Source organism: Kitasatospora sp. NPDC001132, from assembly GCF_053598415.1.
The window spans coordinates 55578-111797 of sequence record NZ_JBSFKF010000003.1; the positions used below are offsets into that span (position 1 = coordinate 55578).

52 protein-coding genes and 1 pseudogene (1 of these 53 cut by a window edge) are annotated in these 56220 nt (G+C 73.6%); 29 read left to right on the forward strand and 24 right to left on the reverse strand.

All coding sequences use genetic code 11. The annotated features are described in order from the left end of the window. A protein-coding gene (ctaC, locus tag ACWDBE_RS04660; RefSeq protein WP_392869423.1) for an aa3-type cytochrome oxidase subunit II crosses the window boundary here: on the reverse strand, positions 1 to 572 show its 5' portion. 283 nt of this gene lie to the left of the window's left edge; the window shows 572 of its 855 coding nt (coding positions 1-572); the start codon lies at positions 570 to 572; its stop codon lies off the left edge, out of view. Between the two features lie 363 nt (positions 573 to 935). Between ctaC and ACWDBE_RS04665 the strand changes: the two genes are divergently transcribed. Further along, positions 936 to 2495 (forward strand): aminotransferase class V-fold PLP-dependent enzyme, encoded by a 1560-nt coding sequence (locus tag ACWDBE_RS04665; RefSeq protein ID WP_449807201.1) that lies wholly within the window; start codon positions 936 to 938, stop codon positions 2493 to 2495. A gap of 10 nt (positions 2496 to 2505) precedes the next feature. Here ACWDBE_RS04665 and ACWDBE_RS04670 read toward each other — a convergent pair whose 3' ends face one another. Continuing rightward, complete coding sequence (locus ACWDBE_RS04670) at positions 2506 to 3483, reverse strand: carbohydrate kinase family protein (RefSeq protein WP_402405398.1); 978 nt, start codon at positions 3481 to 3483, stop codon at positions 2506 to 2508. A 273-nt stretch (positions 3484 to 3756) separates the two neighbouring features. Here ACWDBE_RS04670 and ACWDBE_RS04675 point away from each other — a divergent pair, with 273 nt between their 5' ends. Beyond that, positions 3757 to 3963 (forward strand): hypothetical protein, encoded by a 207-nt coding sequence (locus ACWDBE_RS04675; RefSeq protein WP_449790752.1) that lies wholly within the window; start codon positions 3757 to 3759, stop codon positions 3961 to 3963. A gap of 126 nt (positions 3964 to 4089) precedes the next feature. Beyond that, positions 4090 to 4770: a hypothetical protein gene (locus ACWDBE_RS04680; RefSeq protein ID WP_449807202.1), complete on the forward strand. Its 681-nt coding sequence runs from the start codon at positions 4090 to 4092 to the stop codon at positions 4768 to 4770. Positions 4771 to 4838: 68 nt separating this feature from the next. Here the strand turns inward: ACWDBE_RS04680 and erpA are convergent, their stop codons facing one another. Next, positions 4839 to 5192 carry an iron-sulfur cluster insertion protein ErpA gene (erpA, locus tag ACWDBE_RS04685; RefSeq protein WP_316520866.1) on the reverse strand — a complete coding sequence of 118 codons (354 nt, stop codon included), beginning with the start codon at positions 5190 to 5192 and terminating at the stop codon, positions 4839 to 4841. 255 nt (positions 5193 to 5447) lie between these two features. Between erpA and ACWDBE_RS04690 the strand changes: the two genes are divergently transcribed. Continuing rightward, positions 5448 to 6308 carry a GNAT family N-acetyltransferase gene (locus ACWDBE_RS04690; protein WP_449807203.1) on the forward strand — a complete coding sequence of 287 codons (861 nt, stop codon included), beginning with the start codon at positions 5448 to 5450 and terminating at the stop codon, positions 6306 to 6308. 52 nt (positions 6309 to 6360) lie between these two features. Here the strand turns inward: ACWDBE_RS04690 and ACWDBE_RS04695 are convergent, their stop codons facing one another. From ACWDBE_RS04695 to ACWDBE_RS04705, 3 genes are all read right to left on the reverse strand, one after another. Then, positions 6361 to 7728, reverse strand: coding sequence for a pyridoxal phosphate-dependent decarboxylase family protein (locus ACWDBE_RS04695; RefSeq protein ID WP_449807204.1), 1368 nt, complete (start codon positions 7726 to 7728; stop codon positions 6361 to 6363). A 186-nt stretch (positions 7729 to 7914) separates the two neighbouring features. Further along, complete coding sequence (locus tag ACWDBE_RS04700) at positions 7915 to 8379, reverse strand: Lrp/AsnC family transcriptional regulator (protein ID WP_449790756.1); 465 nt, start codon at positions 8377 to 8379, stop codon at positions 7915 to 7917. 160 nt (positions 8380 to 8539) lie between these two features. After that, on the reverse strand, positions 8540 to 9463 hold the full coding sequence (locus ACWDBE_RS04705; protein ID WP_449790757.1) for an NADP-dependent oxidoreductase: 924 nt from the start codon (positions 9461 to 9463) through the stop codon (positions 8540 to 8542). Between the two features lie 191 nt (positions 9464 to 9654). Here ACWDBE_RS04705 and nadA point away from each other — a divergent pair, with 191 nt between their 5' ends. Beyond that, on the forward strand, positions 9655 to 10839 hold the full coding sequence (gene nadA / locus ACWDBE_RS04710; RefSeq protein ID WP_449807205.1) for a quinolinate synthase NadA: 1185 nt from the start codon (positions 9655 to 9657) through the stop codon (positions 10837 to 10839). A gap of 108 nt (positions 10840 to 10947) precedes the next feature. On the opposite strand, the gene pspAA is transcribed toward nadA, so the two are convergent. Next, positions 10948 to 11241: a PspA-associated protein PspAA gene (gene pspAA / locus ACWDBE_RS04715; protein WP_392869440.1), complete on the reverse strand. Its 294-nt coding sequence runs from the start codon at positions 11239 to 11241 to the stop codon at positions 10948 to 10950. A 37-nt stretch (positions 11242 to 11278) separates the two neighbouring features. Then, complete coding sequence (locus ACWDBE_RS04720; protein WP_449807206.1) at positions 11279 to 12070, reverse strand: PspA/IM30 family protein; 792 nt, start codon at positions 12068 to 12070, stop codon at positions 11279 to 11281. A gap of 316 nt (positions 12071 to 12386) precedes the next feature. Here ACWDBE_RS04720 and ACWDBE_RS04725 point away from each other — a divergent pair, with 316 nt between their 5' ends. Both ACWDBE_RS04725 and ACWDBE_RS04730 read left to right on the forward strand, forming a co-directional pair. Next, positions 12387 to 12986, forward strand: coding sequence for a DUF3043 domain-containing protein (locus ACWDBE_RS04725; RefSeq protein WP_449790758.1), 600 nt, complete (start codon positions 12387 to 12389; stop codon positions 12984 to 12986). A 197-nt stretch (positions 12987 to 13183) separates the two neighbouring features. Next, complete coding sequence (locus ACWDBE_RS04730; RefSeq protein ID WP_402405485.1) at positions 13184 to 13906, forward strand: class I SAM-dependent methyltransferase; 723 nt, start codon at positions 13184 to 13186, stop codon at positions 13904 to 13906. A 22-nt stretch (positions 13907 to 13928) separates the two neighbouring features. Here ACWDBE_RS04730 and ACWDBE_RS04735 read toward each other — a convergent pair whose 3' ends face one another. Continuing rightward, a complete protein-coding gene (locus ACWDBE_RS04735) occupies positions 13929 to 14129 on the reverse strand; it encodes a hypothetical protein (RefSeq protein ID WP_392869445.1) in 201 nt (66 codons plus the stop codon). A 37-nt stretch (positions 14130 to 14166) separates the two neighbouring features. Between ACWDBE_RS04735 and cobU the strand changes: the two are divergent. The 7 genes and pseudogenes from cobU to ACWDBE_RS04770 all read left to right on the forward strand — a co-directional run. After that, positions 14167 to 14820 (forward strand): annotated as a pseudogene (gene cobU, locus ACWDBE_RS04740) (bifunctional adenosylcobinamide kinase/adenosylcobinamide-phosphate guanylyltransferase); the annotation flags it as partial. 28 nt (positions 14821 to 14848) lie between these two features. Next, positions 14849 to 15973 (forward strand): nicotinate-nucleotide--dimethylbenzimidazole phosphoribosyltransferase, encoded by a 1125-nt coding sequence (locus ACWDBE_RS04745; protein WP_449807207.1) that lies wholly within the window; start codon positions 14849 to 14851, stop codon positions 15971 to 15973. An 82-nt stretch (positions 15974 to 16055) separates the two neighbouring features. After that, positions 16056 to 16847, forward strand: a complete 792-nt coding sequence (locus tag ACWDBE_RS04750) for an adenosylcobinamide-GDP ribazoletransferase (RefSeq protein ID WP_449807208.1) — start codon at positions 16056 to 16058, stop codon at positions 16845 to 16847. 258 nt (positions 16848 to 17105) lie between these two features. Continuing rightward, on the forward strand, positions 17106 to 18608 hold the full coding sequence (locus ACWDBE_RS04755) for a leucyl aminopeptidase (protein WP_449807209.1): 1503 nt from the start codon (positions 17106 to 17108) through the stop codon (positions 18606 to 18608). A gap of 539 nt (positions 18609 to 19147) precedes the next feature. Then, entirely contained in the window at positions 19148 to 20554 is a 1407-nt protein-coding gene (gene lpdA, locus ACWDBE_RS04760; protein WP_263455757.1) for a dihydrolipoyl dehydrogenase, read from the forward strand. 80 nt (positions 20555 to 20634) lie between these two features. Further along, positions 20635 to 22383, forward strand: a complete 1749-nt coding sequence (sucB, locus tag ACWDBE_RS04765) for a 2-oxoglutarate dehydrogenase, E2 component, dihydrolipoamide succinyltransferase (protein ID WP_449807210.1) — start codon at positions 20635 to 20637, stop codon at positions 22381 to 22383. A 157-nt stretch (positions 22384 to 22540) separates the two neighbouring features. After that, entirely contained in the window at positions 22541 to 23056 is a 516-nt protein-coding gene (locus tag ACWDBE_RS04770) for a DUF4240 domain-containing protein (protein WP_449790791.1), read from the forward strand. 10 nt (positions 23057 to 23066) lie between these two features. On the opposite strand, the gene ACWDBE_RS04775 is transcribed toward ACWDBE_RS04770, so the two are convergent. Next, on the reverse strand, positions 23067 to 24167 hold the full coding sequence (locus ACWDBE_RS04775) for a DUF2510 domain-containing protein (protein WP_449807211.1): 1101 nt from the start codon (positions 24165 to 24167) through the stop codon (positions 23067 to 23069). 197 nt (positions 24168 to 24364) lie between these two features. Then, the gene (locus ACWDBE_RS04780; RefSeq protein WP_449790764.1) at positions 24365 to 24871 is read right to left on the reverse strand and encodes an N-acetyltransferase family protein; all 507 of its coding nucleotides are present in this window, start codon (positions 24869 to 24871) and stop codon (positions 24365 to 24367) included. A 66-nt stretch (positions 24872 to 24937) separates the two neighbouring features. Here ACWDBE_RS04780 and ACWDBE_RS04785 point away from each other — a divergent pair, with 66 nt between their 5' ends. Together ACWDBE_RS04785 and ACWDBE_RS04790 are read left to right on the forward strand one after the other, a co-directional pair. Then, positions 24938 to 25843 carry a TIGR01777 family oxidoreductase gene (locus ACWDBE_RS04785; RefSeq protein WP_449790765.1) on the forward strand — a complete coding sequence of 302 codons (906 nt, stop codon included), beginning with the start codon at positions 24938 to 24940 and terminating at the stop codon, positions 25841 to 25843. A 542-nt stretch (positions 25844 to 26385) separates the two neighbouring features. Then, complete coding sequence (locus tag ACWDBE_RS04790) at positions 26386 to 27717, forward strand: FAD-dependent oxidoreductase (protein WP_449790766.1); 1332 nt, start codon at positions 26386 to 26388, stop codon at positions 27715 to 27717. 245 nt (positions 27718 to 27962) lie between these two features. Here ACWDBE_RS04790 and ACWDBE_RS04795 read toward each other — a convergent pair whose 3' ends face one another. Next, on the reverse strand, positions 27963 to 29813 hold the full coding sequence (locus ACWDBE_RS04795; protein WP_449790767.1) for a regulator: 1851 nt from the start codon (positions 29811 to 29813) through the stop codon (positions 27963 to 27965). Positions 29814 to 30181: 368 nt separating this feature from the next. On the opposite strand from ACWDBE_RS04795, the gene ACWDBE_RS04800 reads away from it, so the two are divergent. From ACWDBE_RS04800 to ACWDBE_RS04830, 7 genes are all read left to right on the forward strand, one after another. Then, on the forward strand, positions 30182 to 30943 hold the full coding sequence (locus ACWDBE_RS04800) for a 3-hydroxybutyrate dehydrogenase (RefSeq protein WP_449790768.1): 762 nt from the start codon (positions 30182 to 30184) through the stop codon (positions 30941 to 30943). Positions 30944 to 31093: 150 nt separating this feature from the next. Continuing rightward, complete coding sequence (locus tag ACWDBE_RS04805) at positions 31094 to 32503, forward strand: MFS transporter (protein WP_449790769.1); 1410 nt, start codon at positions 31094 to 31096, stop codon at positions 32501 to 32503. A gap of 67 nt (positions 32504 to 32570) precedes the next feature. Then, on the forward strand, positions 32571 to 34481 hold the full coding sequence (locus ACWDBE_RS04810; protein ID WP_449790770.1) for a helix-turn-helix domain-containing protein: 1911 nt from the start codon (positions 32571 to 32573) through the stop codon (positions 34479 to 34481). A gap of 151 nt (positions 34482 to 34632) precedes the next feature. Continuing rightward, positions 34633 to 35403, forward strand: a complete 771-nt coding sequence (gene lipB, locus ACWDBE_RS04815; RefSeq protein ID WP_449790792.1) for a lipoyl(octanoyl) transferase LipB — start codon at positions 34633 to 34635, stop codon at positions 35401 to 35403. A gap of 162 nt (positions 35404 to 35565) precedes the next feature. Continuing rightward, positions 35566 to 36519, forward strand: coding sequence for a lipoyl synthase (gene lipA, locus ACWDBE_RS04820; RefSeq protein ID WP_360349931.1), 954 nt, complete (start codon positions 35566 to 35568; stop codon positions 36517 to 36519). Between the two features lie 145 nt (positions 36520 to 36664). Beyond that, positions 36665 to 36916, forward strand: a complete 252-nt coding sequence (locus ACWDBE_RS04825; protein ID WP_449790771.1) for a hypothetical protein — start codon at positions 36665 to 36667, stop codon at positions 36914 to 36916. Positions 36917 to 37045: 129 nt separating this feature from the next. Continuing rightward, entirely contained in the window at positions 37046 to 37744 is a 699-nt protein-coding gene (locus tag ACWDBE_RS04830) for a DUF4191 domain-containing protein (RefSeq protein WP_449790793.1), read from the forward strand. A gap of 111 nt (positions 37745 to 37855) precedes the next feature. Here ACWDBE_RS04830 and ACWDBE_RS04835 read toward each other — a convergent pair whose 3' ends face one another. After that, complete coding sequence (locus ACWDBE_RS04835) at positions 37856 to 38323, reverse strand: RDD family protein (RefSeq protein ID WP_449790772.1); 468 nt, start codon at positions 38321 to 38323, stop codon at positions 37856 to 37858. 286 nt (positions 38324 to 38609) lie between these two features. On the opposite strand from ACWDBE_RS04835, the gene glnA reads away from it, so the two are divergent. Then, entirely contained in the window at positions 38610 to 40022 is a 1413-nt protein-coding gene (gene glnA, locus ACWDBE_RS04840; RefSeq protein ID WP_449807212.1) for a type I glutamate--ammonia ligase, read from the forward strand. A 99-nt stretch (positions 40023 to 40121) separates the two neighbouring features. Here glnA and ACWDBE_RS04845 read toward each other — a convergent pair whose 3' ends face one another. From ACWDBE_RS04845 to ACWDBE_RS04865, 5 genes are all read right to left on the reverse strand, one after another. After that, complete coding sequence (locus ACWDBE_RS04845) at positions 40122 to 41375, reverse strand: acyltransferase family protein (RefSeq protein ID WP_449807213.1); 1254 nt, start codon at positions 41373 to 41375, stop codon at positions 40122 to 40124. A gap of 89 nt (positions 41376 to 41464) precedes the next feature. Beyond that, entirely contained in the window at positions 41465 to 42058 is a 594-nt protein-coding gene (locus ACWDBE_RS04850; protein WP_449790775.1) for a phosphatase PAP2 family protein, read from the reverse strand. Beyond that, the gene (locus ACWDBE_RS04855; protein WP_449790776.1) at positions 42051 to 43340 is read right to left on the reverse strand and encodes a diacylglycerol/lipid kinase family protein; all 1290 of its coding nucleotides are present in this window, start codon (positions 43338 to 43340) and stop codon (positions 42051 to 42053) included. Before ACWDBE_RS04855 ends, ACWDBE_RS04850 begins: the two co-directional genes overlap by 8 nt. A 238-nt stretch (positions 43341 to 43578) precedes the next feature. After that, positions 43579 to 44676: a PP2C family protein-serine/threonine phosphatase gene (locus ACWDBE_RS04860; protein ID WP_449790777.1), complete on the reverse strand. Its 1098-nt coding sequence runs from the start codon at positions 44674 to 44676 to the stop codon at positions 43579 to 43581. 178 nt (positions 44677 to 44854) lie between these two features. Next, complete coding sequence (locus ACWDBE_RS04865) at positions 44855 to 46072, reverse strand: cytochrome P450 (RefSeq protein WP_449807214.1); 1218 nt, start codon at positions 46070 to 46072, stop codon at positions 44855 to 44857. A 196-nt stretch (positions 46073 to 46268) separates the two neighbouring features. Between ACWDBE_RS04865 and ACWDBE_RS04870 the strand changes: the two genes are divergently transcribed. Then, positions 46269 to 46625 (forward strand): arsenate reductase family protein, encoded by a 357-nt coding sequence (locus tag ACWDBE_RS04870; RefSeq protein WP_449790779.1) that lies wholly within the window; start codon positions 46269 to 46271, stop codon positions 46623 to 46625. Between the two features lie 26 nt (positions 46626 to 46651). Here ACWDBE_RS04870 and ACWDBE_RS04875 read toward each other — a convergent pair whose 3' ends face one another. Continuing rightward, on the reverse strand, positions 46652 to 47122 hold the full coding sequence (locus tag ACWDBE_RS04875) for a pyridoxamine 5'-phosphate oxidase family protein (RefSeq protein ID WP_449807215.1): 471 nt from the start codon (positions 47120 to 47122) through the stop codon (positions 46652 to 46654). A gap of 135 nt (positions 47123 to 47257) precedes the next feature. Between ACWDBE_RS04875 and ACWDBE_RS04880 the strand changes: the two genes are divergently transcribed. Beyond that, positions 47258 to 47806: a DUF1697 domain-containing protein gene (locus tag ACWDBE_RS04880; protein ID WP_449807216.1), complete on the forward strand. Its 549-nt coding sequence runs from the start codon at positions 47258 to 47260 to the stop codon at positions 47804 to 47806. Between the two features lie 207 nt (positions 47807 to 48013). Continuing rightward, positions 48014 to 48577, forward strand: coding sequence for an FHA domain-containing protein (locus ACWDBE_RS04885; protein WP_449807217.1), 564 nt, complete (start codon positions 48014 to 48016; stop codon positions 48575 to 48577). Between the two features lie 45 nt (positions 48578 to 48622). Here ACWDBE_RS04885 and ACWDBE_RS04890 read toward each other — a convergent pair whose 3' ends face one another. Beyond that, positions 48623 to 49585, reverse strand: coding sequence for a DUF1152 domain-containing protein (locus ACWDBE_RS04890; protein ID WP_449807218.1), 963 nt, complete (start codon positions 49583 to 49585; stop codon positions 48623 to 48625). Positions 49586 to 49655: 70 nt separating this feature from the next. On the opposite strand from ACWDBE_RS04890, the gene ACWDBE_RS04895 reads away from it, so the two are divergent. Beyond that, the gene (locus ACWDBE_RS04895; RefSeq protein WP_449790783.1) at positions 49656 to 50249 is read left to right on the forward strand and encodes a DUF6891 domain-containing protein; all 594 of its coding nucleotides are present in this window, start codon (positions 49656 to 49658) and stop codon (positions 50247 to 50249) included. Positions 50250 to 50299: 50 nt separating this feature from the next. Here ACWDBE_RS04895 and ACWDBE_RS04900 read toward each other — a convergent pair whose 3' ends face one another. The 3 genes from ACWDBE_RS04900 to ACWDBE_RS04910 form a co-directional block, all read right to left on the reverse strand. Then, positions 50300 to 50731 (reverse strand): hypothetical protein, encoded by a 432-nt coding sequence (locus ACWDBE_RS04900; protein ID WP_449807219.1) that lies wholly within the window; start codon positions 50729 to 50731, stop codon positions 50300 to 50302. Positions 50732 to 50969: 238 nt separating this feature from the next. Next, positions 50970 to 51830: a hemerythrin domain-containing protein gene (locus ACWDBE_RS04905; RefSeq protein WP_449790785.1), complete on the reverse strand. Its 861-nt coding sequence runs from the start codon at positions 51828 to 51830 to the stop codon at positions 50970 to 50972. Positions 51831 to 52107: 277 nt separating this feature from the next. After that, a complete protein-coding gene (locus ACWDBE_RS04910; RefSeq protein WP_449807220.1) occupies positions 52108 to 53166 on the reverse strand; it encodes an alpha/beta hydrolase in 1059 nt (352 codons plus the stop codon). Positions 53167 to 53601: 435 nt separating this feature from the next. On the opposite strand from ACWDBE_RS04910, the gene ACWDBE_RS04915 reads away from it, so the two are divergent. Continuing rightward, complete coding sequence (locus ACWDBE_RS04915; RefSeq protein ID WP_449807221.1) at positions 53602 to 54357, forward strand: SDR family oxidoreductase; 756 nt, start codon at positions 53602 to 53604, stop codon at positions 54355 to 54357. A 117-nt stretch (positions 54358 to 54474) separates the two neighbouring features. Here ACWDBE_RS04915 and ACWDBE_RS04920 read toward each other — a convergent pair whose 3' ends face one another. Then, positions 54475 to 56211 (reverse strand): carbohydrate-binding module family 20 domain-containing protein, encoded by a 1737-nt coding sequence (locus ACWDBE_RS04920; protein WP_449807222.1) that lies wholly within the window; start codon positions 56209 to 56211, stop codon positions 54475 to 54477. Positions 56212 to 56220: the final 9 nt, after the last annotated feature.

Genomic DNA, 56220 nt, shown 5'->3' on the forward strand with positions numbered 1-56220 from the left:
AGGCGGAACTGCACCTTCTCGTTGACCGGCAGCCAGAGCGTCGGAGCGTCCTTGGGCGTACCGACCTCGTACGCGGCGTCCTTGTTGGCCGGGTCGGGGGTCTCGGTGTTCTCGTAGTTGAACGCCCAGCTCCACTGGAAGCCGACCACGTTGACGTAGTGCTGCGGCTTCTCGGAGACCTGCGTCAGCTTCGACTCGTCGCGGGCGACGAAGTAGAAGAGGACCGAGACGATGATGATGGGGACCGCGGTGTAGAGCGCCTCGATGGGCACGTTGTACCGGGTCTGCGGGGGGATCTCCACACCGGTGCGCTTGCGCCGGTGGAAGATCACGCTCCAGATGATCAGACCCCACATCAGTACGCCGACCACCAGCGCCGCGATCCAGGAGCCCTGCCACATCCGGAGGACCATGGGCCCTTCCTCGGTGACGGGGCTCGGGAGGCCAAGCCTGGGGAGGTCGTTGGCCGAGCAGCCGGTGGCGGTCGCGATGACGAGGCCCAGTGCCAGCGCCTGAGGCAGCTTCCGCCGCATCGTGCGCCGCGGCGAGCGGTCGGAGCCGTTGGGACTCACGTAGCGCCTTCCCGAAGTCTCGCCCGCCTTCGCGTCGCCCCGGGGAGGAGTGTGAGCCTCCCCGGCGACCCGTCCACGGGCACGGTTTGAATGCTTATGCGGGCCAAACCCTACTCCAGCCTTATGCGCTCCTGACGGGCAGCCCCCGGTAACGCGCCGCCTGCTAGCCCGATCAGGCCCGGCAGGGGCTGCGTCGCAGGTCATCGCAGGCATTCGAGGTCCGTACGCCCGATCGGGGGATGACCTCGGACGACGCCCGTGACGGCCCGTCGGGCACGGACGAAGCGGACATTCAGGATGATCGACTGACGGCGGGTGAGTCGCGCGGTCGGACCGGGTCGCGGACCGGGTGTGTCGTTAAATGTGACCGTGTATTTCGACGTGGCCTCGACGGCCCCCCTGCACCCCGTCGCGCGGCAGGCCCTGACCGCCGCCCTGGACGAGGGCTGGGCCGATCCGGCCCGGCTGTACCGCTCCGGCCGGCAGGCCCGGATGCTGCTGGACGCCGCCCGCGAGACGGTCGCCGCGGTGCTGGGCGCGCGGCCCGACGAGATCGCCTTCACCGCGAGCGGCACCCAGGCCGTCCAACTGGGCCTGCTGGGCGCCCTGGCCGGGAACCGGCGGCGCGGCGGCCACTTCGTGCACTCCGCGGTGGAGCACTCCAGCGTGCTGCACGTCGCCGAGCGCCAGCTGGCGGGCGGGGGCGAGGTCTCGGTGGCGCCGGTGGACCGGGGCGGCCGGGTCGACCCGGGGGCGCTCGGCGCGCTGCTGCGCCCGGACACCGCGCTGGCCGCGGTGCAGAGCGCCAACCACGAGGTCGGGACGGTGCAGCCGGTCGGCGAGGTCGCCGCGCTGTGCGCCGAGGCCGGCGTCCCGCTGCTGGTGGACGCGGCGCAGAGCGCCGGACGGCTGGACGTCCCGGCGGGCTGGTCGCTGCTGACGGCGAGCGCCCACAAGTGGGGCGGCCCGCCCGGGGTGGGGGTGCTGGCGGTGCGCAAGGGCGTCCGGTACGCCTCGCCGCTGCCGGCCGACGAGCGCGAGGGCGGCCGGGTGCCCGGCTACGTCAACGTCCCGGCGATCGTGGCCGCGGCCGCCTCGCTGCGCGCCGTACGGGCCGAGGCCGAACGGGAGAACGCCCGGCTGCACGCACTGGTCGAACGGATCCGCACCCGGGTGCCGCGGCTGGTGCCCGAGGTCGAGGTGGTCGGCGACCCGGTGCGGCGGCTGCCGCACATCGTCACCTTCTCCTGCATGTACGTGGACGGGGAGGTGCTGCTGACCGAGCTGGACCGGGCGGGCTTCGCGGTCTCCTCCGGCTCCTCCTGCACCTCGTCCACGTTGACGCCCAGCCATGTGCTGGCGGCGATGGGAGTGCTCACCGAGGGGAACGTGCGGGTCTCGCTGCCGTACGGAACGGCCGAGGCCGACGTGGAGCGCTTCCTCGCGGTGCTGCCGGACCTGGTGGCCGGCGTCCGGGCGCCGCTCGGGCTGGACCTGCCGGCGCCGGCGGCGCCCGTGGAGCTCACCGGCGCCGAGCCTCCTGAGGCGAACGGGCGAGTCACCCCGCCCCGAGCCGAAGGGCGCGCCGGTGCCGAAAGTGAGGAGCGACAAGCGAGCGACGAAGGAGGGAGTGCCGGAGCGACGAGTGTCGGCACCGGGTCCGAGCGCCCGGAGGCGAGCGGGCGAGTCACGGTCATCGACGCCTTGGGCAAGCGCTGCCCGCTGCCGGTGATCGAGCTGGCGAAGCGGATCGGCGAGGTGCCGCCGGGCGGCACGGTCGTCGTGCTGGCGGACGACGACGCGGCCCGGCTGGACATCCCGGCCTGGTGCGGGATGCGCGGGCAGGAGTACGCGGGCGAGGCCCCGGCCGCCGAGTACGGCGGCGACCGGGGCTCGGCCTACCTCGTGGTGCGCCGCTCCTGAGCGGGGCGGACTACTTGACCAGGCGCGCGGCGATCTCGCCGGCCGCCTCGGCGCCGTAGGCCTCCTCGAAGCGCTTCAGGAAGGTGGCCGGGCGCAGCTCGTACTCCTGGGTGCCGACGGTCTCGATCACCAGGGTGGCGAGCATGCAGCCGAGCTGGGCGGAACGCTCAAGGTCGAGGTCCCAGGACAGACCCGCCAGGAAGCCGGCGCGGAAGGCGTCGCCGACGCCGGTCGGGTCGACCTTGGCCTCCTCCTTGGCGCAGCCGACCAGGATCGGCGCCTCGCCCTTGCGCTCGATCCGCACGCCCTTGCTGCCCAGGGTGGTGACCCGGGTGCCGACGCGGGTGAGCAGTTCCTCGGCGCCCCAGCCGGTCTTGCTCTCGATCAGCGCGGCCTCGTACTCGTTGGTGAAGAGGTACGCGGCGCCGTCCACGATCTCGCGGATGTCGTCGCCCTCCAGGCGGGCCAGCTGCTGGGAGGGGTCGGCGGCGAAGGCGTAGCCGCGGGTGCGGCACTCCTGGGTGTGGCGGACCATGCCCTGCGGGTCGTCGGCGCCGATCAGGACGAGGTCCAAGCCGCCGACGCGGTCGGCGATCGGCTTCAGCTCGATGTTGCGGGCCTCGGCCATGGCGCCGGTGTAGAACGAGGCGATCTGGTTGTGGTCCTCGTCCGTCGTGCACATGAAGCGCGCGGTGTGGCGGGTCTCGGAGATGTGGACGGAGTCGCAGTCCACACCGTTGCGCTCCAGCCAGCTGCGGTACTCGGCGAAGTCCGCGCCGGCGGCGCCGACCAGGACGGGGCGCAGGCCGAGGACCCCCATGCCGAAGGCGATGTTCGGCGCGACGCCGCCGCGGCGGATGTCCAGGGCGTCGACCAGGAAGGACAGCGACACGGTGTGCAGCTGCTCGGCGACGAGCTGGTCGGCGAACCGACCCGGGAACGTCATCAGGTGGTCGGTGGCGATCGAGCCGGCGACGGCGATACGCACGGAAGGTCTCCTCAGGGTGGCTGCTGGGCCAGCGGGCAGGCGGGGATGAACCCACCCACGGTACCCGGCCCCGGGGAGCCCCCAGGCAGGAGTGCCGCAAGTTGCCGCCCGTAAGGCCAGGGTGGCACCCGTTGCCCCCCGACGTGTACTACCTCCCGGTAGCACTGGTGGGCGGCCGGGCCACTGCCTAGGGTCGGCCGTGGAGGGCCCGTCGTGCGGGCCCCGTCGAAGACCGTGGCAGCGTGGCCACGGCCCTGGATCGGAGCGATACCGATGACGACCGACCACTGCGCCCCGCCCGTCCTGCGGACCGAGGACGGCGAGACGCTCGACGCCCTGGTGGACTCCTCCCGGCGGCTGCGCCGGTTCTGGCCCGAGGTCGCGGCCGGCCCGGAGCCCGCCGCTCCCTCGCCGACCGGCTTCCGGGTGCCCTCCGGCGCGCGGCGGGTGGTCGCCGGGATGGCCGAGTACGGGTTCTGAGCCCCGCCGGGCCGGGTTGATCGGAACGGGTCGGGACCGGCGCGGAACCGGATCCGACCGGAGCACGTCACATCCGCGCGGAGCAGCGAGGAGGCGGCACCGCTGAGCCCTCGGGAGGATGTGCAGATGGACCTGGAGACGATGCCCCGGCGCGGTCGGCGGGCGGTGGCCCTGGCCGCTCTGGCACTGGCGGCGGTGGTGACGGTGGCCGGCTGTGACGGGGGCGACAAGTCCGCCTCGGACTCGGCGGTGAGCGGCGCGGGCGCCGCCTCCGCCTCGGCGAGTGCCTCCGCGCAGGCCCCGGCGGACTCCGCGAGCCCGTCCTCGGCGGCCGCGACCGGGCCGGCTCCCGGTACCGCTCAGCCGCCGGCCGGCCAGACGGCCACGGCGGCCTCGCCGGCACCCGGGCAGCCGGCCCCGGCCACTCCCCCGGGCAACGGGATCGCGGTGGGCGAGCCGAACCCGAACGGGGCGGGCTCGCCGGTGCGCCCGCCGGTCGGCTACCGGGTGGACGGCACCACCAAGCTGACCGTCTACTTCTTCGGCGGGGTCTGCACCACGTACGCGCTGAAGGCGGACGAGTCGCAGCCGGGCCGGGTGGACGTGCTGGTCGTGCCGGGACCGCCGACCGTCCAGCCGGGTCAGGTGTGCAACGCCCTGGCCAAGCGACAGTCGGTGTCGGCCGACCTGCGCTCGCCGCTGGCGGGGCGGACCGTGGTGGACCGGACCAGCGGCCAGGAGGTGCCGCTGGAGGGCGACCCGCACATCGGGCCTGACCCGGTGAGCCCGGACGTCGCCGGACGGTAGCCGCGCCGCGGCCGGAGGAACGAGAAGGCGGCCCCGGGGTGACCCCGGGGCCGCCTTCCGCAGCGGGCTTAGCTGAACGAGTCGCCGCAGGCGCAGGAGCCGGTGGCGTTCGGGTTGTCGATGGTGAAGCCCTGCTTCTCGATGGTGTCGACGAAGTCGACGGTGGCGCCGCCCAGGTACGGGGCGCTCATCCGGTCGGTGACGACCTTGACACCGTTGAAGTCCTTGATCACGTCGCCGTCGAGCGAGCGCTCGTCGAAGAACAGCTGGTAACGCAGGCCGGAGCAGCCGCCGGGCTGGACGGCGACGCGCAGCGCGAGGTCCTCGCGGCCTTCCTGCTCCAGCAGGGCCTTGACCTTGGCCGCGGCGGCATCGGTGAGGAGGATGCCACTCTCGACGGTGGTCTCGTCCTGGACGGTCATCTGCTTTCTCCCGGTCTTGACGACGGTCTGCCGCCAGTGCCAACCAACCGCCGTCCGGTTTCATTTCCCGGGTGGGCGATGAATTGTGCGGCCTGTTCGCGGCTGGATATCCGTGGGCCGGGTGTGCCACCCGCGTCCCCTACGCTCCCCATGCTCGCACACCCCCGGACGGCGGGTCACCGTCGCGCGGTCCCGAGGTCGTGGATCCGGGTGAACCGGCCCCGCGGCGGGCCGCCGGACGCCAGGATGGTCCTCATGATCATTCGCCCGGTCAGGGACACCGCCGCGGACGCGGAGGCCGTCCGGGAACTCGCCGACGCCGCGTTCGTCGACACCTCCCCGGCCGGGGCGGCACCGGGGCCGACGCCCCTGCGGCTGGCCGGGACCAGACACCTGGCGCGCACCGATCCCGGGGGCTGCTGGCTGGCCGAGAGCGGCAGCGAGCCGGTCGGGGCGGTGCTGTCGATCCGTCGGGAGGGCCTGTGGGCGCCCTCCCTGTTCGCCGTCCGGCCGTCCGCCCAGGGCAAGGGCGTCGGGCGGCTGCTGCTGGAGCGGGCGGCGGCGCACTCCCGGGGCTGCCTGCGCGGAATGGTCTGCGCCGCGGACTCCCCGGCGGCGGCCCGCCGCTACCGGCTGGCCGGGTTCACCCTGCACCCGGCGATGCGGCTGGCCGGACGGGTGGACCGGGACGGGCTGCTCGACCCCGGGGACATCCCGGTGCACCGCGGCAACGCGACCCACCTGCACCTGCTGGACTCGGTGGACCGGCGGCTGCGCGGGTCCGCGCACGGGCCGGACCACGAGCTGATGCTGGGCCACTTCGAGGAGCTGCTGATCGCCGACACGCTGGCCGGCAGCGGCTACTGCTACCGGGACGGCGGCGTGGTGCGGCTGCTCGCGGCCACCAGCAAGCGGATCGCCGCCCGGCTGCTGCGCGAGGCGCTGGCCCGGGTGCCGGACGGCGTCGAGGCACGGGTGGAGCACCTGACCGCGGAGCAGGAGTGGGCGCTGGACGTCGGGTTGGAGGTGGGGCTGACGCCGCGGGCCGGCGGCTTCGTCGGGGTGCGCGGGATGCGGCCGCCGACGCCGTACCTGCCGAGCGGGGCGTTCCTGTAGGCACGCGTACGGCCCCGCCGGAGTGCCGGCGGGGCCGTGGACGTCAGGGGGCTCAGACCATGGTGTCCAGGATCTCCCGGACCATCTCCATGGTGGTGCCGGGGTGCAGGAAGGCGAAGCGGGCGACCGTCTCGCCGTCCCAGCCGGTGGGGGTGACGAAGCCGATCTGGTCCGCGAGCAGCTGCTGCGACCAGCGGTAGTAGTCGTCGTTGGTCCAGCCCACGCGCTTGAAGCAGACCGCCGAGAGCTGCGGGTCGAACAGCAGCTCCAGGTGCTCGGTCTCGCGGATCAGCTGGGCGGTCTCCCGGGCCAGCGTGAGTCCGGCCTCGATGGCGTCGGTGTAGGCCTGGACGCCGTGCACGGCCAGCGAGAACCAGAGCGGCAGGCCGCGGGCACGCCGGGTCAGGTGGTAGGCGTAGTCGGTGGGGTTCCACTCGTCGCCCTCGGTGTGCAGGACGTCCAGGTAGGAGGCGTCCTGGGTGTGCACGGCGCGGGCGAGCTGCGGGTTGCGGTAGATCAGCGCGGCGCAGTCGAAGGGGGCGAACAGCCACTTGTGCGGGTCGACCACGAAGGAGTCGGCGTGCTCGATGCCGTCGTAGCGCTCGCGCACCGAGGGGGCGAACAGGCCGGCACCGCCGTAGGCGCCGTCCACGTGGAACCAGAGGTCGCGCTCGCGGGCGACCTCGGCCAGGCCCTTGAGGTCGTCGACGATGCCCTCGTTGGTGGTGCCGGCGGTGCCGACGACGGCGATCACCGTCTCGGGGTCGGGGTCGGCGGCCAGCGCGGCGCGCAGCGCCTCGCCGGTGAACCGCCGGTCGACGGTCGGGACCTTGAAGGCCTCGACGCCGATGATGTTGAAGGTGTTCTTGACCGAGGAGTGCACCTGGTCGGCGACGGCGATCCGCAGCCGGGCCTCCGGGCCGACGCCCAGCCGGCGGCGGGCGGTGTCGCGGGCGACGACCAGGGCGGAGAGGTTGCCGGCCGAGCCGCCGGAGACGAAGGTGCCGCCGGCCGACTGGGGCAGGCCCGCCCGGTCGGCGATCAGGCGCAGCACCTGGTTCTCGGCGGCGATCGCGCCGGCCGCCTCCAGCCAGGAGATGCCCTGCAGGGAGGCGCAGGAGACGACCATGTCGAACAGCAGCGCGGCCTTGGTCGGGGCGCACGGGATGAAGGACAGGTAGCGCGGGCTGTCGGCGGAGATGACCGCCCGGGACAGCTCGTGGTCGTACAGCTTGAGCACGTCGACCGGGTTGTTGCCGTGCTGGTTGAGCAGGCCGGCCAGCTGGGCGCGCAGGTGCTCGCCGTCACCGGGGTGGTCGAGCGGGACGGGGTCGTACTGCAGCCGCTCCCGCATGTAGTCGAAAACCAGGTCGACCAGGTCGTTGTCGGGCCGGTGCATGCGGTCGGGTGCTGCGGACACGGCTGTCCCTCTCGGCGTGGGGTGTCGGGGGGCGCCCGGGCGGCGGGAGGCTTCACCGCGACGACCGGACGTGATCAGAGTAGGCAGCGCGAACGCCCCGCCGCGCGTCGGAACGCGGCTGGTCAGGCAGGTTTCGGGCGTCTTCGGGCGGGTCCGCGCAGGATTCCTGCGTACGGCCGGCTGGCGCTACCCGATGAGCTGGGAGAGGACCACCGAGGAGCGGCTGCGCTGCACGCCGGGCTCGCGCCGGATGCGCTCGATGACGGCTTCCAGGTGGCGCGTGTCGGCGGCCCGCAGGTGGACCAGGGCGTCCGGGTCGCCGGTGACCGTCCAGGCGGCGACCACCTCGGGGAACTGCCGCAGGCTGGCGAGGATCTCCTCGGGGGCGGTGCGCTCGCGGCAGTAGACCTCGACGAAGGCCTCGGTCTGCCAGCCCAGCACGGACGGGTCGAGCACCACGGTGAAGCCCCGCACCACGCCGCGCGCCCGCAGCCGGTCGATCCGCCGGCGCACGGCGGTGGCGGAGAGGTTCACCTGCAGGCCGATCTCGGCGTACGAGGCGCGGCCGTCGCTGCCGAGCCGGGCGAGCAGGAGCCGGTCGGTCTCGTCCAGGTCGGCCCCGACCACCTCGTGCGCTCGGCTGCTGGTCATGGGTACGGGGCTCCACGGGTCGTACGGGGGGCGGCGGGGTCGCTCCGGGCGGCGGACTGCCAATACCGAAACGGTTCGTCACCATTCTGGCGGATGACCTGGACGAGTTCACCGCCGCCGGATGACGGGCGGGAGGCCGTCACGGGACGTCGGGAAGCCGTCACGGGACGAGCAGCACGATCTTCCCCCGGGTGCGGCCCTCGGCGCTGAGCGCCTGGGCGGAGGCGGCCTGGGCCAGCGGGAAGGTGGAGGCGACGGTGACGGTCAGCCGCCCGTCGTCGGCGAGCGCGGCCAGCTCGGCGAGGCCGCCGGCGTCCGGGCGGACCCAGACGTACCGGCCGCCGACCGCCTTGACCCCGAAGTCGGCGACCGAGGCGATCCGGCCCGGGTCCGCCACCAGCTCGGCCGAGACCCCGACGGCGCCGTGGCCCACCAGGTCGAGCGCCGCGTCCACCCCGTCGGGGGCGAGCGCGCGGACCCGGTCGGCCAGGCCCTCGCCGTGGGCCACCGGATCGGCGCCGAGGCCGCGCAGGAAGTCGTGGTTGCGCTCGGCCGCGGTGCCGATCACCCGGGCGCCGGCGGCCCTGGCCAGCTGCACCGCCAGATGGCCGACCCCGCCGGCGGCGGCGTGCACGAGGACGGTCTCCCCCTCGGCCAGGCGCAGTGCCCGCAGGCTCTGGAGGGCGGTGAGCCCGGCCAGCGGCAGGCCGCCGGACTGCGCCCAGTCCAGCGCGGCCGGCTTGCGGGCCAGGGTGCGGACGGGCGCGGAGACCAGCTCGGCGTAGGTGCCGTGCTCGACGGCGTCCTTGCGGACGTAGCCGAACACCTCGTCGCCCGGGGCGAACTCGGTGACCGCACCGCCGACCGCGCGGACCACGCCGGCCACGTCCCAGCCCATGACCAGCGGGAAGTGCGCGTCGAGGATGCCGTCCAGGGCGCCGTCCCTGACCTTCCAGTCCACCGGGTTCACCCCGGCCGCCCGGACCTCGACCAGCACGGAGTCGGGGCCGACCTTGGGGTCGGGCAGGTCGATGTACTCGACCACCTCGGGGCCGCCGTAGCGGTTGATCGCAATTGCTTTCATGGGCTCAGCCATACCCGCGGGCTTCGAAATATCGATTCGGCCACCGACGGAAGCATCCGTTTCGACGAGCGGTTCTCGTCACATCGACAGGATGGCCATCGTCACTCTGACGCTAAGCGGTTAGAATAGATAGCGTCAGTTAGACGAAAAGGCCCCACCGCTAGCTCGGCCGCACAGAAGGGCACCCGCCCGTGACCACCACCATCACCGAGACCCACGGCGTCGACCCCACCCCGACCCCGCTCGCTCTGCTGCTGCTCGGCCGCGAGGCCGACCCGAACAGCGAGCGCGGCGTCGAATGCCCCGGTGACCTCCCCCCGGCCTCCGACCCGAACCTCGTCGAGCGCGCCCGCGCGGCCAAGGCCGCGCTCGGCGACCGCGTGTTCATCCTCGGCCACCACTACCAGCGCGACGAGGTGATCGAGTTCGCCGACGTCACCGGCGACTCCTTCAAACTCGCCCGCGACGCGGCGGCCCGCCCCGAGGCCGAGTACATCGTCTTCTGCGGCGTGCACTTCATGGCCGAGTCCGCGGACATCCTCACCAGCGACCGGCAGCAGGTCGTCCTGCCGGACCTCGCCGCCGGCTGCTCGATGGCCGACATGGCCACCGCCGAGCAGGTCGCCGAGTGCTGGGACGTGCTGACCGACGCCGGCATAGCCGACGTGACCGTCCCGGTCTCGTACATGAACTCCTCCGCCGACATCAAGGCCTTCACCGGTCGGCACGGCGGCCTCATCTGCACCTCCTCCAACGCCAAGCGCGCCCTGGAGTGGGCCTTCGAGCAGGGCCAGAAGGTGCTGTTCCTGCCCGACCAGCACCTCGGCCGCAACACCGTGGTGCGGGACATGGGCTTCTCGCTGGACGACTGCGTGGTCTACAACCCGCACCGGCCGAACGGCGGCCTGACCGCCGAGCAGCTGCGGAACGCGAAGATGATCCTCTGGCGCGGCCACTGCTCGGTGCACGGCCGGTTCAGCCTGGACTCGGTGAACGACGTCCGCGAGCGGATCCCCGGCGTGACCGTCCTGGTGCACCCCGAGTGCAAGCACGAGGTCGTCGCGGCCGCCGACATGGTGGGCTCGACCGAGTACATCATCAAGGCGCTGGACGCCGCCGAACCCGGCTCCAAGTGGGCCATCGGCACCGAGCTGAACCTGGTCCGCCGCCTGGCCAAGGCGCACCCGGACAAGGAGATCGTCTTCCTGGACCGCGCGGTCTGCTTCTGCTCGACCATGAACCGGATCGACCTGCCGCACCTGGTCTGGGCGCTGGAGTCGCTGGTCGAGGGCCGGGTGCCGAACGTGATCACCGTCGACCCGGAGACCGAGAAGTACGCCAAGGCGGCGCTGGACCGGATGCTGGCCCTGCCGTAGTCCGCAGTTCCCGGGCCCGGGCCCGGGAACCCCCGGCCGTACGCACGAAGGGCGGGCCCCCTCCCATCGGAGGGGGCCCGCCCTTTCGTCTGGCAGCAGCCGCAGGCGCTACTCGGGGAAGCCCGGGATCACGCCCTCGCCGTCGGCCATGAGCAGTTCGCGGACCTCGTCGATCGTCGCGTCGGCACTCGGCAGGATCAGCTCGGACGGCTCCAGGGAATCCAGCGGCACCGGGGTGCCGAACTGCTTCACCGCGTCGATGAGCTTGCCGTAGGCCTGGCGGAAGAGCGTCTCGTCCCCCGACTCCACTGCGGTGACAAGCTCCGCGTCGAGCTCGTTGAGCAGGTTCAGGTGGTCCTCGCCCACCTCGTACTGCCCTTCACCCATGACCCTCATGATCATGCCGTGCGTCTCCCTGGTTCGTGGGGTCGAGCTCAGATCACTTGTTGTAATTGATGCGCGGAGTGTCCTGCTGCGGCTGCGGCTGGGCACCCGGCTGCTTGCCCTGCTCGATCGCGGCGGGACCGGCCGAGGACGGGCCGGACAGCTCGGCCTTCATCCGGGCCAGCTCCAGCTCGACGTCGGAACCGCCGGCCACGCGCTCCAGCTCGGCCTCGATGTCGTCCTTGCGGCCGAGACCGCTCGCGTCGTCGAGCGCGCCGGAGGCGAGCAGCTCGTCGATGGCGCCGGCGCGGGCCTGCATCTGGGCGGTCTTGTCCTCGGCACGCTGGATCGCCAGGCCGACGTCGCCCATCTCCTCCGAGATGCCGGAGAAGGACTCGGCGATGCGGGTCTGCGCCTGCGCGGCCGTGTACGTCGCCTTGATGGTCTCCTTCTTGGTGCGGAAGGCGTCCACCTTGGCCTGAAGTCGCTGGGAGGCGAGCGTGAGCTTCTCCTCCTCGGCCTGGAGCTGCTGGTACTGCGTCTCCAGGTCGGTGATCTGCGACTGCATGTTGGCCTTGCGGGTCAGCGCCTCGCGGGCGAGGTCCTCGCGGCCGAGCGACAGCGCCTTGCGGCCCTGGTCCTCGTACTTGGCCGACTGCTGCTGGAGCTGGGTCAGCTGGAGCTCGAGCCGCTTGCGCGAGGTCGCGACGTCCGCGACACCGCGCCGTACCTTCTGCAGCAACTCGAGCTGCTTCTGGTACGAGTAGTCGAGCGTCTCACGCGGATCCTCCGCCCGATCCAAGGCCTTGTTCGCCTTGGAGCGGAAGATCAGCCCCATACGCTTCATGATTCCGTCGCTCATGGGCCTCGGGTGCCCCCTTCTCCGGCCTGCGGTCTCTATCTCGTTACCAGACACGACGAGTGTATGTGCAGCGAGCCCGTCGCCGCAGTGCACCTGCCTGCAACAAGACTGCTACAGCGACCGGAGGCGTTTCCTCCTCCCCCGGGTGGATCCGCCCCTCATACCTCCCATCGTCCATCCGACTGATCCCCTACGGGAAGGCCCCCGGAAACGCGGCCCGGCCGCCGTCCCTGCGGTATCGATATGCGTTTGGGTCCGAGGTCACCCGTGGAAGCCGCCCGGCACCCCGTACGCTGGTGGTGTGTTCCGACGCCGTTCAGATGATGCCGCCGCCTCCGCCACCGTGCTGGAGAAGCAGGACGAGACGACCCAGGCCCGCGACCCGCAGGCCAAGAAGGGCCGCCCCACCCCCAAGCGCAGTGAGGCCGAGGCCAACCGGCGTACCCGGGTGACCGTGCCCAAGGACCGCAAGGAGGCCGCCCGCCAGGGGCGCGAGCGGATGCGCGCCGAGCGCGAGAAGCAGCGCCAGGCCCTGATGAACGGCGACGAGCGCCACCTGCCGGCCCGTGACAAGGGTCCGGTGCGCAAGTTCGCGCGCGACTACGTGGACTCCCGCTGGTCGCTCGCCGAGTTCTTCCTCCCGGCCGCCGTGGTCATCCTGGTGCTCAGCATCGTCAAGGTGCCGACCCTCCAACTGCTCTCCACGCTGCTGTTCCTGCTGTTCTTCGTGTTCGTCGTCCTGGACTTCGTCCGCCTCGGCCTCGGCCTGCGCAAGCAGCTGGCCGAGCGCTTCGCCGGGCAGAACACCCGCGGCGCCGTCGCGTACGGCATCATGCGCACCCTCCAGATGCGCCGGCTGCGCCTGCCCAAGCCGCAGGTGCGGCGCGGGGAGAAGCCCTGACCGCCGAACCGGTCGACTCCGGCTGGGCCCCGCCCTCCTGGGAGGGGCCCGGCCTCTACGCGGTGCCCGGACAGGGGCGCACGCTTCCGGGGCAGGGCGAGGGCGGCCACGACCGGATCGCGCAGGAGCGCCGGCTGCCCTCGCGCAGCGGATCCTTCGCGGGCGGCACCGCCGCCTGGCCGACCCGGCCCGGCGGACTGCGCAACTTCGTCCGCCAGGAGCTCGTCGCCCGCCAGCTCGCCGAACAGCTGTCCGGCCGCAGCGCGCAGCGCGTCCTCGACATCGGCTGCGGCCAGGGCACCCAGGCGCTGCGGCTGGCCCGGGCCGGCCACTACGTCACCGGGATCGACTCCGACCCGGTCGCGCTCGGCGTCGCCCAGGCGGCGCTCGCCGAGGAGCCGCCGGAGGTCCGCGGCCGGATGCAGCTGCTCAGCGGCGACGGCCACCAGTGCGGACGTTGGTTCGGCCCGCGCAGCTTCGACGTGGTGCTCTGCCACGGCGTGCTGATGTACCTGCCCGACCCGGACCCGATGATCGCCTCGCTGGCCCGGCTGCTGGCGCCCGGGGGACTGCTCTCGCTGCTCGTCCGCAACCGCGACTCGCTCGCCCTGCGGCCGGCCGCCGCCGGGGACTGGCGGGCCGCCCTGCACGCCTTCGAGAGCGACCGGTACTACAACCGGGTCGGACTGGCCGCACGGGCCGACCGGCTCTCCGACCTCACCGTCACCCTCTCCGAGGTGTCGGTGCCGCTGCGGCACTGGTACGGCGTGCGGGTCTTCACCGACAACGCCGCGGACGACGCGGCCCCGCCGGTGGACGGGCGGCAGCTGGCCCAGCTCCTGGAAGCCGAGGACCGGGCCGGCCGCACCGACCCGTACCGGCAGGTCGCCGCGCTCCTGCACGTGATCGGGGCGAAGTAGCCCCGCGCGCCCGGCCCCGGGCTCAGCCCTCGTGCAGGCTCATCGCGTAGACCTTGTTGCCGTCCTCCAGCAGGACCGCGGTGTCCACGCCCTCCTCGGCGAGCTGCTTCCAGGTCTCCCCGATCCAGGTCTCGGCGTCCCCCTGGCCGGCGAACTCCTCCTGGCCGCCGCCGGGCGTCACCGCGCTGCCGTCCGCCTTCTCGTACCGCCACGTCCAGACCATGCCCGGCTCCTCCCACTGACGCTGCCTGTGTGCTGCGCACCATAGCCTGCCCGACCCGACCCGCCGTATACCTCTCGGGCAGGATGGCGGCATGGCGACCCCACCCGAGCCCACCCGTCCCCCGCTGCCCCGCACGCTGCTGCTCGGCGGCGCCCGCTCCGGCAAGTCCACCCGCGCCGAACAGCTGCTGGCCGACCACCCGGACGTCCTGTACGTGGCCACCGGCGGCACCCGGGACGGCGACGCCGAGTGGGCCCAGCGGGTCGCGCTGCACCGGGAGCGCCGGCCGGGGAGCTGGCGCACCGCCGAGACCTGCGACCTGGAGGCCGTGCTCGCCGACCCGGCCGACCCGGCACCGGTGCTGATCGACTGCCTCGCCCTGTGGCTGACCGCCGTGATGGACGAGTGCGGCGCCTGGGACGACGCGGTCTGGGCGGACGGCGGCGAGGCCGCCGTGCGGCGCCGCTGCGACGCGCTGGCCCGGGCCTGGGCCGCCACCGGACGGACGGCCGTCGCGGTGAGCAACGAGGTCGGCATGGGCGTCGTCCCGGCCACCCCCGCGGGCCGCCGCTTCCGCGACACCCTGGGCCGGCTCAACATGGCCGTGGCGGACGCCTCGGAGCGCGTCCTGCTGGTGGTGGCCGGACAGGCGCTCACCATCAAGCCGGACGTCAAGCCAGCCTCAAACTGAACACCTTCGGCGTGTAGCCTTCCGGACGATGGACACGACCGTGGATCTCGATACGTTCTCCTCTCTCGTCGAGCGCCCCGACGAGAGCGCCCGGCGGACCGCCGAGGAACGCTGGCAGGCGGCCGACCGGCCGCGCGGCGGGCTCGGCCGGCTGGAGGAGCTGGGCAGCTGGCTGGCCTCCGTACAGGGGCGCTCGCCGGTGCTGCCGGTCTCCGCCCCCAAGGTGCTGCTGTTCGCCGCCGACCACGGCGTGGCGGCGCTCGGGGTCTCCCGGATGCCCGCCGAGGGCGGCACCGCGGCCCGGGTGCGGGCCGTGCTCGACGGCAGCGCGCCGGTGTCCCGGCTGGCCGCGCGCTACGGCGCCCAGGTGCGGGTCGTCGACGTCGCGGTGGACGCCGACCCGCACGAGTTCCCGGACGAGGTGGTCGCCCACCGGATCCGGCGCGGCTCCGGGCGGATCGACGTCGAGGACGCGCTCACCGCGCAGGAGACCGTCCGGGCGTTCCGGGCCGGCATGGCCGTCGCCGACGAGGAGGCCGACGCCGGCACCGACCTGGTGCTGCTCGGCGACCTCGGGGTCGGCGCCACCACGGTGGCCGGCGTACTGGTCGGCGCGCTCTGTGGGACGGACGCGGCGGCGGTGACCGGGCGCGGCTCCGGCATCGACGACCGCGTGTGGATGGTCAAGTGCGCCGCCATCAGGGACTCGCTGCGGCGGGCCCGGCCGGTGCTCGGCGACCAGCTGGCGCTGCTCGGCGCCACCGGCGGGGCCGACTTCGCGGCGATCACCGGCTTCCTGCTCCAGGCGGCCGTCCGACGGCTGCCGGTGGTGCTGGACGGCGTGGTCTCGGCGGCCTGCGCGCTGGTCGCGCAGCGGATCGCCTTCCGGGCGCCGGAGTGGTGGCGGGCCGGGCAGTCCAGCGGCGAGCCGGCCCAGGCGAAGGCGTACGACCGGCTGACCCTGACGCCGCTGCAGGACCAGGGCATCACCATGGGCGAGGGCGTCGGCGCGCTGCTGGCGCTGCCGCTGCTCCAGGCCGCGGGCGACCTGCTCGCCGACGAGGCGCCGAAGCCGTTCGTACCGGCCGCGCCGAGCGCGCCGAGGGAGCAGCCCAAGCTGCCCTCGGCGGCGGACCTGCTGCGGAAGCTGTAGCGGCCCGGCTGACTGCCTGACACCCCACAAGAACGCCCCTGGCCAGGGGCGTTCTTGCTTGTTTGTGAGAGGAACGCGATTCATGGCGAACGGCGGCGATCGGGCCGGCTGGGCCGACGGCCTGAGGTTCGGGTTCGGGACGCTGTCCGTCCTGCGGGTGCGGGTGGAGCGGTGGGACCGGACCGCGGCGGCCCGGGCGATGCTGACGGCCCCGCTGGTCGGGCTGGTGCTGGGGGCCCTGGCGGCCGCGGCCGGGGCGCTGGTGGCCTGGCGGGCGGGCGGGCTGCTCGGCGCGGTGACCGCGGTGGGGGTGCTCGCCGGACTGACCCGCGGGCTGCACCTCGACGGTCTGGCGGACGTCGCCGACGGGCTGGGCAGCGGGAAGCCGGCCGAGGACGCGCTGCGCATCATGAAGCAGTCCGACATCGGTCCGTTCGGCGTACTGACCCTGGTCCTCGTGCTGCTCGCCCAGGTCGCCGCGCTGGCCGGGCAGTTCGGCCACTCGCCGCTGCGCGGCGCGCTCGCGGTGCTCGCCTCGGCGACGGCCGCCCGGTGCGCGCTCTCCTGGGGCTGCGTGCGGTCGGTGCCGGCCGCCCGGCCCGGCGGGCTGGGGGCGATGGTGGCGGGCACCGTGCCGCCCGCCGGGGCCGCCGCCGCAACGGCCGCCGCGGCGCTCGCCCTGGCCGCCGCGGGACTGCTCGACGGACGGTCAACTCTCTTTCTCCCACTGGCCGTTGTGCTCGGCACCGGCTGTGCCCGACTGCTGCTCGGCCGGTGTGTGCGGCGGTTCGGCGGGATCACCGGCGACGTGCTCGGCGCGATGGCCGAAACCGCCGCGACCGCCTCGCTGTTCGCCCTGGCTTTGCTCGGCTGATACCGGGCGGCGCGTGATCCCAGCATGCGGACTACCATGCGTGGAGCACCGCAGCCCTGCACCGTGGCAGGTCCTGCCCGCCCGGCGCGCACCGAGGAGCCGGGGCCTCTGGTGTGCGCGGCCGCGCGGACGGCCGCGCGCACCAGGGGGCCCGGACCCGCGGAGGCCCGCCGGCGGACGGCCTCCGTGGGCGGGCTGCGCCGGTGCGGCAGCCTCGCCGTGGCCGGCCGTGGACCGCGAAAGAACAGGACGCATTACGTGACTGCATTGTCTGTGAGCACCTCCTCCGCCGCCTCGCTGCGCGCGGACGCCCTGGTGGTCGGTGTCGCGAAGGGCCCCAAGGGCATCGTGCTGGCCCCCGGCGCCGAGGCCGTCAACGAGGCGTTCGAGGGCAAGCTGACCGAGGTCCTCAGCACCCTGGGCGCGACCGGCGCCGAGGGCGAGGCCGTCAAGGTCCCCTCCCCCGCCGGCCTGAAGGCCGCGCTCGTGCTCGCGGTCGGCCTGGGCGAGGCCGCCGAGGGCGCCTACGAGCTGGAGACGCTGCGCCGCGCCGCCGGTGTCGCCGCCCGCACCCTGGCCGGTGCCAAGAAGGCCGCGCTGGCCCTGCCGGCCGAGTCCGCCGAGGAGGTCGAGGCGGTCGCGCTGGGCGGTCTGCTCGGCTCGTACGCCTTCGGCGCGTACAAGGGCGACGGCAACGGCAAGGAGCCGGTCGGCGAGCTGGTCCTGCTGACCGTCCGCAAGGGCAGCAAGGACGCCAAGGCCGCCGTGGAGCGCGCCGCCGCGATCGGCGAGGAGATGAACCGGGCACGCGACCTGGTCAACACCGCGCCGAACGACCTGAACCCGAAGAGCTTCGCCGCGATCGCCCAGGCGGCCGGCAAGGAGCACGGCCTCAAGGTCGAGGTGCTGGACGAGAAGGCGCTGACCAAGGGCGGCTTCGGCGGCCTGCTGGGCGTCGGCGGCGGCTCGGAGAACCCGCCCCGCCTGGTGAAGGTGGCCTACACCCACCCGAAGGCCAAGGCCACCCTCGCCTTCGTCGGCAAGGGCATCACCTACGACTCGGGCGGCATCTCGCTGAAGCCGGCCGGCCACAACGAGACCATGAAGTGCGACATGGCCGGCGCCGCCGCCGTGTTCGCCGCCGTGGTGGCCGCCAAGCGCCTGGGCCTGGTCGTCAACGTGACCGCCTGGCTGGCCCTGGCCGAGAACATGCCGTCCGGCTCCGCCACCCGCCCGGGCGACGTGCTGAAGATGTACGGCGGCAAGACCGTCGAGGTCCTGAACACGGACGCCGAGGGCCGCCTGGTGCTGGCCGACGCGATCGTGCGGGCCGGCGAGGAGAACCCGGACGTCATCATCGACGTGGCCACCCTGACCGGCGCCATGGTGCTGGCACTGGGCAACCGCACCTTCGGCGTGATGGCCAACGACGACGAGCTGCGCGAGGAGCTGCACGTCCTGGCCGGCGAGGCGGGCGAGCAGTCCTGGCCGATGCCGCTGCCGGCCGACCTGCGCAAGGGCTTCACCGAGTCGACCATCGCCGACCTGGCCAACATGGGCGAGCGGATGGGCGGCGGCCTGGTGGCCGGCCTGTTCCTGAAGGAGTTCGTGGCCGAGGGCACCGACTGGGCGCACCTGGACATCGCCGGCCCGGCGTTCCACGAGGGCGCGCCGTACGGCTACACCCCGAAGGGCGGCACCGCGAGCGCGGTGCGCACCCTGGTCCGCTTCGCCGAGCAGAGGGCGAACGGCAAGGCCTGATCCGGAGCGACCCGAACCGGAGCGACCTGAACTGGCGAGGCCCGATCCGGAACGGCCTGAACCGGCGAGGCCGAACCGGCGTGGCCCGGTCCAGGACCCCGTTCGAGGGGGCTCCTGGTCGAGGACCCGCCGCGACGGGGCCCGGCGCGCGTGCGCCGGGCCCCGTCGCAGTTCCGGCCGGGCGGTCCGGAGTGCCGGCCGGACGTTCCGGAGTTCCGGCCGGGTTACCTGCGAGTAGGTCGGGGCGCCGGGGCGCACCCCTGTTCGCTGCGGGCGAAACTTTGTTCCGCACTGCGGAAGAAGCTGCGGCGAGCGGCGCGGACGACGCCCGTCCGGCGGCTGTCAACACCTCGCTGAGCTGCGATGATGCCCTTCCGTCGGGGGCATTCCCGCCCCGGTGACCGCTCCGCGGGACACCCCTGGCTCGGGCCCGGACATCAGCCACCGTGAACAAGTGCGAAGATGTATTTCCGGCACGACTGGGCGCCCCACAAAGGCTTCCGACCCACCGGACCGCGACCGGCCCGGCGACCCACCCCATGCATGGAGGACGTGACGTGGCGAACGACGCCAGCACCGTTTTCGACGTAGTCATTCTCGGAGGCGGAAGCGGCGGTTACGCCGCGGCGCTCCGCGCCGCTCAGCTGGGCCTGAGCGTTGCCCTGGTCGAGAAGGGTGAGCTGGGCGGCACCTGCCTGCACCGCGGCTGCATCCCGACCAAGGCTCTCCTGCACGCCGCGGAGATCGCGGACGAGACGAAGGAGGCCGCCGAGTTCGGTGTGCTGGCCACCTTCCAGGGCATCGACATCAACGGCGTCCACAAGTACAAGGACGACGTCATCGCCGGCCTGTACAAGGGCCTCCAGGGCCTGGTGGCGTCCCGCAAGGTCACCTTCATCCAGGGCGAGGGCAAGCTCTCCTCGCAGACCTCGGTTGACGTCAACGGCCAGCGCATCGAAGGCCGCCACATCGTCCTGGCCACCGGTTCCGTGCCGCGCTCGATCCCGGGCCTGGAGATCGACGGCAACCGCGTGATCTCCTCGGACCACGCCCTCAAGCTCGACCGCATCCCGAAGTCGGCCGTCATCCTCGGCGGCGGCGTGATCGGCGTCGAGTTCGCCTCGGTCTGGAAGTCCTTCGGCGTCGAGGTCACCATCGTCGAGGCGCTGCCGCACCTCGTCCCGCTGGAGGACGAGAACTCCTCCAAGCTGCTGGAGCGCGCGTTCCGCAAGCGCGGCATCAAGTTCGAGCTGAAGGCCCGCTTCTCGGGCGTCGAGTACACCGAGACCGGTGTCCGCGTCTCCACCGAGAACGGCAAGCAGATCGACGCCGACCTGCTGCTCGTCGCCATCGGCCGCGGTCCGGTCTCGGCCGGCCTCGGCTACGAGGAGAACGGCGTCGCGATGGACCGCGGCTACGTCCTGGTCGACGAGTACATGCGCACCAACGTGCCCACCATCTCCGCCGTCGGTGACCTCGCCCCGACCCTGCAGCTGGCCCACGTCGGCTTCGCCGAGGGCATCCTGGTGGCCGAGCGCCTGGCCGGCCTCAAGCCGATGCCGATCGACTACGACGGCGTCCCGCGCGTGACCTACTCCAACCCCGAGGTCGCCTCCGTCGGCATCTCCGAGGCCAAGGCCGTCGAGCTGTACGGCAAGGAGAAGGTCGTCACCCTCAAGTACAACCTGGCCGGCAACGGCAAGAGCAAGATCCTGAAGACCGCCGGCGAGATCAAGCTCGTCCAGGTCAAGGACGGCGCCGTGGTCGGCGTCCACATGGTCGGCGCCCGCATGGGCGAGCAGGTCGGCGAAGCCCAGCTGATCTACAACTGGGAGGCCCTGCCGGCCGAGGTCGCGCAGCTCATCCACGCGCACCCGACCCAGTCCGAGGCCCTGGGCGAGGCGCACCTGGCGCTGGCCGGCAAGCCGCTGCACGCGCACGACTGATCACGCCCCACCCCCTTTCCCGGTACTTCCCGTACGCAAGTACTTCCCGTACGCAAGACTTGATAGGAGTCGCTGAAACCATGGCGGTCTCAGTAACACTGCCCGCGCTGGGCGAGAGCGTTTCCGAGGGCACTGTCACCCGCTGGCTGAAGGCCGAGGGTGAGCGTGTCGAGGTCGACGAGCCGCTGCTCGAGGTGTCGACCGACAAGGTCGACACCGAGATCCCGGCCCCGGCTTCCGGCATCCTGTCCTCCATCAAGGTCGCCGAGGACGAGACCGTCGAGGTGGGCGCCGAGCTGGCGGTCATCGACGACGGTTCGGGCGCCCCGGTCGCCGCCCCGGCCCCCGCCGCCGAGGCCGCGCCCGCCGCCGCCCCGGCTCCGGCCGCTCCGGTCGCCGAGGCTCCGGCCGCTCCGGCCCCGGTCGCCGCCGCCCCGGCCCCCGCCGCCGCCCCGGCCGCCGACGCCACCCCGGTGCTGCTGCCGGCGCTGGGCGAGTCGGTCACCGAGGGCACCGTCACCCGCTGGCTGAAGGCCGAGGGTGACACCGTCGAGATCGACGAGCCGCTGCTCGAGGTCTCCACCGACAAGGTCGACACCGAGATCCCGTCGCCGGTCGCCGGCACCCTGGTGAAGATCCTGGTCGGCGAGGACGAGACCGCCGAGGTCGGCGCCCAGCTCGCGCTGATCGGCGCCGCCGGTGCCGTCGCCGCCGCTCCGGCCCCCGCTGCCCCCGCTGCCCCGGCTGCTCCGGCCCCGGTCGCCGCTGCCCCGGCTGCTCCGGCCCCGGTCGCCGCTGCCCCGGTTGCTGCTCCGGCTCCGGTCGCCGCTCCGGCCCCGGTTGCTGCTCCGGCCCCGGTTGCCGCTCCGGCCCCGGTCGCCGCTCCGGCCGCTCCGGTGGCCGACAACGGTGACGCCTACGTCACCCCGCTGGTGCGCAAGCTCGCCGCCGAGCACGGCGTCGCGCTGTCCTCCGTCGCCGGCACCGGCGTCGGCGGCCGCATCCGCAAGCAGGACGTCATCGCCGCCGCGGAGGCCGCCAAGGCCGCTCCGGCCCCCGTCGCCGCTGCCCCGGCCGCCGCGCCGAAGGCCGCCGCCGCGCCGTCCGCCCTGCGCGGTCAGACCGTCAAGATGACCCGCATGCGCAAGGTCATCGGCGACAACATGATGAAGGCGCTGCACGAGCAGGCCCAGCTGACCAGCGTGGTCGAGGTGGACGTCACCAGGATCATGTCGCTGCGCGCCAAGGCCAAGGAGGGCTTCCTGGCCCGCGAGGGCGTCAAGCTCTCCCCGATGCCGTTCTTCGTCAAGGCCGCCGCCCAGGCGCTGAAGGTCCACGCGGTCGTCAACGCCCGGATCAACGACGCCGAGGGCACGGTCACCTACTTCGACACCGAGAACATCGGTATCGCGGTGGACTCCGAGAAGGGCCTGATGACCCCGGTCATCAAGGGCGCGGGCGACCTCAACATCGCCGGCATCTCGAAGAAGACCGCCGAGCTGGCCGCCAAGGTCCGCGACAGCAAGATCACCCCGGACGAGCTGTCCGGCGCCACCTTCACCATCAGCAACACCGGCTCGCGCGGTGCGCTGTTCGACACCGTGATCGTGCCGCCGAACCAGGTCGCCATCCTGGGCATCGGCGCCACCGTCAAGCGCCCGGTGGTCATCGAGGCCGACGGCGGGACCGCCATCGGCATCCGCGACATGACCTACCTGTCGCTCTCCTACGACCACCGCCTGGTGGACGGCGCCGACGCCGCCCGCTACCTGGTCGCGGTCAAGGAGATCCTCGAGGCCGGCGAGTTCGAGGTCGAGCTCGGCCTCTGACCCCACCAGGTCCCCGCGGAAACCCGCGTACGGAACCCCGCGTCGTCCCCGGACGGCGCGGGGTTCCGCCGTTCCCGGCCCCTGACGGACCGAGTCCCGAACGCGCGCCGAGTCGCGGCATGCGCGGACGCGGCCGAACGGGGATGCTGGAGCCGTGATGGACGAGACGGACTTCTGGCAGATCATCGACGAGACCCGGGACGCCGCCGAGGGCGACCCAGACGAGCAGGCCGACCTCCTGGTGGAACGGCTCCTCCAGCTGACCCCGGACGACGTGATCGACTTCGCCCGGCTGTTCCAGGCGCGGTTCCACCGGGCCTACCGCCACGACCTGTGGGGCGCGGCCTACCTGCTGCTCGACGGCGCCTCCGACGACACCTTCGACTACTTCCGGTCCTGGCTGATCGGCCAGGGCCGGGAGGTCTTCGAGGGCGGGCTGGCCGAGCCGGACGACCTGGCGGACCTGCTGCCCGAGTTCGACGAGGAGGAGGACGGCGAGGCCGAGGACCTCGGCTACGCCGCCGACGAGGCGTACGAGCAGCTGACCGGTCTGCCGCTGCCCGAGGTGGGCGGGCGGCAGCCGGCGCGGCCGTCCGGGACGGCGCTGGACTTCGACGACCCGGACGTCATGGCGAAGCGCTTCCCCAAGCTCTGGGAGCGGTACGGGGACTAGGTGTCGGCCCTCAGACGCTGCTGCCGGCGGTGCCGTCCTGCTTGATGCCCCGGAGGATCCGGTCCAGCGCCGCGAACTCCGGCGCCGCCGGGTTGTCGTCCACGCCGCCCTCCATGACCACGTAGCCGCCGCCCTTGGCCGGGAGGGCGGCCACCAGGACGTAGCCCTGGGTGCCGTCCGTGGTGCGGATGTGCCAGCGGGTGGCGTAGCCGAGCACCCCGGCCACGCTGACGTACCCGGAGCCGGCGTCGGTGTGCGAGCTGACCCCGGAGAAGATCTGCGCGGCGTAGACGGGCATCTGGGCGTCGGCGGCCGCCTTCGGCGTGGCGCCCTGGACGGTGTCCTTCTCGACCGAGAACTGGCCGCGGATGCAGGAGCTGCCGTCCGGGCAGGTGTAACGGCCGGTGCCGAGGTAGACCGTCGAGTGCGGCGGGTTGGCGGACACGTCCCAGCCGTCGAAGACCGGCACGGTGATCGCGTGCTGGGGGTCGGGGACGGTGTTCTTGACCGCCGGCAGGGGCTTGGGCGCGACGGGGCTGCCGGTGGGTACGGTCGGGCTGGGGCTCGGTGAGGGGCTGCCGCTCTCGGTCACGGTGACGGTCGGGGCCGGGTCCGCCTTCGGGTCGCCGCCGCCGCTGAGCGCGACCCCGGCGACGATCCCGACCACGGCCAGCACGGCGACCGCGATGCCGATGACCGGGCCGGTCCTCCACCTGGTCTTCGGCGGCGGGTAGCCCGGGCCCGGGTAGCCGTAGCCGGGGTCCTGGGGCGGGTAGCCGGCCTGGGGCGGGTAGCCGTCGGCCGGGGCCTGGTAGCCGCCCTGGGCCGGGGCCGGGTAACCGAGCGGGGGCTGGGCCTGGGCCTGGTAGGCGTCCTGGCCCGGGTAGCCGTAGGCCGGTGCCGCCTGGCCGCCCGGGTGGCCGTGGCCGGGCGGCTGCCGGTCGGAGGGCGGCGAGGTCTGGGTGGGGGCGTCGGCGAGCCCGCCCGCGACGCCGCCCCTGAGCGGTCGGACCTCGCTGGTCCAGGCGTTGCCGTCCCACCAGCGCTCGTGACCGGGGGCGCCGTCCGCACCCGGGACCGGGTACCACCCGGGAGGCGTCGAGTTGCTCACGGCCGTACGGTACCCGGCGCGGCGGCGGTCCGGACAGGGCGGAACCGTCACGACTCCGCACCACTCGCGGGCGGTGAACCGCCTTTCGCGGCAAGCCTGTTCGAGCGGTCGGCCGCCTGCCCGGGCGGGGCCCAGGGCAGGGTGCCGGCGAGTCCGGGGCAGGGCCACGGCGAGGCCCGGGCAGGCCTTCTGGCGGCTCAGTCGGTCAGGCCGCGGGCCATCCAGACGTCGTCCACGAACCGGCCGTCGATCAGGAACTCCTCGGCCAGCGAGCCCTCGACGACGAAGCCGCAGCTCTCGTAGAGGCGGCGGGCCGGGGCGTTCCAGCCGAGCACGCGCAGGGTCATCTTGCGGGCGCCCTCCGCCCGGGCCGCCGCGCAGGCCGCTTCGACCAGCCGGCGGCCGACGCCCCGGCCGCGGACGGTGTCGTCGACGGCGAGGCCCTGGATCTGCCGTACGTGCCGGTTGCTCGCCAGCGGGGTGGGCGGGACCTGGCGGACGTAGCCGACGATCCGGCCGTCCAGCACGGCCAGCAGGTAGTGCTCGGGGGCGTGCCGCTCGTCGAAGATCGGGTCTTCGACGGCCGGTTGCGGGGAAACGTCGGACAGGAAGGACCAGGCCGCGTGGTTGAGGACGGCGAGCTCGCGCTCGTCCTCGCTCCGCGCCGTACGGATGATCAGATCGTCGTCAGGCATGCGCGCCATGCTAAGTCAGGTGCGCGCGGGGTGTGACGGGCAGTCGGAGACGCCGGGAACTGCGAGGATGGGTGCATGCGCATCGCTGTCACGGGTTCCACGGGTTTGATCGGTTCGGCGCTCGTCCGCTCCCTGCTGGCGGACGGCCACGAGGTGGTCCGGCTGGTCCGGCACCGTTCGAAGACCGGCCCACGGCCGGACGGCAGCACGGCGATCGGCTGGAACCCGCTGGGCGGCGAGGTCCAGCGGGGCGGCCTGGACGGGGTCCAGGCCGTGGTGCACCTGGCCGGCGCCGGGGTCGGCGACCGCCGCTGGTCGGACTCCTACAAGCGGGAGATCCGGGAGAGCCGGGTGTACGGCACCGAGACGCTGGCCGTCGCCCTGGCCGCGCTCAAGGAGCCGCCGCAGGTCCTGGTGAGCGCCTCCGCGGTCGGCTGGTACGGGCAGACCGGCGACCGGGTGATCGACGAGGACTCCCCCGCCGGCGACGACTTCCTGGCCGAGGTCTGCCGGGAGTGGGAGGACGCCGCCAGGCCGGCCGAGCGGGCCGGGATCAGGGTCGTCCACCCCCGCACCGGGATGGTGCTCTCCTCGGCCGGCGGGGCCGGCGCACGGCTGTTCCCGCTGTTCAAGCTGGGCCTCGGCGGGCGGCTCGGCAACGGGCGGCAGTACTGGAGCTTCATCTCGCTGCACGACGAGGTGGCCGCGCTGCGGTTCCTGATCGACCACGACGACCTCTCCGGCGCCTTCAACCTCACCGCGCCCAACCCGGCGACCAACGCCGAGCTGACGGCCGCGCTCGGCCGGGCGCTGCGGCGGCCGACGCCGTTCCCGGTGCCGGAGGCGGTGCTCAAGGCGGTGCTGGGCGAGCTGGCGGTCGAGGTGGTCGGCAGCCACCGGGTGGTGCCGCGGCGGCTGCTGGACGCGGGCTTCCGCTTCACCCACCCGGAGGTGTACTCGGCGGTGCTCGCGGCGTTGTGACGGGCGGGCGCCGGGGACGGCGGAGCGGGCGGGCGCCGGGGAGGGCGGAGGGGTCGGGCGCCGGGGACGGCGGACAGGTCGGGCATCGCGCGGCGGGCGGCGGACGGGGTGGGTGCTCGGGCGGTGGGCGCCGGTGCCGGAGGGCGGGGCGCGCGGGGTGGCTGCGCGCGCTGGGCGGGTCTGCGCGCGTGCGGGTCGCGCGGACCCGTGCGTACTCCGACTACGGCATCCGCCCTGGCCAGCGGCATATGCCGGGCGGATTCCGAGGGGGCCCGAGGAGGGGGCGCACGGGAGCACACGGTGGGCGCGTCGCACGCCCCCGGTGACCGTACGCGCCCGCCGACCCCCGAACCCGGCCGCCACGGCGCACTGTCCGTGACCGCGCCCCGCCCGGTGCCGCACTACCCTCCCCGCCCCTCGGATCCGGTCGAGTGTGACTGTCTGACACTCACACTGACGGGGCATCACCCTCCACGGACCGTGTCCCGGCACCCCGCTGCCTGCGTCGGCCGGAGCCCCGGGACCAGGGAGGGAGCACCCCAGTGCCCACGTACGACTTCACCCGCCGCGCCCGCCGGCCGTCCGACCCGGACGTCGTCGTGGTCGGCGCCGGACTCGCGGGCCTGGCCGCCGCCCGCGCGCTCACCGGCCACGGCCTCACCGTTCAGGTCCTGGAGACCACCGACCGGATCGGCGGCCGGATGGCCACCCGCGAGCAGGACGGCTTCCGGCTCGACGACGGCAGTCACCTGCTGAACACCGCCTTCCCGGAGCTGCGCCGCACGCTCGACCTCGACCACCTCGACCTGCGCCCGCTCGCGCCCGGCGTACTGGTGCACAGCGCCGGACGCCGCTACCGCGCCGGGGATCCCCAGCTCACCGTCGCCCGCCAGGCCGCCGCCCGGGCCCCGCTCGGCAGCCCGCTGGACAAGGCCCGGCTGGCCGGCCGGCTCGGCCGGCTCGCCGCCACCCCGGTCGGCCGCCTCCAGGCCCGGCCGGAGACCACCGCCGCCCGCGCACTGGCCGGCCACGGCCTCGCCCAGCGCACCGTGGACGGCTTCCTGCGCCCGCTGCTCAGCGCCCTGCTCTCCGATCCGGCCCTCGGCACCAGCAGCCGGGTCGCCGACCTGGTGCTGCGCTCGTACGCGCGCGGGCGCCTGTGTCTGCCCGCCGACGGGATCGCGGCGGTACCGGCCCAGCTGGCCGCCGCCCTGCCCGCCGGCACCGTACGCACCGGGGTGCGGGTCACCTCGGTCGCCGCGGACGGCGTGGAGACCGTCGCGCACGGGCGGATCGGCGCCCAGGCCGTCGTCGTCGCCACCGGCGCCCGCTCCGCCGCCGAACTGCTGCCCGGGCTACGGCTGCCGGCCTTCCACGCCGTCACCACCTACTTCCACGCGGCCGACGCCGCCCCGCTGGGCGAGGCCGTCCTGCTGCTCGACGGCGACCGGCCGAACGGTCAGCCGCCCCTGGTCTCGCACTCGCTGGTGCTCAGCGAGCTGCACCCGTCCTACGCCCCGGCCGGTCAGGCGCTGATCGCCACCACCGTGCTCGGGCGTCGCGCCTTCGACATGGGCGGCCCGGCCGGGCTGGAGCCGGCCGTCCGGGCCCGGCTGGCCGAGCTGTACGGCGGCTCGACGTCGGGCTGGCAGTTCCTCGGCGTGCGGCACGTCCCGGACGCGCTGCCCGCGATGCCGCCGCCGCACAACCCCCGCCGCCCGGTGCGGCTGCTGGCCGGGCTGTACGTCGCCGGGGACCACCGGGACACCAGCACCGTGCAGGGCGCGCTGGTCTCCGGGCGGCGGGCGGCGCAGGCGGTGCTGAGCGACCTCGGCGTCCCGGCCGAGGCCCCGGAGGCGGAGGCGGCGGCCTGACGGGCGGGGCACCTGCCGGCCCCGCCGCCCCGCCCGCGCACCTCGCGGCGCCGGGACACGGCAGCGGTCTGCCGGAGTGACAGACCGACAGCGTGCCCGGCGTCCTGGCCCACGCGGAGGCACCAGGCCGGGCCCGGCCTCCGTGCGCCGGGTGCGTGGGGCCCGTCCCCACGCACCCGGCCCGCCGGTGGGCGACCGGCTCCCGCCGGCCGGTCGGTACTCCGCCGGTCGGATCACTCGGCCGGTCAGATCACCCCCGCCTGCCGGGCCGTCTCCTCGAAGGCGCGGGCCACCGGGCTGCCGCGGTACGGGGTGAGGCGACGGTGGAAGTCCCGGACGTACTCCAGCGAGCGGGCCGAGCGCATCTCCCCGGCCGCCCGCAGCGCGTCGGTGGCCATGGTGCAGGCCTCGTCGAGGTCCCCCATGCCGAGCCGGGCGGTGGCCAGCACCAGGCGGCAGAAGATCCGGCTGCGGGCGTAGGCGGGCGAGCGCAGCCGCAGCGACTTCTCGGCGTGCTGCGCGGCCGTCCGCCACTGCTGGAGGTCGCGGTAGCAGTGGGCGAACTCGTCGGAGAGCTGGGCCTCGTCGAAGTACCGCGCCCAGGAGGGCAGTTCGTCGCCGGTCCGGGCCGCGGCCAGCGAGCGCTCGGCGCGCACCAGGGCGGTGGTGCAGGACCTGACGTCGCCCAGCAGGCCGTGTCCGCGCGCCTCGGCGGCGTGCATCAGCGACTGGACGACCGGCGGCACGGCGGTGCCCACGCCCTGCTGGGCGACCCGGGCGAGCTGGACGGCCTCCCGGCCGTGGCCCAGGTGGACGGCCTGCTGGCTCATCGTCACCAGGACGTACCCGCCGAGTGCGCGGTCCCCGGCGGCCTGGGAGAGCCGCAGCGCCTGGACGAAGTAGCGCTGGGCGAGGCCGTGCGCGGCGATGTCGAAGGACGTCCAGCCGGCCAGCCTGGTGAGGTCGGCGACCGCGCCGAACAGGGCCCGGCCGATCTGCTCGCCGTAGCGGCCGCGCAGCATCGGCTCGGCCTCGCTCTCCAGGTAGCGGACCAGCGCCTGGCGGGCGTGGCCGCCACCGTAGGCGTGGTCGAGCGCGCGGAAGAGGTCGCCGACGGCCCGGATGGCGGCGATGTCACCGCGGCCGACCCTCAGGGTGGGGCGGGACTCGCGGGCCGGGTCGCTGTACGGCGGCTCGACGGCGACCGGCGGCCGGCGGCTCTGGATCGGCACCCGGCCGATGGTCGGGGCGGTGCCGGTGGTCCCGGCCGTGCTGCGGGCGGTGGGGGCGCCGGGCGCCGGGCCGCGCGCCGGGCTCCCGGGGGACGCGCCGGGCGCGCCCGGCGCCGGGGCACCGGTGATGGCCGCGGAGGTGGCGCTGCCGGCGGGCGGGCCGGCGGCGTCCGGCCGGGCCAGCGTGGAGCCGTCCCGGGCGACCCGCTCGTCGGTGCGGCCGATCAGCCAGTCCCGGCTGGGGACGACCAGGCCGGCCGGGGTGAAGGCGATCCGGCGCAGCTCGGACTGCGGGCCGTTGTCCTTGCGCCACATGCTCGCCACGATGTCCACCGCCTCCTGCGGCGTCTCGGCGAACTCCAGGCCCGCGTAGACCGGGGCGCAGGCGTCCAGGCCGAGGTCCTGGGCGGTGAGCCGGCGGCCGAGCCGGCGGGTGAAGACCTCGGCGATCAGCGCCGGGGTGGCCCCGCGCGGCTGCTGGCCGCGCAGCCAGCGGGTGACCGAGGTCTTGTCGTAGCGCAGGTCGAGGCCGTGCTCCAGACCGAGCTGGTCGACCCGGCGGGCGAGGCCGGCGTGCGAGAAGCCGGCCTCCTCGATCAGCGCCGCGAGCTGGCCGTTCTGCGGGGCCGGGCCGGAGTGGCCGGGGCCGCGGGCCGGGGCGGGCGCGACCGGGTTCTCGTGCCGGTCGGGTGTGGCCTGCACCGGCAGCCGAAGGTCGTCGGCGTCCGGGGCGTCGGCGGGCAGCGTCTCGGCGGTCAGGGCGTCGGGGGCGTCCGGAAGGGTCCGGCCGACCGGCCCTCGGCGCTGGCCGAGCGGGTCGAGCGGTCCGTACGCCGGGCTGTCGGTTGCAGGCCGTTGGGGCATGTCTGTCAACACCTCTCGGACGTCGCACCGGGCTTCACCAGCACTTCGGCGGCCTGGGGCGGCGCCCCCTGTCGGGAATCGGCGTGAATGTAGCGAGCATTCGGGCGCTATGGGTGGATCTGACCGAGCAATCCACCGAACGGGTGAAGCAAGCGCGCCCATTGTGGGGAAGCGGGCTCGGGATGGGTTTGGTCGTCCGGGGTCGAACCTTCGGCCGTTCCGGGGGCTTTCCCGAGGGCTTCCGCGGGGGTCGATCCGCCGTTCGGACCTCGCTCCGGTGTCATGGCGGACGGCACCACAGCCCAGCGGTGTGCTGTGGAGGTCTGCCACATGGGAGCGAGGCCGTCGGATTCCTACCGTTCTCGGCCATGGACACCTCTACTGCCCGCCCGCTCGCCGGCCGCACGGCCATGGTCACCGGGGCCGCCTCGGGCATCGGCCGGGCCTGCGCCGAGGCCTTCGCCGAGGCCGGAGCCCGGGTCTACGTCGTCGACCTCGCGGCCGGCCCGGCCGAGGAACTCGCCGAGCGGATCGGCGGCCGCGCGATCGTCGCCGACCTCGCCGACCCCGGAGCCGTGGACGCCCTGCCGGACGACGCCGACATCGTCGTCAACAACGCCGGTCTCCAGCACGTCGCGCCCGTGCACGAGTTCCCGCCGGACCGCTTCACTCTGATCCAGCGCGTCATGGTCGAGGCCCCGTTCCGCATCCTGCGCCGCACCCTGCCGCACATGTACGAGCAGAGGTGGGGCCGGGTCGTCAACGTCTCCTCCGTCCACGGCCTGCGCGCCAGCGCCTTCAAGTCCGCGTACGTCACCGCGAAGCACGCCCTGGAGGGCCTGAGCAAGACCGTCGCCCTGGAGGGCGCGCCGCACGGCGTCACCAGCAACTGCATCAACCCGGGCTACGTCCGAACCCCCCTGGTGGAGAAGCAGATCGCCGCCCAGGCGCTCGCCCACGGCATCCCCGAGGACGAGGTGGTCGAGCGGATCATGCTCGACCGCACCGCCGTGAAGCGCCTCATCGAGCCCGACGAGGTCGCCCGACTCGCCCTCTGGCTCTGCTCCTCCTCCGCCTCCTACATCACCGGCGCCAGCCTCCCCGTCGACGGCGGCTGGACGGCGCACTGAGTGGGGACGCTCCGCGCCCCCACCGCCCGCTCATAGGGCAGAGCGGCACATTCGACCCCGGGACTGTGTGGACCACCCACATAGTCCCGGGGTCGGGCGCTTCCTACCTTGTGGCGACATCGACTCCCCCTGGTTCTGGAAGTGGTGGCCATGAACACCTCCGCGCGAGGTACGGCGGCGAGCAGCTCACTCCCGAAAGTGGTGGCTGCGAGCCTGATCGGCACGACGATCGAGTGGTACGACTATTTCCTGTACGGAACGGCGGCGGCGCTGGTGTTCGGGAAGCTGTTCTTCCCGCACAGCGATCCGCTGACCGGGACGCTGCTGTCCTTCCTGACCTATGCGATCGGGTTCGCGGCACGGCCGCTCGGGGCGCTGGTGTTCGGTCACTTCGGGGACCGGGTGGGGCGCAAGAAGCTGCTGGTGGTGAGCCTGCTGCTGATGGGCGGGTCGACCACGGCGATCGGGCTGCTGCCGACCTACGACTCGATCGGGGTCGCGGCGCCGGTGCTGCTGACGGCACTGCGGCTGGTGCAGGGCTTCGCGCTCGGCGGCGAGTGGGGCGGTGCCGTGCTGCTGGTGTCGGAGCACGGGGACCAGCGGCGGCGAGGGTTCTGGGCGTCCTGGCCGCAGGGCGGGGCGCCGGCCGGGAACCTGCTGGCGGCCGGGGTGCTGTCGCTGATGACGGCGGTGCAGTCGGACGCGGCGTTCCTGGCGTGGGGCTGGCGGGTGCCGTTCCTGCTGTCCGCGGTGCTGGTCGCGGTCGGGATGTGGATCCGGCTCGCGGTGGACGAGTCGCCGCTGTTCAAGCAGGCGCTGGCGGCCCAGCAGCAGCGGCAGGCGGAGCGGCGGACGGCCGAACGGCTGCCGCTGGTGGAGGTGTTGCGCAACCACTGGCGGGAGGTGCTGGTGGCCATGGGCGCGCGGATGGCGGAGAACATCTCCTACTACGTGATGACGACCTTCGTGCTCACCTACGCCGTCACCCACGCCCACTTCTCCAAGCAGACCGCGCTGAACGCCGTCCTGATCGCCTCCGCGATCCAGTTCGCGCTGATCCCGCTGTTCGGCGCGCTGTCCGACCGGATCGGGCGCAAGCCGGTCTACCTGGTGGGCGCGGTCGGGGTGGGTGTCTGGGCCTTCGTCTTCTTCGGCATGGTCGACACCAGGTCCTTCGGCTCGCTGGTCACCGCCGTCACCGTCGGCCTGGTCTTCCACAGCGCCATGTACGCGCCCCAGGCTGCCTTCTTCTCCGAGCTGTTCGCGACCCGGATGCGGTACTCGGGCGCCTCCATCGGGGCCCAGTTCTCCTCGGTGGCGGCCGGCGCCCCCGCGCCGCTGATCGCCACCGCGCTGCTCAAGGACTACGGCAGCTCCACCCCCATCGCCGTCTACGTCGCCATCGCGGCGGCGATCACCGTCCTGGCGGTGCTCTGCGGCCGGGAGACCAGGGGCCAGGACCTCACGGAGGTCGACGGGGAGGCCGCAGACGGTGCCCAGGCCGGGTCGGAGGGCCAGGAGGCCGGTGCCGGCGACCGCGGGAAGCCCGCCGTCGCCTGAGGACCGAGCCGATACGATCGCGCTTTCTCGGAACCGACGGAACCGACGCCGATTGGCAGCACGCACCATGAACCACCCTCACGAAAGCGCCGCGCCCGCGCTGCGGCGGCTGCTCGACCTGCTCGCCTCCGGCGCCGCCACCGAGGACTTCGCCGACGTGCTGGCCGACGCCCGCCGCCGCGGGGCGCCGGCCGCCGTCCTCGCCGAGATCGACGACGCCACCTGGCAGGCCCTGCGGGTCCACCGCACCCTGCGTCAACACCGGCGCCGCGAAGCCGAGTTGACCGCCCTGTTCGACACCGCAGGAGACCTCGCCGCCTCCCGGGACCTGGACTCGGTACTCCAGGCGATCGTCCGCCGGGCCCGGATGCTGCTCGGCACCGACACCGCCTACCTGACCCTGCCGGACGAGGCGGCGGGCGACACCTACATGCGGGTCACCGACGGCTCGGTCTCCGTCCTGTTCCAGACCCTGCGGCTCAGCCTCGGCGACGGCCTGGGCGGGCTGGTCGCGCAGACCGCCCGCCCGTACGCCACCCCCGACTACCGCAACGACGAGCGCTTCCACCACACCGGCACGATCGACGCGGGCGTGCTGGACGAGGGACTGGTGGCGATCATCGGGGTACCACTGCTGATCGGCGGGCAGGTCATCGGCGTCCTGTTCGCCGCCGACCGCACGCCGCGCGCCTTCTCCCCCGACGAGGTCGCGCTGCTCTGCTCGCTGGCCGCGCACGCCGCGATCGCCCTGGACACCGCCAAGTCGCTGGCCGACACCCGTGCCGCGCTCGCCGAGCTGAACGCCGCCAACGAGCTGGTCCGGGCCCACTCCGCCGCCGTGCAGCGCGCCGAGCAGGCGCACGACCGGCTCACCGACCTGGTGCTGCGCGGCGCCGAGGTGCCGGACGTCGCCGCCGCCGTCGCCGCCCTGCTGGGCGGGGAGATAGCGGTCCTGGACGCCGAGGGCGAGCCGCTGGCCGGCCGCTCCGCACCCGCCGCCGAACTGGCGGAGGCGGTCGCCGCCTCCCGCGCCGAGGGCCGGTCCGTACGGCACGGCGAGCAGTGGGTCTGCGCGGTGCTGGCCGGGCACGACGCGCTCGGCACCATGGTGCTGCGCGGCCGGCCCGACCTCGACGACGCCGACCGGCGACTGTTCGAGCGGGCCAGCGTGGTCACCGCGCTGCTCCTGCTGCTGCGCCGCTCGGTCGCCGAGACCGAGAACCGGATCCGCGGCGAACTGCTCACCGACCTGCTGACCGCCCCCGAGCGCGACCCGGCCGGGCTCACCGCGCGCGGCCGCCGGCTCGGCGTCGACCTCGCCCGGCCGCACCTGGTGCTGGTCGCGGAACCGGCCGACGGGAAGGACGACGACCGGGGACGGCTGGCCGGCGCGGCCCGGCGCTACCTCTTCGGCTCCCGCGGTGTCAGCGCCGAGCACGCCGAGACGGTGGTGCTGCTGGTGCCCGTCGAGACCGGCGGCGGCGCCGACCCCGAGGAGACCGCCCGGCGGGCCGCCGAGCGGCTGGCCCGGCTGGCCGGGTTCCCGGTCACCGTCGGCGCGGGCCGCCCGGCCGCCGGGCCGGCCGCGGTGGCCGCCTCGTACGGCGAGGGCCTGCGCTGCCTGCGGGCGCTGCGGGTGCTCGGCCGCGCCGGGGAGGGCGCCTCCGCCCGGGCGCTCGGCTTCCTCGGTGTGCTGCTCGGCGACGGCCACGACGTGGACGGCTTCGTCGGTGCGACGCTCGGCCCGCTGCTCGCCTACGACGCCCGGCGCGGCACCGAGCTGGTCCGCACCCTGCGCGCCTACTTCGACTGCGGCGGCAGCCTGACCAGGGCCAAGGACGAGCTGCACGTCCACGTGAACACGGTGGTCCAGCGGCTGGACCGGGTCGAGGCGCTGCTCGGGCGGGACTGGAACCAGCCGGAGCGGTCGCTCGAGCTGCAGCTCGCGCTGCGGTTGCAACTGCTCGCGGCGGGTTGACCGAGCGGGGGCAACGGGGGAGCGGGTACGGCGCGGCGGCGGCCAGCGGGCGGCTGAGGGGTCCTCGCGGGCGGGGCGTACAGTGGCGAGGTTGGTCTCGAACGCCTGGCAAGGAGCGGTAGCGGTGAGCGAGAACGTGCGTTTTGTTCACATGGGCATCGGCGAGCGGACCGTGCCCTACCAGGAGGCCTGGGAGGAGCAGCAGCGACTGCACGCCCTGCGGGTCGCCGACGAGATCCCCGACACCGTCCTGCTCCTGGAGCACCAGTCGGTGTACACCATGGGCAAGCGCACCAACCCCGCCGACCTGCCGCTGGACGGCACCCCGGTCGTCGAGGTCAACCGGGGCGGGGAGATCACCTGGCACGGCCCCGGCCAGCTGGTCGGCTACCCGATCGTCAAGCTGCCCGACCCGATCGACGTCATCGCCTACGTCCGCCGGCTGGAGGAGGCGCTGATCCGCACCGCCGGGGAGTTCGGCATCGACTCCACCCGGGTCGAGGGCCGCAGCGGGGTCTGGGTGCTGGGCGATTCCATCCCTGACGCCGTGGTGGACCCGGCGCAGGTGGTGGACATCGGCAAGCTGACCCTGCGGATGGGTCTGCCGCTGGGCATCGACCCTCGGCTGGCGGGCCCCGAGTACGCGCCCTCCAACGCCGGCCAGCGCGGTGACGACCGCAAGCTCGCCGCGATCGGCGTGCGGGTCGCCCGCGGGGTGACGATGCACGGCTTCGCGCTCAACTGCGATCCGGACATGACCTGGTTCGACAAGATCGTGCCGTGCGGCATCCGGGACGCGGGCGTGGCCTCGCTCAGCGGCGAGCTGAAGCGCGGGCTGAGCGCCGCGGAGGCGGCGCCGGTCGTCGAACGGCACCTGGCGGCCGTTCTCGCCGAGCTGCCGGAACCGGCGCTCAGCCGCTGAACCCTCCGCCCCGCCGGGGATCCGGCGGGATTCCCTGCGGCCACCGGGAATCTACCGGCCGGTAGCCATGTTGCCCTGCGATTGCAGGGCGGCAGGCCCGGCGAAGGCCGTACAACCACAGGCGTACCCTGGGGGTACCCCGTCTAGTTCTAGGAGTCGCACGTGTCCGCTGTCGCGCCCGACGGCAGGAAGCTGCTCCGCCTGGAGGTCCGCAACAGCGAGACCCCCATCGAGCGGAAGCCCGAGTGGATCAAGACCCGCGCGAAGATGGGCCCGGAGTACAACGCCCTCCAGTCGCTGGTGAAGAAGGAGGGGCTGCACACGGTCTGCCAGGAGGCCGGCTGCCCCAACATCTTCGAGTGCTGGGAGGACCGCGAGGCGACCTTCCTCATCGGCGGTGACCAGTGCACCCGCCGCTGCGACTTCTGCCAGATCGACACCGGCAAGCCCGCCGAGTTCGACCGCGACGAGCCGCGCCGGGTCGCCGAGTCCATCGTCACCATGGACCTCAACTACGCCACCATCACCGGCGTCGCCCGCGACGACCTGGAGGACGGCGGCGCCTGGCTGTACGCCGAGACCGTGCGCCAGGTGCACGCGATGACCGCCGGCCGCGAGGCCGGCCGCACCGGCGTCGAGCTGCTCATCCCCGACTTCAACGCGGTGCCCGAGCAGCTGGCCGAGGTCTTCTCCTCCCGCCCCGAGGTGCTCGCGCACAACGTCGAGACGGTGCCGCGGATCTTCAAGCGGATCCGCCCGGCGTTCCGCTACGAGCGCTCGCTGGACGTCATCACCCAGGCCCGCGCGGCCGGGCTGGTCACCAAGTCCAACCTGATCCTGGGCATGGGCGAGACCCGCGAGGAGGTCAGCCAGGCGCTGGCCGACCTGGTCGGCGCCGGCTGCGAGCTGATCACCATCACCCAGTACCTGCGCCCCTCGCTGCGCCACCACCCGGTCGAGCGCTGGGTGAAGCCGCAGGAGTTCGTCGAGCTCCAGGAGGAGGCCGAGGAGCTGGGCTTCGCGGGCGTCATGTCGGGCCCGCTGGTGCGGTCCTCGTACCGGGCCGGCCGGCTGTACCGGCAGGCGCTGGAGCGGCGCGAGCAGGCCGCGGTCTGACCGCACGCTGACGCCGGTCAACCGCGCGCTGACGCCGGCCTCGCGGTCCACCGACCGGTTCGAGCCATGGGAAGGGCGGAGCTTCGGCTCCGCCCTTTCGCCTTCACCACGCTTTGACGGACTGGTCACGGACTGGTAACACAGGGTGGGGACGCTGGACGCCTGGTGGGCGTTCGATTCTTCTCAGCCACGGGAGGAGCTGTTCGGCATGCGGATGCGGATCCGGTCGGTGAGGGTGGCGCTGCGGTTCGCCGAGAGCGTCCTGCTGGCCCCCGGCCAGCGGCACGCGCGCCGCAACGCGTGGGCGGCGGTGTGCGAGGACCGCCGGCACGCGGCGGACCGCCGGCACGACCACGCGGCGACGACGACGGTGCCGAAACGACCCGTTCGGCAGTAACGCTCCGGCACCGCCGGGACCGCCGTCCCCACCCCGGCGTCGCTCTGCGCGACGGCGTGTGGGCGCGCGGGTCACGGTTGGGGCGAACGGGTACCCGGGCTTGGATATCCCGCACCCGTGCCACGTACCATGAGCGTTATGGCGAGGGAAACATCCGAGAACCCCGGGCGGCTGAAGCAGATCCGTCTGGCGTACACCATGACCAAGAAGGTCGACACCAAGATCGGCCTGATCATCGCCGGCGTCGGCCTGCTGACCTTCGGCGTGTTCCTCGCCATCGGCTTCGCGATCGAGCATCCCGTCTACCTGGGCATCCTGGGCTTCATCGTGGCCGTGCTGGCCATGGCGATCGTCTTCGGACGCCGGGCCGAGCGCGCCGCGTTCGGTCAGATGGAGGGGCAGCCGGGCGCCGTCGCCGCGGTGCTGAACAACATCCGGCGCGGCTGGAGCTCCAACACCACCCCGGTCGCGGTCACCCGCAACCAGGACGCGGTCTACCGCGCCGTGGGCCGGGCCGGCATCGCGCTGATCGGCGAGGGCAACCCGAACCGGGTCCGCCAGCTGCTGATCTCCGAGAAGAAGAAGATGGCCCGCGTGGTCGGCGACGTACCGGTGCACGACATCGTGGTGGGCAACGGCGAGGGCGAGATCCCGCTGAAGAAGCTCCAGATCCACCTGATGCGCCTGCCCCGTGCCATCACCGCCGCCCAGGTCACCGAGACCAACGACCGCCTGCGCGCGCTGGGCGACCTGCTCTCCAAGGCGCCGATCCCCAAGGGCCCGATGCCGAAGGGCGCCCGGATGCCCAAGGGCGGCCAGGTCCGCTGACCCTCCCTCTCCCCTGACGACACGAGAACGGCCCCGCCGCGGAAGCTCCGCGGCGGGGCCGTTCCGGCGTTCGTACGGCGTGCCGTGTGGCGGCCCGGACGGCGCCGGGCGCTAGATCCGGACCTCGACGGTGCCGACCGCCTTGTCGTGCAGGCCGCGGGTGTCGCGGTCCCAGACCAGCGGCGGCACCACCAGGCAGAGCAGCAGGGTGCGCAGCAGGACCTGCGGGATGGTCGCGCGGCGGCCGTCCAGGCGGACCACCCGGAGGCCGAACAGCCGCTTGCCGACAGTCGTGCCGGTGGTGGACAGCAGCAGCGACACGACCAGGAAGTACAGCGGACTGGTCCACAGGTTGGCCTCGGCCTGGTCGCCGCGGGCGAGCAGCCCGTACGCGATCAGGGAGACCAGCCAGCCGTCCACGAACAGGGCCCCGATCCGGCGGCCGGGGCCGGCGATCGAGCCGGAGCCCTCCTTGGGCAGCCCGAGGCGTTCGCCGCGGTAGCCGAAGTCGGCGCCCATCTTCTCGGCGGCCGCCCGGGGGCCGTCGATCCACGATCCCAACGCTTCTCTGGTGTCCACGAATCCACACTAACCGGGCTGACGGCCCGCTCCGCCACCGGCTCCCCTCCCCGCCGGGCATCACCCCCGACCGGGTGAATCGTCGTTCCGGAAGCTTTCCAGGCAGTTTCCGAGTGGTCCAGACCACTTACGGAGTGGCGCCCAGCTGGGAGGGGTGATTTGTACCGTCCCGTATGCCTTTGCCATGCGCCCGGCGACCGTGGTTAACATCTAGGAAACGAGCGGGTCACCGAATGGAAACGGCCCATTCCTATGGTGAGCCCAATTCGCACGCCGAGGAGGATGGATGTTCAACAACGCCGCCGAAGTGAAGCAGTTCATCCAGGACAACGACGTGAAGTTCGTCGACGTCCGATTCTGCGACCTGCCGGGCGTCTTGCAGCACTTCTCCGTACCTGCGGCGACCTTCGACCCGTCCGAGATCCTGATGTTCGACGGCTCGTCGATCCGCGGCTTCCAGGCCATCCACGAGTCCGACATGGCCCTGGTCCCGGACCTCGCCACGGCCCGCCTCGACCCCTTCCGGGCCGAGAAGCACCTCAACATCAACTTCTTCATCCAGGACCCGGTCACCGGCGAGGCGTACAGCCGCGACCCGCGCAACGTCGCCAGGAAGGCCGAGGCCTACCTCGCCTCCTCCGGCATCGCCAACACCGCCTACTTCGGGCCCGAGGCCGAGTTCTACGTCTTCGACTCGGTCCGCTTCGAGACCAGCGCCAACGCGTCCTTCTACCACATCGACTCGGAGGCCGGCGCCTGGAACAGCGGCGCCGCCGAGGGCGACGTGCGCGGCTACAAGGTCAAGTACAAGGGCGGGTACTTCCCCGTCCCGCCGGTCGACCACTTCGCCGACCTTCGCGCCGAGATGTCGCTGGAACTCGCCAAGGCCGGGCTGGAGGTCGAGCGCCAGCACCACGAGGTCGGCACCGCCGGCCAGGCCGAGATCAACTACAGGTTCAACACCCTGCTGCACGCCGCCGACGACCTGATGCTGTTCAAGTACATCATCAAGAACGTCGCCTGGCGGAACGGCAAGACCGCCACCTTCATGCCGAAGCCGATCTTCGGCGACAACGGCTCGGGCATGCACGTCCACCAGTCCCTGTGGAGCGAGGGCACCCCGCTCTTCTACGACGAGCAGGGCTACGCCGGGCTCTCCGACACCGCCCGCTACTACATCGGCGGCCTGCTGCGGCACGCCCCCTCGCTGCTGGCCTTCACCAACCCCTCGGTGAACTCCTACCACCGCCTGGTGCCCGGCTTCGAGGCGCCGGTCAACCTGGTCTACTCCCAGCGCAACCGCTCCGCCGCGATCCGCATCCCGATCACCGGCTCCAACGCCAAGGCCAAGCGCATCGAGTTCCGCGCCCCCGACCCTGCCTCCAACCCCTACCTGGCCTTCGCCGCCATGCTGATGGCCGGCCTCGACGGCATCCGCAACAAGATCGAGCCCCTGGAGCCGGTCGACAAGGACCTCTACGAGCTGGCCCCCGAGGAGCACGCCAACGTCCCCCAGGTGCCCTCCTCCCTCCCCGCCGTCCTGGAGGCCCTCGAAGCCGACCACGAGTACCTCCTCGCCGGCAACGTCTTCACCCCGGACCTCATCGAGACCTGGATCGACTACAAGCGCACCAACGAGATCGCCCCGATCGCGCTGCGCCCCCACCCGCACGAGTTCGAGCTGTACTACGACCTGTAAGGAGCCGCGGGGCTGACAGGTGTACCGGGCGGCCGGTCCGACGGAGGTCGGGCCGGCCGCCCGGTGCGTGCTGTGGCCGTCGGCGCGGGTGGGACGAGGTCAGCGGGAGTCGGGGGCGGGCTGCTGTGGGGGGTGGGCGTCCCGGGGGGTGAAGGCGGTGGCCCAGGGGGTGGTGACGGTCTCCGGGATTCCGCGGGGCCGGGTGGCGGGCTGCGGGAGGGGTTCGGCGGCGCGGAGTTGGTCGATGCTCTTCGTCATGCCGGCCTTGAGGCGGGGTGCCAGGGGCCTCTCGATGAGCCGGTGGGCCAGCCAGGAGGCGACGAGCATGCCGGCGGTGACGATGGCGACCGCCGTCCAGGGCTTGGTGCCGTGGTCGTAGAGGGCGCGCAGGGCGGTCCAGCCCATGGTCTCGTGGAGGAGGTAGAGGGGGTAGGTGAGGGCTCCGGCGAAGGTCAGCCAGCGCCACCGGATCCGGGAGCCCCAGCCCAGGGCGACCCCGATCATGACGAGGTAGGAGAGGCTGGTCAGCAGGACGGCGGGCCAGGTCGGCAGGTCGACGCGGCCGAGGAAGCGGCTCACGTTCACCTGGTGCTGGAGAGTGTAGAGGACCGAGACGATCCAGCTGATCCCGACGATGCCGAAGAGCATCAGGTTGGGACCGTACCGGTGGACCAGGTAGAGCGCGAGGCCGGCGACGAAGAACGAGGAGACCTGCGACATCGCGAAGAACTCCAGGACCGGCGACTTGGTGCTCTCCGAGACGATGCCGGCGACCGTCCAGATCGAGCAGAAGGCCACGATCCGCCGGTAGGTCACGCCCCGCCAGACCACGATGGCGAAGAGCAGGTAGAAGCGCAGCTCGATCCAGAGCGTCCAGTAGACGGCGTCGACGTGCTTGATGCCCAGGCCCTCCTGGAACATCGTCAGATTGGCGAGCACCTGCTCCGGGGGAAGCGGCTGGCGAACGAGCGGCCACATCGTGACGACCGCGGTGGTGAGCAGGACGGCGAACCAGTACGCGGGGTAGAGCCGGATGACCCGGGAACGGACGAAGTCGCCCACCGGGCGGCCCCAGCTGCTCATGCAGATCACGAAGCCGCTGATCACGAAGAACAGGCAGACGCCGGTCCACAGATAGGCGCCGAGGAAGGAGGCGCGGTGGAACACCTGCTCCACCGGCTGGCCCCAGGCACTGTCCGTGGCCGAGCCGCCTCCGCCGTAGCCGACGTAGTGGTGGAAGACCACCATCAGCGCGGCCAGGATGCGCAGTCCGTCCAGGACGGCGAGCCGGCTGCCCTTCGCGGACTCGCGGCGGCCCGAGGAACCTGATCGTTGCCGGGGGAAAATGGTCACGGCAGAAGATAGCGCACAGACGTTCCCGTGCCCGGTACGGCCGGATTGCCCACGGGGCGGGGCGGAGGTCGGACGGGGGCGCCGACGGCTCACGCCGGGAGGCTCGGCGGCAGGGACCGGACGACGGCCAGGGAGGCCACGGCGGCGGCGAAGCCGAGCAGCGCGCCCGCCGCGACGTCGCCCGGGTAGTGCACGCCGGTGTGGACCCGGGAGTAGCCGACCGCGGCCGCCACCGCGCCGAGCGGGACCGCCATCGGCGGCAGCAGCACGCCGACCGCGGTGGCGAAGGCCGTCGCCGAAGCCATGTGACCGGACGGGAAGGAGGCCGACTCGGGCATCGGCACCTGCCGGCCGACCACCACCTTGGCCTGCTCCCGGTCGGGCCGGGGGCGGCGGACCAGCTGCTTGCCGACCAGGTTCGCCGTCACCGAGGCCAGCGCCACCGCGCCGACCCCGGCCACCGCGGCCTGCCGCGGGCGGCCGGGGACAAGGGCGAGGAGCGCGGCGACGGCCAGCGAGATCTTCGAGTGGTCGGCGGCCCGGGAGAGGCGGCGCAGCGCGGAGTCCAGGGCCGGGGTGGGGGCGCCGGCGACGGCCGCGTAGACGGCTCCGTCGAGCGTCCGCAGGTCGGTGAGCACGGCCTGCGGGGCGGGCGGGGCGGCGTGGTGCTTCGGATCAGTCACGGGTCGGCCCCTCGATGGTCGGATCGGAGTGGCCGTGGGTGCCGGGGAGGCCGCGGCCGAGCGCGAGGTCGGCCAGCCGGTGCCAGTTCACGGGTGGCGCGGAGGCGGGGACGCCAGGGCGGTCGCGCGGCACCAGGACCCGCAGCACCCGCGGACGCAGGGTGCACACGACCGGTACGGGCATCCGCAGCGCCTCGCCGTCGACCGCCACCGGGATCTCGTCCCCGTCCGCGGTCGCCTCGACCCGCCGGGCGGTCAGCGCTCTCAGCCCGGTGGAGCGGCCGCCGCGCACGACCACGTCCGCGGCCTCGGCCGCGCCCTCCACCCGGATGCCGAGCACGCCGAGTTCGCCGCCGTCGAGCCGGGGGCGGCGGTCGCCGATGCCGAGGCCCTCGGTCGAGCCGTACGGGTTGTTGCTGACCAGCACCGCCTGCTCGCCGGTGAGCACGGTGGCGTCGGCCCGGACGTCGATGCGCGGCACGCCCTCGCCGACCAGCAGCTGGGGCAGCAGCGCCAGCACCGTTCCGATCTTGTCCTCCCGGTACTCGGGGCGCTGCACGATGTCGGCGTACACCCCGAAGGAGACGGTGTTGACGAAGGCCCGGCCCGAGACCTCGCCGAGGTCGACCCGCAGTTCCTCGCCGTCGGTCAGCGCGTCCAGGGCGCGGGACGGGTCCGTGCGGTCGAGGCCGAGGTCCAGGGCGAAGTGGTTGCGGGTGCCGGCGGGGAGCACCAGGAACGGCAGGTCGTGCTCGGCGGCGACGGCCGCGACCGGCGCCAGGCTGCCGTCGCCGCCCGCAACGCCGAGCAGGTCCGCGCCCTCGGCCACGGCCGTACGGGCGAGCGCGGCGGGATCGGTGGGGGCGGTGCGGTCGAACAGGACCACCCGGGCGCCGAGTTCCTCCGCCCGCTCGACCAGTCCGAAGCGGCCGACCTTCCCGCCGCCGGACTTCGGGTTCATGATCAGGACCGGCCGCTGCGGCCGGGGCGCGGCAACCGCCTGCATCGGCGGTTCCGGAGCGGCCCTGCGCAGTGCCGCGCGGGCGAGGGCCAGCGCGACTCCCCAGCACAGGACGAGGGCCAGGGCGGTCAGCCACAGCCGGTGGTGGGCGAAGAGCACCAGCACCGCGACCGGTGCCGCGATCGCGACGAGCAGCCCGAACACCCGGACCGCTCCCCGGTAGGCCAGGAACCACCAGATGCCGGCGGCCCAGACGACCAGTCCGAGCAGCCCCGCGGCGACCACCAGCAGTCCGCCCTCCCCCAGTGCGAACAGCAGCATGCCGACTGCCCCCGCCGCCGCCAGCAGGGCGACGCGCGCCAGCAGCCGCGCGCCGGCTCCCCCGCCGGTGTCCGCCGTCCGTGTCCCGTCGATCTCGTCCTCCCGTGCCGCGCCCTCGGGGCCCGGCCGGGCCCGGTGGTTGCCAGCAGCCTGCGCACTCCCGCGCCCGGGGGCATCCCGGCGGACCCGTCCGGGTGACGGGGAGCGGAACGGCGGGAGGAACGGGGAGAGGCCTCGCCTACGGGGCGTCCGGGGTGAGGGCGAGGACGGCGAGGTCGTCGGCGAGGAGGCCGGCGTAGCGGTGGACGTCCTGGGCCAGGAAGGAGACCACCCGGTCGGGGGCGGTGCTGCCGAGGGCGGCGAGGCGGGGGGCCAGCGGATAGAAGGCGCCGGTGGTGTCGCGGGCCTCGCTGACGCCGTCGGTGTAGAGCAGGACGGTGTGGCCAGGCGGCAGCGCGACGGCGATCGCCTTGCTGCGCTCGTCGGCGGGGCCGAGGTGGCCGAGGCCGAGCGGGAGCTCGTCGGCGCAGGACACCGGGGATATGCCGCCTCCGCCGAGGAGCAGCGGCCTGGTGTGGCCGCGGTTGACGATCTCCACGCAGTCCGAGCCGGGCCGGTACTGGAGCAGGACGGCGGTGACGAACAGCTCGTCGTCGCCGCGGTCGGCGGCGTCGCGCAGCACCGCGCGGTCCAGCTGGTCGGCCAGTTCGACCAGCCCGGGGGTGTCGTACGCGGCCGCCCGGAACGCGCCGAGGACGTCGGCGACAGTACGGACGGCGCCCAGGCCCTTGCCGCGGACGTCGCCGAGCAGCACCCGTACGCCGAAGCGGGTGTCGCACACCTCGTACAGGTCGCCGCCGACCAGCACGTCGGCCTGGGCCGGGCGGTAGAGGCCGGACAGCCGCAGCCCGCCGGTCCGCTCGGGCACCGGGCGCAGCACGGTGCGCTGCAGGGTCTCGGCGACCGTGCGGGCCTGGATCAGGTTGCGGTTCTGCCGGGTGCGCTGCCAGGACAGCGCGGTGCCCATGACGCCGGAGATCAGGGTGGTGATATAGACCCAGACGTGGTGCTGCTCGGAGATGTGGTCCATGCGCAGCGCCAGGAGGAGCTGGAGCGCCAGCGAGCCGACCGTGGTGACGGCGGTCAGCACCGGACCGTAGCTGAACGCGGCCACCACGGGCAGCGCGGTCAGCAGGAAGCCGGCGGCGACGGCCTGCGGGACGACGGCCTCGGCGATCAGGTCCAGCACCAGCAGGATCGCCGGCAACCAGGGCACCCACCGCGGCACCTCGGGCTGCGGCGCCGCGGGGCGCGGCGGGCGGAGTGCTGTGGGCACGGTGGGGACCTCCTGGCAGGTGGCCGTTCCGGGTGATCGGTCCGGATTAGCCGCTTTCATCCCCCATGATCTCCCACGAACGGCAGCGCCACGAACGGCCGAACGTCCCGCCCGCCGGGGCCGGAGGAGCTCATTCCCCGGCCCGGCGGCCGCTGGTCGGCGAACCCTCGGCGGCCCCTCAGCGGACGGTCACCGGCAGGGTCTCGAAGCCGCGCAGCACCAGGCGGTCGCGCCGGGTGGGGACGCCGCCGGGGGCGAGCCGGGGGAAGCGGTCGAGCAGCGCGGGCACCGCGACCTCGGCCTCCAGCCGGGCCAGCTGGGAGCCCAGGCAGAAGTGGGCGCCGCCACCGAAGCTGAGCGGCTGGCTGTCGGTGCGGGTCGGGTCGAACACTTCGGGGCGCTCGTACCGGGCCGGGTCGTGGTGGGCCGAGCCGATCAGCAGGGTCACCCCGTGGCCGGGCGGGATCGGCATGCCCTCGATGGCCAGGCCCTCGCCCAGCGCGACCCGGCCGGTGACCTGGACCGGCGCGTCGAAGCGCAGCACCTCGTCGGTGAAGCCGGCCGGGGTGATCCCGCCGCTGCGCAGCCCGGCGACCACCTCGGGGTGGTGGAACAGCAGGTTCAGGCCGTTGCCGAGCAGGTTGGTGGTGGTCTCGAAGCCTGCCACCAGCAGCAGCACCAGGTTGGCCAGCAGTTCCTCGGCGGAGAGCCGCTCGTCGTCGGCGGCCGCTACCCTGGCCAGGTCGGTGACCAGGTCGTCCTGCGGACGGGCCAGGCGCTCGGCGGCCAGCTCGGTGAAGTAGCGGGTCAGCTCGTCGGCGGCCTTGTCGGCGTCGGTCAGCTCGTCCAGGTCCTGGACGAACTCCAGGGCGACGGTCAGGTCGGAGGCGAGGCCGCGGAAGCGGTAGCGGTCCTGCTCGGGCACGCCGAGCAGCTCGCAGATCACCCCGACCGGCAGCCGGAAGGCGAAGGCGTCCATGAAGTCCACCGGCGAGCCGTCGGCGCCCTGCTCGGCCATCTCGTCCAGCAGCCGGTCGACCGCCGCCTCCACGGCCGGGCGCAGCGCGGCGACCCTGCGGGCGGTGAACACCGAGGCGATCAGCGAGCGGACCCGGGGCTGGTCGGGGGCGTTGCGCTGGAGGATCGAGCGGCCGAACAGGACCAGCGAGGAGTGCTCCGTGTAGCCGGGGGTGAGGCCGGCCAGCATCTCGGCGGTCGCAACGCCGAAGGCGGGCATGCGCAGCACCTTGTTGGCCGCGGCGTAGCCGCTCACCATGAACATGCCGTTCCCGATCGGGGCCACCGGCCCCAGCTCGCGGGCCTTGGCGTACAGCGGGTACGGGTCGGCCGTGCCCTCCGTGGTCATCAGCTGCTCGATGATCGCCGCGCCGTCCATCCGGTGCTCCCCTCCACGAGATCAGGCTTCCCGCATGGTCAACCTCCGGTGGACGCAGTGAAGTTCCCGCACGGCTCGGATCGTGCACGACGGGTGGGGTGCGCCGCGGCCGCCGGACGCGGGCGGGACGGGCCGGACGCGGGCGGCGTGCGCGGCGGGACGGGCCGGGCGCGGGCGGCTCGATAGGGTGGCCGGCATGGAGATCTGGATCAACCCGCGATGCGGCAAGTGTCGGACCGCGCTCGGCGAGCTGGACCGCGCCGGGGTCGAGTACACCGTGCGGCGCTACCTGGAGGAGCCGCCGACCGCGGCCGAGCTGGTGCGGGTGCTGGAGCGCCTGGGCCTGGAGCCGTGGGACATCACCCGCACCGACGAGCAGGCCGCCAAGGACCTGGGGATGAAGGACTGGCCCCGGGAAGCGGGTGAGCGGGACCGCTGGATCGCGGCGATGGCCGAGCACCCGATCCTGATCCAGCGCCCGATCATCACCGCGGACGACGGTCACGCCGTCGTGGCCCGCACCCCCGAGGCCCTCAAGTCCGTCCTGCCGTAGGGCGGTTGCCGGCGGACCGGCGCCGGTCAGTGGCGCTGGATCCGCTCCACCGGCCGGCCCGGGTGCCAGTTGTGGACGAGCAGGTGGTCGCCCTCCACGGTGGTGTGCACCACCTGGTCGAGCTCCAGCCGGAACGCGTGGAACGGGGTGGGCGGCGGCTCGGGCAGATCGGCGGCGAAGGCGGCGAGTTCGGTCTCGTCGGCGACCTCCACCGCTCGGCCGGACACCTTGGAGTCCCCGCCGGCCATGGTCTCCTCCCCCGGGTGCGCGTGCAGCGCGAAACGGGCGTCGCGCCGGAGGTCACGCGCCTTGACCGCGCCGTACATCGACCCGATCCACAGGTCGGCGCCGACGAAGTCGACCTCCGTTCCGCTCACCCGGGGCGATCCGTCCTTGCGCAGCGTCGCCAGGACGTGGTGCTTGTTCGCCTCGAACCGGGCCCGGACCAGCGGCGCCAGATCGGGAGCCTCGTGCTCGAAATCCTGCCAGGTAGCCATGGCGCCAGTCTGGCACCCGGCACCGACGGCCGCCGTCCGCGGACCGCCCGGACGGGCGCGCGGGGAGAGAGCGGGCAGGAGCGGACGGACCGGGGGCGCCGGACCGTTGTCGGTGGCCGGTGCCAGACTGGCGGGGTGACCACCACAACCACGTACATCGCCTTCCTGCGCGCCATCAACGTCGCCGGACGGACGGTGCGGATGGAGCGGCTGCGGGCGCTCTTCTCCGAGCTCGGGCTGGGCGGCGTCCGCTCCTACATCCAGAGCGGCAACGTCTTCTTCACCACCGACGAGCAGGACCGCGCGGCGCTGACCGGACGGATCGAGGCGCACCTGGAGGAGGCGCTCGGGTACCCGGTGCCGGTGCTGCTGCGGACGGTGGACGAGGTGGCCGGCCTGCTCGCCGCCGAGCCGTTCCGGGGCGTCGAGGTGACGCCGGACGTCCGGCTGGTCGTCGCCTTCCTCTCCGAGCCGCTGCCGGCCGACCTCGCCCTCCCCCACCGCTCGCCGAAGGGCGACGTCGAGGTGCTCGGCGCCGATCCGGGAGCCGCGTACGTCGTGATCCACCTCCAGGACGGCAAGTGGGTCACCAAGGACATGTTCGGCAAGGCCTACCGGGGCGCGGTCACCTCCCGTTTCCTGCACACCACCGAGAAGATCCTGGCCGCCGCCCGCAAGGGCTGACGGCCCGTACGGCCGCCCCGAACCGGCCGGCACGGCACGGCACCCGGGAACCGGCCGTACGGCACCGGGAGCGGAGCCGGCCGCACGCCCCGAGCGCGCGGAACCGCCCGGCGGGAAAGGGCGTCTGGACTGCCGTGACGTACGAACCCCGCGCCCGGGCACCGCGCGATCTGGACAGCCGGAGTCGGCCGCGCCGAGAATTCGGCCATGACGCCTCCTGAACTCCCCACCGGCGCGGGCGGGCCGACCGGCGCGGTCCGCCCCTCCGACGCCGAGCGGGAGCAGGCACTCGGGGTGCTGCGGGACGGCGCGGGCAGCGGGCGGCTCTCGCACGACACCTTCCTCGGCCGGATGGACATCGTCCTGCAGGCCACCAGCCGCGGCGAGTTGGACGCGGCGGTGGCCGGGCTGCCGACCGGCGGACCGGTCGAGCGCTTCGTGCTGCGCACGGTCGGGCGGATGTCCGCCTTCGGCGACCGGATGGGCCGGGCCTGGCGCACCGAGCGGCTGCCCGGGCTGAGCCTGCCCCAGGCCGGGGCAGGGCAGTTGACGATCGGCCGGCTCCCGGGCTCGGGGCTGCGGCTGCACGACGCCTCGGTGTCCAGAAACCACGCGGAGCTGCGGCACGAGCAGGGCGGCTGGGTGCTGTACGACCTCGGCTCGACCAACGGCACCCACGTGAACGGGCGCCGGATAGCGGGTGGCGTACGGGTCCGCCCGGGCGACCAGGTCCGGTTCGGGAACCTGGAGTTCCGGCTCGCCGCGTTCTGACCGGCCCGCCGACCCGTGCTCCGGACGGGCCCCGCCGCCCCCGCGTCAGTGCGGGAACTGCCGGGGCGGCCGCTGCCGGGGCAGCTCGTCCTGGAACTCCGCGATGACGGTGGCGATCTGGCGGGTCACCACGGTGCGCTCCAGCCGGTCCAGGTACCGGTGCTCGGCGGCCAGCGCCTCGACCGTGACGCCGAAGTAGAGCGTCATCAGCGGATTGACGAAGAGCTGCTCGCCCTTGGTCCGGTCGGTGAAGCGGACGTCCCCGAACTCGCCGCGCAGCGCGGCCGCCACCGAGCCGTTGACGATGCTGGGGTGCTCCGGGAAGGCGGCCCGGGCGTGCTCGACGGCGTCCAGGTAGAGCGCCCCCTCCCGGCTGTCGCGCGGAATGGAGAAGGCGCCGAGGTAGCCGCCGGCCCGGTCGATCGCGGCGAGGTTCTCCAGCACCAGGGAGTGGTTGACCCCGTGGTAGGCGTCGATGCCGAAGCCGAGGCAGGCGACCAGCCGCTCGGGCACCTCGGTCAGGCCGGCCACGGCGCCCAGGCTCGCCATGTCCTCCTCCGGGGTGCCGAGTCCGACCTCGTCGCCGCGCATCAGGATGTCGGTGCCGCCGTCCACCAGCAGGATCGCGTCCGCACCGAGGCGGCCGACCAGCGCACGGTAGGCCTCGCGCAGTGGCTGCACGCCCACCGTCGGGAAGGCCCACACGGTGTCGGGCATCCCGTGCCGGTTCAGCCAGCGGGCCAGGGTGCGCTCCGGGAAGTAGCCCTCGGGAGCGGCGGTGTCCGGTCCGATCCGGGCCACGTCGGGCTCCGCCCAGACGTCGCGGGGCAGGCCGTAGAGGTGGGTGAAGGAGAGGTTGGCCAGGTGTACCTCCTTGCCGGCGGCCCGCAGGGCGAGGGCGATCGGCAGCCCGGCGTACACGTCGAAGCCTCCGCCGGCTCCGGCGACCAGGACGCGCTCGGCGGCCAGCAGCCGGGTGATCAGCGGCGGTTGCAGCAGAGAAGTCACCGGCGGACGGTAGCAGGGCGACCGCGCCGGCCGCCCTCGGATTGTCAGTGGCGGGTGCGAGGATGCGGACATGACCGAGGAGACGGTTCTCACCCCCGACGTGCTGCGCGACGCCCAGGAGCGGGCCCGCGAGTTGATCCGGTGCGGCTTCCAGGAGCCGGACGAGATAGCCGAGTCCCTGGTCGATGACCTCGACGACCAGGGGCTGACGCAGGAGGAGGCGGAGCGGATCGTCGCCCCGCTGTGGACCGAGCGGCTGGCCGAGCAGGCGGCCTGGCCGGAGACCACCGAGGTGGACCGACTGGCGGACGCCTTCGACGCGCTGGAGGACCAGGGCATCGTCGCGGCGATGGACTTCACCTGCTGCGCGGGCTGCGGCTACGCGGAGATCGGCGGCGAGGCCGCGGCGGACTCGGTCGGCTTCGTCTTCTTCCACCAGCAGGACACCGAGGCGGCGGCCGCCGGGCGGGGGCTGATGCTGCGTTACGGCGGCTTCCGCGCCGAGGAGGAGAGCACCGCGGCCTCGGAGTGCCGGACGCTGGAGGTCGGGCGGGCGGTGGTCGCCGCGCTGGAGGCAGTCGGGCTTCCGGTGGAGTGGGACGGCTCGCCGCACACGGCGATCCGGGTCGCCCCGCTGGAGTGGCTCAACCGCCTGCCGGAGTAGGCGCCGGGGAGCGCTTCGCCGGTGTCGAGAGCCTGCGGTCGAGGCCGGGGTCAGTCCCGCTCGACGTGCAACTCGGCGTAGTGGTCGGCCTTGTTCGCCTTGCGCAGGGTGATCCTGACGCTGTTGACGGAGGTCTCGGAGTCCATGGCGGCGGTCTTCTTCCGGTCGCCGATGGTCACCTCGGCCGAGTCGTCGGTGACGTGGCCGACGGTCATCTCCATCGGGTTGTCGCCGCCGAAGACCTTGACGGTCTTGGTGCCCTCGGCCTTGTCGGTCTTGATGCCGACGGTGCACTTGTGGTCGTCCAGGCAGAGGGCCACGCCGCCCTCGCAGGCGGTCAGTCCGGCGCCGAGCACCAGGACGGCGCCGGCGGCGAGGAACACGGGGCCGCGCCGGGAGCGGGACCGAGTCCCGAAGTGGGCCCGGAAGCCTGTCCGGGAGCGGGGGTGGTGCGGGTCGGGGGTGCTGCGAGCTGTGGTCATGCCGTCGACCGTAGGGCGGCGGGCGCGGCCTGCCATCGACCGCCGGCGTGACGCCTTCCCTGGCACGGCCCGGAGCGTCCGGGGCGCCTGGACCCCGAGGGCGATGGGGCGAATCCCCTAGGGGACGTGGGGAGTTGAGGTTTCACCCGATTCCCGACGCCTTCTGGCACATGCCGGAGGCCTGTGCTGGAGGCTCGTGCCACGCGCGTAGATCAACGGCCGGCGAAAGTTCCCCGGGTCAGTCGGTGACGCTCCCCAGGCCGATGCTCCCGACGCTCCCGACACTTCCGACGCCGCCGACCGCCGCGACGCCGCTGACCCCCACGACGCTGCCGACCGGACCGTCCGCCGGCCCCCACAGCGGCGAGGTGCAGCGCTGGTAGGTCGCGTGCCAGTGCGGCCAGCTGCGGGCCACGTCGTCGTCGCACTCGGCCAGCAGCCGCTCGACCAGCACGGGCTCCACACCCTCCAGCAACCAGACCAGCGCGTCCGCGACGCCCGGGCCGTCGGCCAGGCGCAGCAGGTCCAGCAGCTCGCCCAGCCCGCCGAGTCGGGAGCCCTCGGCGACCACCCGCTCCATCCGGGGCAGCAGTTGCCGCTCCTCGATCCGCAGGTGGGTCTCCAGCCGGGCGGCCAGGTCCTCCATCGCGTACGCGACCGGCCAGGCGCTGCCGGTGTCCCGGCTGGCTATCCGCACCAGCGTGGTGACCCGGGTGAAGGAGTGGTCCAGGTTGTGGTGGTCGTCCTCCAGCCAGTTGAGCAGCAGTCGCAGCTCGGGCGCGAAGCGGCGCACGATCGGCCAGAGCCGGGTGTCCTGCTGCTCGTGGTGGCAGGTGAGCATCGCGGTGACGAAGTTCCAGTGCCGCAGCAGCGCCTCGCCCTTGTCGTCCTCGTCGGGCTGGAGCAGTCGCAGCGCGTTGGGCAGCCGGGCGAGGTCCCGGCGCAGTGCGGCATGCACCAGGCGCAGCCCGGCGAACCGCAGGGTGGCCGGTTCCGCGTCGGCGGCCCGTCCGTACGCGTCCGCACCCAGGGGGACGGCTCCGGACTGGCCCTGCGCGGGCACGGTGGGGACGGGCTGGGGCACCAGGTGGATCGGCATGGCACTCTCTTCACGGCTTGGGGCACGGCGGGTGGTGGCGGCCGGTGGAGGACCGCCCCAGCCAAGGTGCTGGCAGTCGATCAGAAGCGAATCAATGTCCGATTGACGCGCAGGTCACGGGCCTGTGGACGAGCCTCGGCCCCGACGGAAAACAGCGGGGGACAGCGGGAAAGTGGGAGACGGGGAGTCCACCGGAAAGCAGGACCGCCGGCACCGGGAGCGCCGAATGCGCCCCGGCACCGGCGGCGGCAGGTGCGAACGGGTGGGAGCCGGGGCCTCAGTCGGACTCCGGCGGCGCCAGGTGGGCGGTGAGCCAGACCAGGGTGTCCGGGATCATCTTCTTGAAGTCCGAGGTCAGGTGCTTGCCACCGGGCTGCTCGTAGTACTCGATCTTCACCGGCGCGACCGCCTTGGCCACCCAGCTCTTGACCACCTTGGTCTCGTACGGGTTGGCGCCGCCCGCGGTGACCAGCATGCTCACATCGGCCTTGCCCTGGGCGACCAGCACGTCCGGGTTGTTGGCCGCGCGCTCGGCGTCGTGGCCCTTCCACAGCCCCGAGTCCGGGATGAAGTAGCCGTCGATCGGCACCGCGGCCTTGTAGACCTGCGGGTACTGGAGGGCGAGCTTGGCGCTGCAGAAGCCGCCGGTGGAGGCGCCCATCACGCCCCAGCCGTCACGGCCCTTCACGGTGCGGAAGTTGGCGCGGACGAAGTCCGGGATGTCCTCGGCCATCCAGGTGCCCATCTTGGGCTGGCCCGGTATGTCGGAGCAGTCCAGCGCGTTCTTCTCGTCGCCGTTGAAGTTCTGCACCGGCATGACCATGATGAACGGGTGGGACTTGCCCTCCTTGACCAGGCGCTCGTTCTCCTCCTGGATCGGCAGCTGGTTGTCGGTCCAGGTGTTGTAGCCGTTGCTCTGGCCGCCGGCGAACAGGGTGAGCACGGGGAAGCCGGTCTTGGCGAACTTGGGGTCGTTGTACTCGGGCGGCAGCCAGACCCAGACCTGCCCGGTGACGCCGGACTTCGCGCCGGTCACCTTGGTCATCATGATCGGGCCGGCGGAGGTGTCCCGGACCTTGTTGAGAGCGGCGGCGGGCCCGGTGGGCATCAGCACCTTGCCGGCGGCGGTCGGGGCCGCGCTGCCGGTCGTGGCCGGGCCGGTGCCGGCGGCGCTCGGGCTGCCGGCCGAGCTGCTGCCGCCGGCCGGGGTGGCGTTCGCCGCGGCGCCGCCCCCCTTCCCACCGCCGGAACTCCCGCAGGCCGCGAGCGAGGCGGCCAGGGCGAGCACGGCGGCGCCGGACAGGACGGCGCGGGAACGGGACGACTGCCTAAGCACGGTGAGGACTCTCCGACCGATGTCGCGCCCGGTCCGTCTGGCCGGGCGGCGGCCCCCCGGTGGGGCCGGACAGACCCGGGGGCACAGCGATGGCACGTCCCCCGGAGCGATGGCGCGCCGCCCCTCGCGGGGGTGCGCCTTCCTGCGATCTTATGACGTAGGCCGGGGCGGCCCGGTTGCGAGGTCGCCACCGGAAATCCAATGTTTGTTCGCGATCGGGTAAAGACCCTCACCGGTCCCCCCGACCGGCGGGGGCCGGACGGCGGGGGTGGCCCGTCCGGCCCCCGCCGGGCCGTCCGGATTTCGAGGGTTTTGCCCGGTGACGGACAGCCCTGCGGTCCGCGAAGATCCACAGGACACGCCCGACACGGGCCCGGGGCACGCCGGCGAGCGAGGCCCCGGGACCGACCGGGAACTGCCATCGAGGAGGGTGCCATGAAGGGTGCCGCGAACCCGCGGATCGCCGTCGTCACCGGAGCCGGGAGCGGCGTCGGCCGGGCCGTGGCCGTCGAACTGGCCGCTGCCGGCTGGCGGACGGTGCTGGCCGGCCGGCGGCCCGGGCCGCTGCGGGAGACCGCCGGGCTCTGCGCCGCCCCGGCCGACGTGGTGCCGACCGACGTCACCGACCCGGCCGCGGTGGACGCGCTGTTCGCCGCGGCCGCCGGGCGCCACGGCCGGGTGGACCTGCTGTTCAACAACGCCGGCGCCTTCGGCCCGGCCGTCCCGGTGGAGGAGCTGGCGGTCGAGGACTGGCGGGCGGTGGTCGACCTCAACCTGACCGGCGCCTTCCTCTGCGCCCGGGCCGCGTTCCGGCAGATGAGGGCACAGGACCCGCAGGGCGGCCGGATCATCAACAACGGCTCGATCTCCGCGCACGTCCCGCGCCCGCACTCGATCGCCTACACCGCGACCAAGCACGCCGTCACCGGTCTGACCAAGTCGCTGTCGCTGGACGGCCGCCCGTACCGGATCGCCTGCGGTCAGATCGACATCGGCAACGCGGCGACCGACATGACCGCCGCGACGGGCTCGGGCGCGCGGCAGGCGGACGGCCGGATCGCCCCCGAGCCGACCATGGACGTCGCCGACGTGGCGCGCACCGTACGGCACATGGCCGGGCTGCCGCTGGAGGCCAACGTGCAGTTCGCCACCGTGATGGCGACGGCCATGCCGTACATCGGGCGGGGGTGACGGACGGCTCCGTCGCCCCCGCCCGTCGTCGCCGCCACCCGCCCCGGGAGCGGCGGCGGCGAGGGGATCCCCGCCGGAACGGCCGGCGGGGATCCGGGGCGCCCCGGAGGCCGGGCCTCACGGCCGCCAGGTGTCGTTCAGCGTGACCGTCCCGCCCGAGGGCACCGTCGCCGTCCGGTTGGCGCCGGACTCCCAGGTCACCGCGCCGCTCGCGTCCTTGCGGACGTACTTGTACTGGAAGGACGTGCCGGCCGGCAGCGACAGCGCCAGCGACCAGACCGGGTAGCCGGCCGAGGAAAGCGGCAGCGCCTTCGCCGGGTCCCAGGCGCCGAGCGCCGCCGCGTCGCCGACCACATAGATGTTCTGCCCGGGCGAGGTGGTCGCGTTGACGTTGAACGAGGCGGCGGAGACGCTCGCGCCGGGCTGGACGTACAGCGCGACCGCGTCGCCCGCGCCGACCGTCGCGGTGAACTGCCCGTTGGCGCCCACCTGGTACGTCGGCCCGGTGCAGCCGCCGCCCGCCTGCGGGTCGCCGTGCTGGACGTCGCAGTAGGTGCCGGCCGGCAGCCCGGTCTGGAAGGTCCGGGTGATCGCGCCGCTCTCGTGGTTGATCGCCACGTAGCCCCTGTTGCCGCGGCCGAAGGCGATCGCGTTGTTGCCGTTGGACCACCAGTCGGTCACCCCGGTGCCCGCCACCGCGTTGCGGAAGCCGACCATGTTGGCGACCTGCCGCCAGGCGTGGGTGCAGTTCCAGCCGTCCTGGTAGCAGGCGTTGACGGTGCCGCCGTTCGGCGGGCCGTCGTCCTTGTTGGTGAAGGAGTAGCCGGAGTAGACGTTGGGGGCGCCGTACGGCGAGGCCAGCAGGAAGACGTTGGCCAGCGTGTAGGTGTTGCCGTAGGTGTAGTTGAGGGTGGAGCCGTTGCGCTCGGTGTCCCAGTTGTCGACGAAGCCGCGCGCCTGGCCGCTCGGCAGGTAGCCCCAGGAGGCGCCCCAGCCGCTGAGGTTGGCGAGCTTGTCGGCGGTGAACATCCGCTTGAGGTCCATGCCGACCCGGAACTCGTCCACGTCGCCGGTGCCGGTGTACTCGGTGGGCTGGACCGGCTCGCCGGCGCCGTAGATGACCTCCTGGACCCAGTAGGCCTTGGGGTTGGCCATCTTGGCCTTGATCGCGGCGAGGTCGGCGGCGGCGATGTGCTTGGCGGCGTCGATCCGGTAGCCGTCGACCCCGAGCGAGGCCAGGTCGTCCAGGTAGTGCGCGATGGTGGTCTGGACGTACGTGCTGGCGGTGTCGAGGTCGGAGAGGCCCTCCAGCTCGCAGTTCTGGACGTTGCCGCGGTCCTGGTAGTCGGTGATCGGCTGGCGGCAGGTGTGGAAGTCCTGGTTCTGGTACGTGCCCGGGTAGTTGTACTTGGTGTACGCGGTGCCGCCGGTGCCCGTGCCGGAGCCCGCCGACATGTGGTTGACCACCGCGTCGGCGATCACCTTGACGCCGGCCGCGTGGCAGGTGGCGACCATGTTCTTGAAGGACGTGCGGTCGCCGAGCCGCCCGGCGATCTTGTAGCTGACCGGCTGGTAGGAGGTCCACCACTGCGCGCCCTGGATGTGCTCCTGCGGCGGGGAGACCTCGACGAAGCCGTAGCCCTTGGGTCCGAGGGTGGAGGTGCAGGCCTGGGCCACGGAGTCGAAGCGCCACTCGAAGAGGGTGGCGGTGACGTCCTTGCCGTTGCCGGCGGGCGGGGCGGCCTGGGCGGCGGGGGCGCCGAGGGCGGTGCCGAGCGAGAGCGCGAGCGCCGCCGAGGCGGCGAGCGCACCGGCCGCGCGGGCGGGCCGGCGGGCGGGGGCGGTGGTGACCACGTCGTCTCC

Coding starts and splice junctions, on each gene's coding strand:
- ACWDBE_RS04675 (WP_449790752.1), top strand. CDS start 3,757: ATGACGACCGACCACTGCGCCCCGCCCGTCCTGCGGACCGAGGACGGC.
- ACWDBE_RS04680 (WP_449807202.1), top strand. CDS start 4,090: ATGGACCTGGAGACGATGCCCCGGCGCGGTCGGCGGGCGGTGGCCCTG.
- erpA (WP_316520866.1), bottom strand. CDS start 5,192: ATGACCGTCCAGGACGAGACCACCGTCGAGAGTGGCATCCTCCTCACC.
- ACWDBE_RS04690 (WP_449807203.1), top strand. CDS start 5,448: ATGATCATTCGCCCGGTCAGGGACACCGCCGCGGACGCGGAGGCCGTC.
- ACWDBE_RS04700 (WP_449790756.1), bottom strand. CDS start 8,379: ATGACCAGCAGCCGAGCGCACGAGGTGGTCGGGGCCGACCTGGACGAG.
- ACWDBE_RS04705 (WP_449790757.1), bottom strand. CDS start 9,463: ATGAAAGCAATTGCGATCAACCGCTACGGCGGCCCCGAGGTGGTCGAG.
- pspAA (WP_392869440.1), bottom strand. CDS start 11,241: ATGATCATGAGGGTCATGGGTGAAGGGCAGTACGAGGTGGGCGAGGAC.
- ACWDBE_RS04720 (WP_449807206.1), bottom strand. CDS start 12,070: ATGAAGCGTATGGGGCTGATCTTCCGCTCCAAGGCGAACAAGGCCTTG.
- ACWDBE_RS04735 (WP_392869445.1), bottom strand. CDS start 14,129: ATGGTCTGGACGTGGCGGTACGAGAAGGCGGACGGCAGCGCGGTGACG.
- ACWDBE_RS04745 (WP_449807207.1), top strand. CDS start 14,849: ATGGACACGACCGTGGATCTCGATACGTTCTCCTCTCTCGTCGAGCGC.
- ACWDBE_RS04750 (WP_449807208.1), top strand. CDS start 16,056: ATGGCGAACGGCGGCGATCGGGCCGGCTGGGCCGACGGCCTGAGGTTC.
- lpdA (WP_263455757.1), top strand. CDS start 19,148: ATGCATGGAGGACGTGACGTGGCGAACGACGCCAGCACCGTTTTCGAC.
- sucB (WP_449807210.1), top strand. CDS start 20,635: ATGGCGGTCTCAGTAACACTGCCCGCGCTGGGCGAGAGCGTTTCCGAG.
- ACWDBE_RS04770 (WP_449790791.1), top strand. CDS start 22,541: ATGGACGAGACGGACTTCTGGCAGATCATCGACGAGACCCGGGACGCC.
- ACWDBE_RS04780 (WP_449790764.1), bottom strand. CDS start 24,871: ATGGCGCGCATGCCTGACGACGATCTGATCATCCGTACGGCGCGGAGC.
- ACWDBE_RS04785 (WP_449790765.1), top strand. CDS start 24,938: ATGCGCATCGCTGTCACGGGTTCCACGGGTTTGATCGGTTCGGCGCTC.
- ACWDBE_RS04795 (WP_449790767.1), bottom strand. CDS start 29,813: ATGCCCCAACGGCCTGCAACCGACAGCCCGGCGTACGGACCGCTCGAC.
- ACWDBE_RS04800 (WP_449790768.1), top strand. CDS start 30,182: ATGGACACCTCTACTGCCCGCCCGCTCGCCGGCCGCACGGCCATGGTC.
- ACWDBE_RS04805 (WP_449790769.1), top strand. CDS start 31,094: ATGAACACCTCCGCGCGAGGTACGGCGGCGAGCAGCTCACTCCCGAAA.
- ACWDBE_RS04810 (WP_449790770.1), top strand. CDS start 32,571: ATGAACCACCCTCACGAAAGCGCCGCGCCCGCGCTGCGGCGGCTGCTC.
- lipB (WP_449790792.1), top strand. CDS start 34,633: ATGGGCATCGGCGAGCGGACCGTGCCCTACCAGGAGGCCTGGGAGGAG.
- ACWDBE_RS04830 (WP_449790793.1), top strand. CDS start 37,046: ATGAGCGTTATGGCGAGGGAAACATCCGAGAACCCCGGGCGGCTGAAG.
- glnA (WP_449807212.1), top strand. CDS start 38,610: ATGTTCAACAACGCCGCCGAAGTGAAGCAGTTCATCCAGGACAACGAC.
- ACWDBE_RS04855 (WP_449790776.1), bottom strand. CDS start 43,340: ATGCTGCTGTTCGCACTGGGGGAGGGCGGACTGCTGGTGGTCGCCGCG.
- ACWDBE_RS04865 (WP_449807214.1), bottom strand. CDS start 46,072: ATGGACGGCGCGGCGATCATCGAGCAGCTGATGACCACGGAGGGCACG.
- ACWDBE_RS04870 (WP_449790779.1), top strand. CDS start 46,269: ATGGAGATCTGGATCAACCCGCGATGCGGCAAGTGTCGGACCGCGCTC.
- ACWDBE_RS04875 (WP_449807215.1), bottom strand. CDS start 47,122: ATGGCTACCTGGCAGGATTTCGAGCACGAGGCTCCCGATCTGGCGCCG.
- ACWDBE_RS04885 (WP_449807217.1), top strand. CDS start 48,014: ATGACGCCTCCTGAACTCCCCACCGGCGCGGGCGGGCCGACCGGCGCG.
- ACWDBE_RS04895 (WP_449790783.1), top strand. CDS start 49,656: ATGACCGAGGAGACGGTTCTCACCCCCGACGTGCTGCGCGACGCCCAG.
- ACWDBE_RS04900 (WP_449807219.1), bottom strand. CDS start 50,731: ATGACCACAGCTCGCAGCACCCCCGACCCGCACCACCCCCGCTCCCGG.
- ACWDBE_RS04905 (WP_449790785.1), bottom strand. CDS start 51,830: ATGCCGATCCACCTGGTGCCCCAGCCCGTCCCCACCGTGCCCGCGCAG.
- ACWDBE_RS04915 (WP_449807221.1), top strand. CDS start 53,602: ATGAAGGGTGCCGCGAACCCGCGGATCGCCGTCGTCACCGGAGCCGGG.